This is a genomic window from Nonomuraea sp. NPDC003804 (assembly GCF_040610675.1).
In the GTDB taxonomy this organism is placed as follows: domain Bacteria; phylum Actinomycetota; class Actinomycetes; order Streptosporangiales; family Streptosporangiaceae; genus Nonomuraea.
Genome location: NZ_JBEXMT010000015.1, coordinates 1 through 56,356 on the forward strand (window position 1 = coordinate 1; position 56,356 = coordinate 56,356).

At 70.2% G+C, this 56,356-nt stretch carries 56 protein-coding genes and 3 pseudogenes (1 of these 59 cut by a window edge); 36 read left to right on the plus strand and 23 right to left on the minus strand.

Annotation, left to right across the window (positions count from 1 at the left end):
• The first annotated feature begins 393 nt into the window (after nt 1-393).
• Complete coding sequence (locus ABZX22_RS21045; protein ID WP_354911485.1) at nt 394-555, plus strand: hypothetical protein; 162 nt, start codon at nt 394-396, stop codon at nt 553-555.
• A 323-nt stretch (nt 556-878) separates the two neighbouring features.
• A complete protein-coding gene (locus tag ABZX22_RS21050) occupies nt 879-1,082 on the plus strand; it encodes a hypothetical protein (RefSeq protein WP_354911487.1) in 204 nt (67 codons plus the stop codon).
• A 30-nt stretch (nt 1,083-1,112) separates the two neighbouring features.
• Here the strand turns inward: ABZX22_RS21050 and ABZX22_RS21055 are convergent, their stop codons facing one another.
• Complete coding sequence (locus ABZX22_RS21055; protein ID WP_354911489.1) at nt 1,113-4,463, minus strand: S8 family serine peptidase; 3,351 nt, start codon at nt 4,461-4,463, stop codon at nt 1,113-1,115.
• A gap of 476 nt (nt 4,464-4,939) precedes the next feature.
• Between ABZX22_RS21055 and ABZX22_RS21060 the strand changes: the two genes are divergently transcribed.
• Together ABZX22_RS21060 and ABZX22_RS21065 are read left to right on the plus strand one after the other, a co-directional pair.
• Nucleotides 4,940-5,911 (plus strand): hypothetical protein, encoded by a 972-nt coding sequence (locus ABZX22_RS21060; RefSeq protein ID WP_354911491.1) that lies wholly within the window; start codon nt 4,940-4,942, stop codon nt 5,909-5,911.
• A gap of 232 nt (nt 5,912-6,143) precedes the next feature.
• Complete coding sequence (locus ABZX22_RS21065; RefSeq protein ID WP_354911492.1) at nt 6,144-6,554, plus strand: hemerythrin domain-containing protein; 411 nt, start codon at nt 6,144-6,146, stop codon at nt 6,552-6,554.
• A 43-nt stretch (nt 6,555-6,597) separates the two neighbouring features.
• On the opposite strand, the gene ABZX22_RS21070 is transcribed toward ABZX22_RS21065, so the two are convergent.
• On the minus strand, nt 6,598-7,794 hold the full coding sequence (locus tag ABZX22_RS21070; RefSeq protein ID WP_354911495.1) for an MFS transporter: 1,197 nt from the start codon (nt 7,792-7,794) through the stop codon (nt 6,598-6,600).
• Entirely contained in the window at nt 7,791-8,300 is a 510-nt protein-coding gene (locus ABZX22_RS21075) for a hemerythrin domain-containing protein (protein WP_354911498.1), read from the minus strand. The genes ABZX22_RS21070 and ABZX22_RS21075 overlap by 4 nt, the downstream gene beginning before the upstream one ends.
• Nucleotides 8,301-8,684: 384 nt before the next feature.
• On the opposite strand from ABZX22_RS21075, the gene ABZX22_RS21080 reads away from it, so the two are divergent.
• From ABZX22_RS21080 to narI, 5 genes are all read left to right on the plus strand, one after another.
• Nucleotides 8,685-11,327 (plus strand): multicopper oxidase domain-containing protein, encoded by a 2,643-nt coding sequence (locus ABZX22_RS21080; RefSeq protein ID WP_354911500.1) that lies wholly within the window; start codon nt 8,685-8,687, stop codon nt 11,325-11,327.
• Between the two features lie 225 nt (nt 11,328-11,552).
• Nucleotides 11,553-15,182: a nitrate reductase subunit alpha gene (locus tag ABZX22_RS21085; RefSeq protein ID WP_354911996.1), complete on the plus strand. Its 3,630-nt coding sequence runs from the start codon at nt 11,553-11,555 to the stop codon at nt 15,180-15,182.
• Nucleotides 15,182-16,729 carry a nitrate reductase subunit beta gene (narH, locus tag ABZX22_RS21090; protein WP_354911502.1) on the plus strand — a complete coding sequence of 516 codons (1,548 nt, stop codon included), beginning with the start codon at nt 15,182-15,184 and terminating at the stop codon, nt 16,727-16,729. The genes ABZX22_RS21085 and narH overlap by 1 nt, the downstream gene beginning before the upstream one ends.
• The gene (gene narJ, locus ABZX22_RS21095) at nt 16,726-17,388 is read left to right on the plus strand and encodes a nitrate reductase molybdenum cofactor assembly chaperone (protein WP_354911503.1); all 663 of its coding nucleotides are present in this window, start codon (nt 16,726-16,728) and stop codon (nt 17,386-17,388) included. The genes narH and narJ overlap by 4 nt, the downstream gene beginning before the upstream one ends.
• On the plus strand, nt 17,385-18,074 hold the full coding sequence (narI, locus tag ABZX22_RS21100) for a respiratory nitrate reductase subunit gamma (RefSeq protein WP_354911505.1): 690 nt from the start codon (nt 17,385-17,387) through the stop codon (nt 18,072-18,074). The genes narJ and narI overlap by 4 nt, the downstream gene beginning before the upstream one ends.
• A gap of 351 nt (nt 18,075-18,425) precedes the next feature.
• On the opposite strand, the gene ABZX22_RS21105 is transcribed toward narI, so the two are convergent.
• Both ABZX22_RS21105 and ABZX22_RS21110 read right to left on the minus strand, forming a co-directional pair.
• The gene (locus ABZX22_RS21105; RefSeq protein ID WP_354911508.1) at nt 18,426-19,631 is read right to left on the minus strand and encodes a hypothetical protein; all 1,206 of its coding nucleotides are present in this window, start codon (nt 19,629-19,631) and stop codon (nt 18,426-18,428) included.
• On the minus strand, nt 19,624-20,109 hold the full coding sequence (locus tag ABZX22_RS21110; protein WP_354911511.1) for a hemerythrin domain-containing protein: 486 nt from the start codon (nt 20,107-20,109) through the stop codon (nt 19,624-19,626). Before ABZX22_RS21110 ends, ABZX22_RS21105 begins: the two co-directional genes overlap by 8 nt.
• A 230-nt stretch (nt 20,110-20,339) precedes the next feature.
• Here ABZX22_RS21110 and ABZX22_RS21115 point away from each other — a divergent pair, with 230 nt between their 5' ends.
• Nucleotides 20,340-20,663, plus strand: coding sequence for a helix-turn-helix transcriptional regulator (locus ABZX22_RS21115; protein WP_354911514.1), 324 nt, complete (start codon nt 20,340-20,342; stop codon nt 20,661-20,663).
• Between the two features lies 1 nt (nt 20,664).
• Complete coding sequence (locus ABZX22_RS21120) at nt 20,665-21,174, plus strand: hypothetical protein (protein ID WP_354911517.1); 510 nt, start codon at nt 20,665-20,667, stop codon at nt 21,172-21,174.
• A 217-nt stretch (nt 21,175-21,391) separates the two neighbouring features.
• On the opposite strand, the gene ABZX22_RS21125 is transcribed toward ABZX22_RS21120, so the two are convergent.
• Nucleotides 21,392-21,997 carry an alpha/beta hydrolase gene (locus ABZX22_RS21125; RefSeq protein ID WP_354911519.1) on the minus strand — a complete coding sequence of 202 codons (606 nt, stop codon included), beginning with the start codon at nt 21,995-21,997 and terminating at the stop codon, nt 21,392-21,394.
• A gap of 135 nt (nt 21,998-22,132) precedes the next feature.
• Between ABZX22_RS21125 and ABZX22_RS21130 the strand changes: the two genes are divergently transcribed.
• Nucleotides 22,133-22,609 carry a hypothetical protein gene (locus ABZX22_RS21130; RefSeq protein ID WP_354911522.1) on the plus strand — a complete coding sequence of 159 codons (477 nt, stop codon included), beginning with the start codon at nt 22,133-22,135 and terminating at the stop codon, nt 22,607-22,609.
• A gap of 322 nt (nt 22,610-22,931) precedes the next feature.
• A complete protein-coding gene (locus ABZX22_RS21135) occupies nt 22,932-23,123 on the plus strand; it encodes a hypothetical protein (protein WP_354911525.1) in 192 nt (63 codons plus the stop codon).
• A gap of 59 nt (nt 23,124-23,182) precedes the next feature.
• Here ABZX22_RS21135 and ABZX22_RS21140 read toward each other — a convergent pair whose 3' ends face one another.
• On the minus strand, nt 23,183-23,941 hold the full coding sequence (locus ABZX22_RS21140; RefSeq protein ID WP_354911527.1) for a hypothetical protein: 759 nt from the start codon (nt 23,939-23,941) through the stop codon (nt 23,183-23,185).
• A gap of 175 nt (nt 23,942-24,116) precedes the next feature.
• On the opposite strand from ABZX22_RS21140, the gene ABZX22_RS21145 reads away from it, so the two are divergent.
• The 5 genes from ABZX22_RS21145 (at nt 24,117) to ABZX22_RS21165 (ending at nt 28,454) form a co-directional block, all read left to right on the plus strand.
• Entirely contained in the window at nt 24,117-24,500 is a 384-nt protein-coding gene (locus ABZX22_RS21145; RefSeq protein ID WP_354911530.1) for a hypothetical protein, read from the plus strand.
• Nucleotides 24,497-25,426, plus strand: coding sequence for an NAD(P)-dependent oxidoreductase (locus ABZX22_RS21150; RefSeq protein ID WP_354911533.1), 930 nt, complete (start codon nt 24,497-24,499; stop codon nt 25,424-25,426). The genes ABZX22_RS21145 and ABZX22_RS21150 overlap by 4 nt, the downstream gene beginning before the upstream one ends.
• A gap of 112 nt (nt 25,427-25,538) precedes the next feature.
• Nucleotides 25,539-26,129, plus strand: coding sequence for a hypothetical protein (locus tag ABZX22_RS21155; protein WP_354911535.1), 591 nt, complete (start codon nt 25,539-25,541; stop codon nt 26,127-26,129).
• A 42-nt stretch (nt 26,130-26,171) separates the two neighbouring features.
• Nucleotides 26,172-27,161: a helix-turn-helix domain-containing protein gene (locus ABZX22_RS21160; protein ID WP_354911538.1), complete on the plus strand. Its 990-nt coding sequence runs from the start codon at nt 26,172-26,174 to the stop codon at nt 27,159-27,161.
• 540 nt (nt 27,162-27,701) lie between these two features.
• Entirely contained in the window at nt 27,702-28,454 is a 753-nt protein-coding gene (locus ABZX22_RS21165; protein WP_354911541.1) for a hypothetical protein, read from the plus strand.
• 36 nt (nt 28,455-28,490) lie between these two features.
• Here ABZX22_RS21165 and ABZX22_RS21170 read toward each other — a convergent pair whose 3' ends face one another.
• Complete coding sequence (locus ABZX22_RS21170; protein WP_354911544.1) at nt 28,491-28,616, minus strand: hypothetical protein; 126 nt, start codon at nt 28,614-28,616, stop codon at nt 28,491-28,493.
• A 613-nt stretch (nt 28,617-29,229) separates the two neighbouring features.
• Here ABZX22_RS21170 and ABZX22_RS21175 point away from each other — a divergent pair.
• Nucleotides 29,230-30,027, plus strand: a complete 798-nt coding sequence (locus ABZX22_RS21175; protein ID WP_354911546.1) for a hypothetical protein — start codon at nt 29,230-29,232, stop codon at nt 30,025-30,027.
• Between the two features lie 316 nt (nt 30,028-30,343).
• Here the strand turns inward: ABZX22_RS21175 and ABZX22_RS21180 are convergent, their stop codons facing one another.
• The 3 genes and pseudogenes from ABZX22_RS21180 to ABZX22_RS21190 all read right to left on the minus strand — a co-directional run.
• Nucleotides 30,344-30,952 (minus strand): hypothetical protein, encoded by a 609-nt coding sequence (locus ABZX22_RS21180; protein ID WP_354911549.1) that lies wholly within the window; start codon nt 30,950-30,952, stop codon nt 30,344-30,346.
• 86 nt (nt 30,953-31,038) lie between these two features.
• Nucleotides 31,039-32,211 carry a hypothetical protein gene (locus tag ABZX22_RS21185; protein WP_354911551.1) on the minus strand — a complete coding sequence of 391 codons (1,173 nt, stop codon included), beginning with the start codon at nt 32,209-32,211 and terminating at the stop codon, nt 31,039-31,041.
• Between the two features lie 427 nt (nt 32,212-32,638).
• A pseudogene (locus ABZX22_RS21190) lies at nt 32,639-33,205 on the minus strand (Tn3 family transposase); the annotation flags it as partial.
• On the opposite strand from ABZX22_RS21190, the gene ABZX22_RS21195 reads away from it, so the two are divergent.
• Nucleotides 33,195-33,347, plus strand: coding sequence for a hypothetical protein (locus ABZX22_RS21195; RefSeq protein ID WP_354911554.1), 153 nt, complete (start codon nt 33,195-33,197; stop codon nt 33,345-33,347). The pseudogene ABZX22_RS21190 and the gene ABZX22_RS21195 overlap by 11 nt on opposite strands.
• Nucleotides 33,335-33,496, plus strand: a complete 162-nt coding sequence (locus ABZX22_RS21200) for a hypothetical protein (protein WP_354911556.1) — start codon at nt 33,335-33,337, stop codon at nt 33,494-33,496. The genes ABZX22_RS21195 and ABZX22_RS21200 overlap by 13 nt, the downstream gene beginning before the upstream one ends.
• Nucleotides 33,497-33,715: 219 nt before the next feature.
• Here ABZX22_RS21200 and ABZX22_RS21205 read toward each other — a convergent pair whose 3' ends face one another.
• Entirely contained in the window at nt 33,716-34,831 is a 1,116-nt protein-coding gene (locus tag ABZX22_RS21205; protein WP_354911558.1) for a HAMP domain-containing sensor histidine kinase, read from the minus strand.
• A 29-nt stretch (nt 34,832-34,860) separates the two neighbouring features.
• Nucleotides 34,861-35,535 (minus strand): annotated as a pseudogene (locus ABZX22_RS21210) (response regulator transcription factor).
• 156 nt (nt 35,536-35,691) lie between these two features.
• Between ABZX22_RS21210 and ABZX22_RS21215 the strand changes: the two are divergent.
• The gene (locus tag ABZX22_RS21215; protein ID WP_354911561.1) at nt 35,692-37,554 is read left to right on the plus strand and encodes an alpha/beta hydrolase; all 1,863 of its coding nucleotides are present in this window, start codon (nt 35,692-35,694) and stop codon (nt 37,552-37,554) included.
• Between the two features lie 160 nt (nt 37,555-37,714).
• The gene (locus ABZX22_RS21220) at nt 37,715-38,368 is read left to right on the plus strand and encodes a tyrosine-type recombinase/integrase (protein ID WP_354911999.1); all 654 of its coding nucleotides are present in this window, start codon (nt 37,715-37,717) and stop codon (nt 38,366-38,368) included.
• A gap of 121 nt (nt 38,369-38,489) precedes the next feature.
• Here the strand turns inward: ABZX22_RS21220 and ABZX22_RS21225 are convergent, their stop codons facing one another.
• Nucleotides 38,490-39,308 (minus strand): CPBP family intramembrane glutamic endopeptidase, encoded by an 819-nt coding sequence (locus ABZX22_RS21225; protein ID WP_354911563.1) that lies wholly within the window; start codon nt 39,306-39,308, stop codon nt 38,490-38,492.
• A gap of 30 nt (nt 39,309-39,338) precedes the next feature.
• Complete coding sequence (locus ABZX22_RS21230; RefSeq protein ID WP_354911565.1) at nt 39,339-39,488, minus strand: hypothetical protein; 150 nt, start codon at nt 39,486-39,488, stop codon at nt 39,339-39,341.
• 94 nt (nt 39,489-39,582) lie between these two features.
• Here ABZX22_RS21230 and ABZX22_RS21235 point away from each other — a divergent pair, with 94 nt between their 5' ends.
• The gene (locus ABZX22_RS21235) at nt 39,583-39,816 is read left to right on the plus strand and encodes a hypothetical protein (protein ID WP_354911566.1); all 234 of its coding nucleotides are present in this window, start codon (nt 39,583-39,585) and stop codon (nt 39,814-39,816) included.
• A gap of 541 nt (nt 39,817-40,357) precedes the next feature.
• Here ABZX22_RS21235 and ABZX22_RS21240 read toward each other — a convergent pair.
• Nucleotides 40,358-40,501, minus strand: a complete 144-nt coding sequence (locus ABZX22_RS21240) for a GNAT family N-acetyltransferase (protein ID WP_354911569.1) — start codon at nt 40,499-40,501, stop codon at nt 40,358-40,360.
• 309 nt (nt 40,502-40,810) lie between these two features.
• Here ABZX22_RS21240 and ABZX22_RS21245 point away from each other — a divergent pair, with 309 nt between their 5' ends.
• The 7 genes from ABZX22_RS21245 (at nt 40,811) to ABZX22_RS21275 (ending at nt 47,249) form a co-directional block, all read left to right on the plus strand.
• On the plus strand, nt 40,811-42,943 hold the full coding sequence (locus ABZX22_RS21245; protein ID WP_354911571.1) for a peptidase domain-containing ABC transporter: 2,133 nt from the start codon (nt 40,811-40,813) through the stop codon (nt 42,941-42,943).
• Nucleotides 42,944-42,996: 53 nt separating this feature from the next.
• Entirely contained in the window at nt 42,997-43,158 is a 162-nt protein-coding gene (locus ABZX22_RS21250) for a hypothetical protein (protein WP_354911573.1), read from the plus strand.
• Between the two features lie 13 nt (nt 43,159-43,171).
• Entirely contained in the window at nt 43,172-43,330 is a 159-nt protein-coding gene (locus tag ABZX22_RS21255; RefSeq protein ID WP_354911575.1) for a hypothetical protein, read from the plus strand.
• A 79-nt stretch (nt 43,331-43,409) separates the two neighbouring features.
• Complete coding sequence (locus tag ABZX22_RS21260) at nt 43,410-44,393, plus strand: MvdC/MvdD family ATP grasp protein (protein ID WP_354911577.1); 984 nt, start codon at nt 43,410-43,412, stop codon at nt 44,391-44,393.
• Nucleotides 44,390-45,502, plus strand: coding sequence for a TIGR04500 family putative peptide maturation system protein (locus tag ABZX22_RS21265; protein ID WP_354911579.1), 1,113 nt, complete (start codon nt 44,390-44,392; stop codon nt 45,500-45,502). The genes ABZX22_RS21260 and ABZX22_RS21265 overlap by 4 nt, the downstream gene beginning before the upstream one ends.
• A 308-nt stretch (nt 45,503-45,810) precedes the next feature.
• The gene (locus ABZX22_RS21270; protein WP_354911581.1) at nt 45,811-46,578 is read left to right on the plus strand and encodes a hypothetical protein; all 768 of its coding nucleotides are present in this window, start codon (nt 45,811-45,813) and stop codon (nt 46,576-46,578) included.
• A 320-nt stretch (nt 46,579-46,898) separates the two neighbouring features.
• Nucleotides 46,899-47,249: a DUF1330 domain-containing protein gene (locus ABZX22_RS21275; protein WP_354911584.1), complete on the plus strand. Its 351-nt coding sequence runs from the start codon at nt 46,899-46,901 to the stop codon at nt 47,247-47,249.
• Between the two features lie 88 nt (nt 47,250-47,337).
• On the opposite strand, the gene ABZX22_RS21280 is transcribed toward ABZX22_RS21275, so the two are convergent.
• Entirely contained in the window at nt 47,338-47,694 is a 357-nt protein-coding gene (locus ABZX22_RS21280; RefSeq protein WP_354911587.1) for a hypothetical protein, read from the minus strand.
• On the opposite strand from ABZX22_RS21280, the gene ABZX22_RS21285 reads away from it, so the two are divergent.
• From ABZX22_RS21285 to ABZX22_RS21295, 3 genes are all read left to right on the plus strand, one after another.
• Nucleotides 47,675-47,842 (plus strand): hypothetical protein, encoded by a 168-nt coding sequence (locus ABZX22_RS21285; RefSeq protein ID WP_354911589.1) that lies wholly within the window; start codon nt 47,675-47,677, stop codon nt 47,840-47,842. The genes ABZX22_RS21280 and ABZX22_RS21285 overlap by 20 nt on opposite strands.
• Before the next feature lie 196 nt (nt 47,843-48,038).
• Nucleotides 48,039-48,257: a hypothetical protein gene (locus ABZX22_RS21290; protein WP_354911592.1), complete on the plus strand. Its 219-nt coding sequence runs from the start codon at nt 48,039-48,041 to the stop codon at nt 48,255-48,257.
• 549 nt (nt 48,258-48,806) lie between these two features.
• Nucleotides 48,807-49,283 (plus strand): hypothetical protein, encoded by a 477-nt coding sequence (locus tag ABZX22_RS21295; RefSeq protein ID WP_354911595.1) that lies wholly within the window; start codon nt 48,807-48,809, stop codon nt 49,281-49,283.
• A gap of 312 nt (nt 49,284-49,595) precedes the next feature.
• On the opposite strand, the gene ABZX22_RS21300 is transcribed toward ABZX22_RS21295, so the two are convergent.
• Both ABZX22_RS21300 and ABZX22_RS21305 read right to left on the minus strand, forming a co-directional pair.
• Nucleotides 49,596-50,078, minus strand: a complete 483-nt coding sequence (locus tag ABZX22_RS21300; protein WP_354911597.1) for a universal stress protein — start codon at nt 50,076-50,078, stop codon at nt 49,596-49,598.
• Nucleotides 50,079-50,083: 5 nt separating this feature from the next.
• The gene (locus ABZX22_RS21305; protein ID WP_354911600.1) at nt 50,084-51,292 is read right to left on the minus strand and encodes an SLC13 family permease; all 1,209 of its coding nucleotides are present in this window, start codon (nt 51,290-51,292) and stop codon (nt 50,084-50,086) included.
• 427 nt (nt 51,293-51,719) lie between these two features.
• On the opposite strand from ABZX22_RS21305, the gene ABZX22_RS21310 reads away from it, so the two are divergent.
• Both ABZX22_RS21310 and ABZX22_RS21315 read left to right on the plus strand, forming a co-directional pair.
• The gene (locus tag ABZX22_RS21310) at nt 51,720-52,280 is read left to right on the plus strand and encodes a TetR/AcrR family transcriptional regulator (RefSeq protein ID WP_354911603.1); all 561 of its coding nucleotides are present in this window, start codon (nt 51,720-51,722) and stop codon (nt 52,278-52,280) included.
• A gap of 10 nt (nt 52,281-52,290) precedes the next feature.
• Nucleotides 52,291-52,647 (plus strand): hypothetical protein, encoded by a 357-nt coding sequence (locus ABZX22_RS21315; protein WP_354911606.1) that lies wholly within the window; start codon nt 52,291-52,293, stop codon nt 52,645-52,647.
• Between the two features lie 835 nt (nt 52,648-53,482).
• Here ABZX22_RS21315 and ABZX22_RS21320 read toward each other — a convergent pair.
• The 4 genes and pseudogenes from ABZX22_RS21320 to ABZX22_RS21335 all read right to left on the minus strand — a co-directional run.
• Entirely contained in the window at nt 53,483-54,298 is an 816-nt protein-coding gene (locus ABZX22_RS21320; RefSeq protein WP_354911608.1) for a pyrroline-5-carboxylate reductase dimerization domain-containing protein, read from the minus strand.
• 525 nt (nt 54,299-54,823) lie between these two features.
• The gene (locus tag ABZX22_RS21325; RefSeq protein ID WP_354912001.1) at nt 54,824-55,048 is read right to left on the minus strand and encodes a hypothetical protein; all 225 of its coding nucleotides are present in this window, start codon (nt 55,046-55,048) and stop codon (nt 54,824-54,826) included.
• Between the two features lie 278 nt (nt 55,049-55,326).
• A pseudogene (locus ABZX22_RS21330) lies at nt 55,327-55,569 on the minus strand (GNAT family N-acetyltransferase); the annotation flags it as partial.
• A 658-nt stretch (nt 55,570-56,227) separates the two neighbouring features.
• A protein-coding gene (locus ABZX22_RS21335; protein ID WP_354911611.1) for a glucose 1-dehydrogenase crosses the window boundary here: on the minus strand, nt 56,228-56,356 show its final stretch. Its footprint extends 615 nt past the window's final position; only the last 129 of its 744 coding nucleotides appear in the window; its start codon lies off the right edge, out of view; its stop codon occupies nt 56,228-56,230.

Consider the following 56,356-nt stretch of genomic DNA (forward strand, 5'->3'; position numbering starts at 1 on the left):
AAACCACTCACAAATTATAAAAATTCCAAACCCATAAAAAAAACCCCTAAACGCCCACACCCCCCGGCCATAAAACCCCTGTGGGGTGGGTGCCCAGCCCCCCCACGCCTCTTTGCATTCCTGTCGCCGGCGGTCGACATCATCCGCGAGTGACGCAGGAAAACGGGCCCCGAGGAATCGGGGCTCTTCGTATGGAATCATGCGGCCACCAGGGCCCTTCGCCGACGATCGCGGGTGCATGAACCTTGATGTCGGCCCTTGGGACAATACGAAACCTGGCTTAAGGTAGCGAATCATCACTCCTGGTCATGATGGCGTATGCGTGTGAACTAGACGCACCCTTCCGACGAAAGGCGCCTTCATGATCGTCAAGACCGTTCCACGGGCACGCAGTTGATCCCGGCCCAGGCCGACTTCCTCATCGCCTCCCCCAAGAAGCCCGATCTCGTCATCGCTCCGAGAGAGGGTGCCCAGGACCTGGAAACCCTTCTCGAAATGGAGGAGCAGGGCCCGTGGACGGACCAGTTCTGGCGCTGGCGCGTCCCGCGCACCTGACCCTTGGTTCCGCCTGTCAGGACCGTCTGCGCGGTGGGCTGGAGGCGGTCGAAACGCCGGCCTCGCCCGCGAGCTCGCTCGAAGGCTGACACGCGAAGGAGCCCCCGCCCGCCGTTCTCCGGCGGGCGGGGGCTCACATGTCGGGACACCGTAGACGCGACCCTGCCCGGCTTCCCCGGCCGTCTCGGGCGACGCATCTCCCCTCTCCCGTGTCTCGGGCGGGCTTGACGCGAGGAACGCCGGCTGCCGATTCTGGCTGTCATGAACCGTTCGGCGCGCCGCCGGTTCGTCGCCCGTGGGATCGACCCAGCCGCGCACGAGCCATGAAGGTCTCCTACATCGTGGCGATCGCCGTGCCCGTCGAGGAGTTCCGTGAGGCTCTGGCGGACGTGGCCGGTGCCCGGTTGTCGCGGGAGCTCCGTCCAGGCCAGGTGGTCGTCGTGTGTGACGGGCCCGAGGTCGAGCTGGCCGGCGTGCGCGGGGTGACCTGGGTCCGCAGGGAACGGCCCGAGCACCTCGACAGGTGAGGGGCCCGGCGGGCCGGGCCCCTCAGAAGGCTACTGCACGGTTATCTTGTCCACCTCGACGGTGATGCCCTTGACCTGCGGCGTGGACGTGGCGGTGGTGACCGAGCCGACGCCCGTCGCCACCCCCTTGATCCTCATCGTGTAGGTCAGCACCCCGCCGGGCGCGCCTGGCGTGCTGGTCACGCGCAGGTCGGTGGTAGGCGGTCCGGTGATCTGGCCGCCCGCCGTACCTTCGTCGTTCTCGGCGCCGACGGTCAGGCCGGTGCCGGCCGGCGGTTCGCCGGGCAGGTTGGCGGGATCGTAGGTGTAGGAGATGTCCTCGGCCCCGTTGAGACCGATCCACTGCTGGAAGACCTTCAGGCTGGTGGTGCCGAAAGCGTTGACCCGCCACTCCAGCACGAGCCACCGGTTGACACCGTCGCTGAGCGTCGCGGCGTAGACCCCGGGTGTGCCGGAGCCGTCGAGGTCCGTCCAGTAGCTCGCCAGGACGTTGTTCGGGCGGGCGGGGTCGGGCAGGGTCTGCGGCTGGAAGGTGACGTCCTCTCCGCTGGTGGTGCCGCCGACCACGCTGTAGCCGTTGGAGGTGACGCCGATGCGGTTGTAGGTCTTACCGGCGAAGACGAACGCCGGCACGGTGAAGTTCAGCGCCTGCTCGTCCCCGATCGGGCTCGGCGTGATGCCGAAGGCATCCAGCGGCAGGTAGCCGGCCGGGCTGGCGCCGGGGGCGATGGCGGGCTTGTCGGGCTGGCGGGCGGCCAGCGTCTGCTTGGCCGTGGCGATCTGGGCGCCGATCTTGGTGGCGCCGGTGACGGAGTTGAGGCGCAGCTTGCTGTCGAGCGTGCTGAGCGCGGTCACCTCGGCGTCGGCCAGGGTGTTGTTCTGGACGGTGACGGTGCAGACGGACTCGCCGGTGTCACGGGGAATCGCGGCCGGCGCGCAGGTCTGGTCGATCGGGACGGCGCCCTCCTTGCGGACGAAGGCCACCGGAAGGTGCAGATCCCGCTTGCCGCCGACCTGCTTGAGGTTGACCTGGCCGAAATACTGTCCGTCCGGCAGCTCGGGCGCGGTGATCACCACGCTGATCCTGGCGCTCTTGCCCGGCTTCACGGAGATCAGCGGCGGCACGACCACGATCTTGGCGCCATCGACCGTGGTGCCGCTCGCGGTGTAGGTGAGCGTCTCGTTCGTGACGTTGGTGAGCGTGCGCTTGGCGGTGATGACGCCGGGCATGACCGGCGCGTTGACCGAGGGCAGGTTGAGGTCGATGCGGTTGAGCGTGTCGGTCTGCGCGGCCAGGAAGTTGGCCGCGCTCTCGTCCATGGTCAGGCCGGGGTCACCGGCGCGGGTGAGGTCGATACGGCCGCCGCCGAAGTCGAACGGGTCCGCGGGGGTGGTCCGGTCCTGCTTGGTGACCTTGGTGGTCGCGGTGCTCTCCAGCGCCGACTTGACCTGTCCTGGCGTCCAGTCGGGGTGCAGGGCGAACACCAGCGCCGCCGAGCCCGCCACGTGCGGCGAGGACATGGACGTGCCGGCGATCGCCTGGTAGAGGTTGCCCGGCGGTCCCTCCAGCGGGCTCTCGGGGGTGGGTGTGGTGCCGGCCAGGATGTGCAGGCCGGGCGCGGTCACGTCAGGCTTGAGGAAGTCGCCGCCGGGACCGCGCGAGGAGAACGTGGTCATGGCATCGCCCTGCCAGGTCGCCTTGGTGCCCTGAGTGAACGAGGCGGTGGCGCCGGGGTTGGCGGCCAGGAAGGCGCGCAGCGCGTCGCCGTCGGGCTTGTCCAGGTGGACCGTCGGGATCCAGTGGTTGTCCGTCATGACGTCGAGCGGGCTGGAGTTGTACAGCAGCATGCCGGCCGCGCCGCCCTGCTTGACGTTGAAGCTCTTCAGCACCCGGTTGGGGCCGCGCTCGCAGGCGACGATCTTCCCGGCGAACAGGCCCGCGGGAGCCGGCGTCGTGCACAGCGCGTTGGAGTACGGCGGAGCGGACGCCAGTACCACCGGCAGCGGCGCGTCGACGCCGCCGGTGACAGAGGCGCCCTTGACCGTGGCCGTCACGCCGCCCGCACCGCGCAGCGTGACCGTGGACTGGAAGGTACGGCTCTGCGTGGAGGCGGCCACCGTGGTGACCCAGGGGCTGAGGTGGTTGACCGTGCCAGCGCCGGGCCCGTCGTTGCCCGCCGAGGCCGACACCAGCACACCGGCCGCGTAGGCGTCCAGGAAGGCCAGCTCCACCGGATCGCTGTAGGGGTCGGTGCCGCCGGAGATGGAGAAGTTGATCACGCGGACGCCGTCCAGGATCGCCCGGCCGACGGCCTGTGCGGAGTCGGACGGGAAGCAGCCCTCCGCGCCGCACACCTTGTAGACCGAGACCTGCGCGGCGGGCGCGATGCCGTGGATCGGTCCGCGGCTGATGCCCAGCGGGTTGGCGTCGGTCACCGGTCCGCCGGCCGAGGTGGTCGCGGTGTGCGTGCCGTGGCCGTTGGAGTCACGGGCCGAGTCAGGGTAGACCTCGCCGCCGAAGACCGCGTTGTACGTCTCCAGGTACGGCGCGCCGCCGATCAGCTTGTTGTTGCAGGCGAACACGTCGGGAGCCGGGGTGAGCGGGTTGTCGCCGAAGTCGCACACGCGGGGCGTGCCGTCCTTGGTCGGGCCCGGCGCGGGCAGGCCGCCGGGGTCGGCGAACTGCGGATGCTCGGGCCAGGCCCCCGAGTCCAGGATGCCGACGTTGACGCCCTTGCCGGAGGCGGCGCTGCCGCCGAGCTTGCTGTAGATCGCGGGCGCGCCGATGAAGGCGGGGCTGGAGTCGGTCAGCAGCTGCTCGGCCTTGTCGGCCTGGACGGCGGCCACACCGGGCAGCTTGACAAGGGTCTTGGCCTGGTCGGCCGGCAGCCGCAGCGCGATGCCGCCGTAGACGACCCGCAGTTTCTGGCCGACCTTCGCGGCGGGCAGCGTACGGCCCAGCGCCTCAAGGAACTCGCTCTCCACCTGCTCGATGTGCTTGCCGTACTTCTGGGCGTCGGCGCTGCGCACGTCCAGGGATTTGCCGGTCACCGCAGGGCTGGTACCGGGCAGGCCCTTCAGCCCGCCCTGGTAGGCGGCCAGCGAGTCGTAGTCCAGCTTGACCACGACGTTGACGGTGTCGTGCGTGGTGGCGCTGAGCAAGGCCGCGTCGCTCCTGGCCAGCTTGCCGGTGGCCGACTTGGCGCCGTCCACCAGCTCGCCGCCCGTCACCGGGGTCGCCGTCCATTTCGCCTTGTCGGCGGGGGTGGGGGTGGGGGTGGGACCGGCGAGGGCGGGCGGAGCCGCGGACGCGACCAGGGCTAACGCGGCCGCCGAGGTGATCAGGAGCCTGATCGAGGGTAATTGGGGGTTGCTCGGCACTGAGAATCCTCCCTAGGGACTGCATGGACCCCGGGAAGGCTCGTCACCCACCGCCGGGCAGGCCGGAGGGACCTCGACGACCCTCCCCGGCGGGTGAAACGTGAACGGGCACCCGGTCAGGGCACCCGATCATGACTCGGAGACTAATTCGAAGTCGGGATTTGGCCTATAGGGGGAAATTGCCAATCTTGCGCGGCATGTCTGGCAGCTATCGTCACCGACTCCCGGGCACGGTGTGGCGCGCGGCGCGCCTCGCCGACGAGCGGATGGGGCGCGCCGCGACCTGGCCGGACCGCCGTCGCCGCCTGCTGGTGACGAACGGTCATGGTTTTCGGGACCAAAGACCTTCGCCGAGCCAAGGACGGAGCGCAAGGCTCGAACCGTCGCGCCTGAGCATGCCTTCCCCGCCCGCGTCAGGCGTGGCCCTTCAGAAGCAGATGGCGTGGGCGCACCTGGGACGCAACGTGAGGAGCAGCATGACCAAGCCCTTCGACACCCGCTCGGGCGTGCGCCGCGTGATCGAGGCCGCCATCGCCGCGCCCTCGGTGCACAACACCCAGCCGTGGCTGTTCTACCACCTCAAGGACAGTGTTTCCGTGTACGCCGACCTCCGTCGCCGGCTGAAGGTCGTCGATCCCCTCGGGCGCTGCCTGGTCATGAGCTGCGGAGCGGCGTTGTTCAACATGAGGCTGTCCATCCGGATGACCGGGTGCGAGGCTCGCGTCCTGCCGTTGCCCGCACCGCGCTCGGCGCCCGATCTCCTGGCTGTCGTCCGTACCGCCCCGGGAGAGCCGCCGTCGGCCGAGGAGCGACGGCTGCATGCCGCGATCCCCTGTCGGCGCACCAACCGTTTTCCCTTCGACGATCGTTCGCTGCCTCCTCACGTCGTCGCCGATCTCGTCGCCGCTGTCCGCCAGGAGGGGGCGAGTCTCGTCATGCTGCGCGGCGGGGCGGCCCGTCGCGTTCTTGACATGATCGCCGCCGCCGATCGGGCGCTGTTCAGCGATGACGCCTACCGTGGCGAGCTGTCCCGCTGGACGGGCGACGGCCCGCGCGCGGACGGCGTTCCGAGCCACGCCTTCGGCCCGCGTCCGAGAGACAGCGGGTTCCCCTTGCGTGACTTCAGCCTCGGGACCCGGCTGGAGGTGGCCGCCTACGAAGGCGATCCGCAGATCGCCGCCCTGTTGACCGGCGGCGACGGCCCGCGCGACTGGCTGGCCGCGGGGCAGGCCCTGCAGCGGCTCCTGCTCACCGCCACCGCCCACGGGGTGTCGGCGTCGTTGTTCAGCCAACCGCTGGATCTCGGAGACGACCGGTACGGCGGGCTGCGGGCCGGGACGCCGGGCCAGGTGCAGATGCTCCTGAGGCTGGGATACGGTCCACCGGTCCCGGCCGTGACGCGCCGTCCCCTCCACGAAGTCCTCGACGCACGGCCGTGGCGCCCCTGACGCGGCACCGTCCGCCATGGCAGTCCGTGATCCGTCGCAGCGAAGGCGGTGACCGCCTGGCCGGTGTCGGGATCTCCTGTCCCGACCACCCGGCGATTTCACGAGGGCCGAACGACCCTTCGGAACGGGTCTGTCGGCCCTGCCCGCACGCTGGACGGGCGGGCATCCTTGGCCACAAAACCACACGATGAGGTCAGAGATGTGCAATTACTGCGGATGTCGGGAGTTCCCGTTGATCGGGCAGCTCACCAGGGAGCACGTGGAGATCCAGGAGATCGCCGGCGCTCTGCGCAGGTCGATCAACGACGGCCGCCACGACGAGTCCCTGGCGCTGCTGGACGCCCTGCTCACCCGATTGGTTCCGCACACCGCCACCGAAGAGAGCGGTCTTTTCGCGGAGCTGCGAGCGGATGGGACACTCGCCGACGAGGTGGACCGCCTGTGCGCCGAGCACGCCGACATCCATGAGGCGCTCCTCGGCGTGAACCGGGCGGTCCCGGACTGGGCGCTGGTCCTCGCCGCCGTCCAGCGGCTGCACCGGCACATCGACAAGGAGGAGCACGGCCTGTTCCCCGCTGCCGCGATCATGCTCCCCCTTCCCGCCTGGGACAGGATCACCCCTGAACAGCTCGTTCCCGAGTGACCGGCGAGGACAGGCAACGGGCACGAGCCCGTCCGCGGACCGTTCAGGCGCGCCGGCGGAGGATGAACCAGCAGTAGACGAACGCCCCGCAGGCCATGGTCGCCAGCAGCATCAGCCCGATGGCGTAGGAGCCGGTGGACTGGAAGATCAGGCCCATCACGATGGGCGGGAGGAAGCCGCCCAGACCGCCCGCGGCGCCCACCACTCCCGTGGCGCTGCCCACCATGGACCCGGGGACGCCACGGCCGAGCAGCGCGAAGACGGCGCCGTTGCCCAGGCCCAGCGCGGCGGCCATGACGAGGAATCCGGGCGTGGCCACGACCATGACGGGGGCGAAGGAGACCACGATGGCGCAGACGACCACGGTGGCCAGCACCGCCGACAGCACCTTCTCGCCGCCCATCCGGTCGGACAGCCAGCCGCCCACCGGGCGGGCGAGCGTGGCGAGCAGCACGAAACCGGCCGCCCTGGCGGCGGCGTCGGCGGTGGTCAGCCCGTACTCGGCCTTCAGGTAGAGCGGCAGGTAGACGCCGAAGGCGACGAAACCGCCGAAGGTCAGCGCGTACATGGCGGCCAGTTCCCGGGTGATGCGCAGCCTGGCCGCCGTCACGAACCTGGTCAGGAACGGCTCGGCGGCCGGCCGGGTTCCGGGCGCGTCGCGGCCGATCACCAGGAAGGCCACACCGACGGCGACCATGGCCACCGCGACCACGAGGAAGGGGGCCGGCCGGCCGTACTGAGCCGCGATCCACGGCGTCGCGAATCCGGAGATCGCGGTCCCGATGTTGCCCATGCCGAAGATGCCCAGGGCCAGGCCGCGCCGCTCGGGCGGGAACCACGCGCTGACGAACGGCACGCCGATGGCGAAGGTGGCGCCGGTCAGGCCCAGGACGAGCCCTCCGGCGAGCAGGGTGGGATAGCTGGAGGCGAAGGCGAGGAATATCACGGGCACCACGCCGAGGAGGCTGGCCACGGCGAACATCAGCCGCCCGCCGTACCGGTCGGTCAGGGCGCCCAGCACGATCCGGCCCAGCGAGCCGATGACGACAGGGACCGCCACCAGGATGGAGACCTCCAGCGGGGTCAGGCCCAGCAGTTCCTTGTACACCGGCCCGAGCGGGCTGAGCAGCGCCCACGCCCAGAAGTTCACCGCGAAGCCGGCGGTGGCCAGCAGGAGCGCCGTCGTCCTGCCGCTCGTGGCGGCCGTCGACGCGCCGGCGGGTGCCTGCACGGTTGTCATATCGTTCCTCCTGTGTCGCGCGCCCGGACCGTGCCCGCCCAGGTCAGAAGATCGAGGTTCTTCTCCAGGGCGGCGTCGCGGGCGGCGAGAATGTCGATCACCTGGTCGCATGACAGCGTCTCGGCCATGAGCGACAGCCCGTCACATTCGCCGACGTGCGACAGGACGCGCCGGGCGAGCTCGATGCCGTGCTCGGCCCGCAGCGGGTCGATCCGCGTGCGGTCGGCCAGTTCCAGCAGCCGGCGCACATCGCGGATGACGGCGTCGTGCTCGGCGAAGAGCCGGTCCACGTGTTCCTCGCCGACGACCGGCATCAGCCGCGGGAAGAGCGATTCCTCCTCGTAGCGGAAGTGCGGGCCGATGACGGCCGTCAGAGCCGCGACCGCACGCCGTGCGCGCGTCGTGTCGCGGGCGTCGAATGCGGCCATCAGCTCGAGGAGGTGGTCACGCGCGTCGCGGTGCTCCTCCCGGAACGTCTCGGCGAAGTCGTCACACACAGCCACCACGGAACCCCTTCCCGTTCATGGACGCCTGCCCTTGCGGCCGCCTCTGTCGAGAGCACACACATTGCACGCGAAGGACGTCGCACCGGCCTAGGGACCAAGGTCCCTGTTCGCCGGACCGAGCGTCCCTCGAGAAACGGCGGGGAACTCAGGAGGGACTTTGGACCCGCGCTTCGTGGACTTTCGCCCGCCCTCCGGCCCGGCGCCGTTGCCTAGCCTGACGACGACCGTTGGACGAGGCCGACATGGTTCCGGCTTGCCGCGCCGCGACCGCGGCGCGTCCGGCCTGCCCGAAGGGATCCGGCGTGCTGCCGCGCAGGTGCCGCCGTTCGCCGGATACGTCGTGTCTCTCATCGCGTCCAGGGCTCGGAGCGAAGGGAAGCTGGCATGCCACCCGTCGAGGTGATGATCGGTAAGAAGCCGGGCGGTGCGCCGCCGCGGCCGCGCGCATCCTGGCATCTGCGGGCGAACGCGGTCGTGGTGGCCTGGTTGGGCTTGACCGTGGCCGCCGCCCTGGCCCAGCCGCAGCTGCCCGCGCCGCGCTGGCTGGTCGTCCACCTCTTCCTGCTGGGCGCGGTCAGCACGGCGATCCTGATCTGGAGCGAGCACTTCGCCGCGGCGATCCTCCGCGCCCCGGCGCCGGACCGGCGCGGCAGCCTCATCCGGCTGGGCACGCTGAACGCCGCCACCGTGGCGGTCCTGGCCGGCGTGTCCGTCGGACCGTGGCCGGTGGCAGCGGCCGGGGCCGTGGCGGTCGTGGCGGTGGTCGTCTGGCATGCGATGGTGCTGGCCGGGATGACCAGGCGGGCGCTGCCGGGGCAGCTCGGCCACATCATCGGCTGGTATCTGGCCGCCATGGGCGCTCTGGCGGTGGGCGGAACGCTGGGCGGCCTGCTGGCCGCCCACGTCGGGCACGGCGTACTCCACGAGCGGATGCACGCCGCCCACGCGCAGTTGAACCTGCTCGGCTGGGTGGCTCTCACGGTGCTCGGCACGCTGTTCATGCTGTGGCCGACGCTCCTGCGCACCCGCCTGTCCGTGCTGACGCGGCGCTGCTCGCGCATCGCCCTGTGGCTGGCCGTCGCGGGTCTGGTGCTGACGTTGTCGGGCCTGCTGCTGGGGCTGCGGTGGGTGGCGGTGGCCGGACTGGCGGTCTACCTCGCCGCCGTGGGTGTCGCGCTGACCCCTCTGGCCGAGACGGTACGGCGGCGCCGCCCGCACACGGGGGCGGCCTGGACGGTGGGCGCGGGGGTGGCGTGGTTCGGCGTCGCACTGGTCGTCGACCTCGTCCTCGTCGTCATGCACGGTCCCGACGATCTCGCGCCCGCCCTGGAGCCGCTGCTGCCGCTGATGCTCGCCGGGTTCCTCCCGCAGGTGCTGCTCGGCTCACTGATGCACCTGCTGCCGGCCGTGCTCGGGGGCGGGCCGATCCGTTTCAAGGAGAACGCCGACCTGTTGGCCAGGGGCTGGAGGTACCGGCTGGTCTCCGCCACGCTCGGCGTGGCGCTGCTGGCTCTGCCGGTTCCCGCCTTCTTCGACGTGGCGGGCTGGGCCCTCGTCCTCGCGCCCGTGGCCGCGTTCGTCATGCTGGCCGTGACCGCGTTCGCGCGGGCGCGCCACCGGGAGGGGCGAAGCCGGGCCACGCCGCTGGGCGTGGCCGTCGGCTGTCTGCTGACGGCGGCGGCCGTGGCGGTGGCGATGTCAGGAGGCGCCACCACGCCCCAGCTCCAGGTCGCTCCCGGGGCCGCGCGGACGGTGGAGGTGACGTTGTCGGGTATGCGGGTACGGCCGGCCGTCATCCACGCCGCCCCGGGCACGGTGCTGACGCTGCGTGTCACCAACGCCGACGCCCAGCGCCATGACCTGCGGCTGTCCACAGGGGAGAGCACGCCGATGCTCCGGCGGGGACAGACCGCCGTGCTCCGGCTGGCCCCGCTGGCGGCCGGGGTGGAGGGCTGGTGCACCGTCGCCGGGCATCGGGCGGCGGGCATGACCATGCGCATCGAGCCGACCTCCGGTGTGGCCGGCGGGCCGGGCGGCGAAGGCCGCGCCGGACCCGACGGCACCGGGCACGACGGCACCGGGCACGGCACCGGGCACCGGCAGGCCACCGGGCAGCCAGATGGCGGGCAGTCAGGTGGCAGGCAGGGCGCGGCCTCCCTGGATCCGGCCGCGCCGATGTCGCAGGGCTGGCAGCCGTACGACGCCGTGTTGCCGCCCGCGCGGAGCGGGAGGGAGCACCAGGTCGAGATCCGCGTGAAGGAGACCGACCTGGAGGTCGCGCCGGGCGTGCGCCGCAGGATGTGGACGTTCAACGGCACGGTTCCCGGCCCGGTGCTGCGCGGCAAGGTCGGCGACACCTTCGTCGTCACGTTCGTCAACGACGGGCTCATCGGACACGGGATCGACTTCCATGCCGGGGCCCTGGCTCCCGACGGACCGATGCGCACCATCGACCCGGGTGAGCGGCTCACCTACCGCTTCCGTGCCGACCGGGCAGGCGCCTGGCTGTACCACTGCTCCACCATGCCGATGAGCCAGCACATCGCCCACGGCATGTACGGCGCCGTCATCATCGACCCGCCGGGCCTGCCGCGGGTCGACCGGGAGTTCCTGTTCGTCCAGGGCGAGCTGTACCTCGGCCAGCCCGGAGACGCAGCCCAGGCGGCCAAGATCCGGGACGTGCGGCCCGACGGCTGGATGTTCAACGGCACCGCCGCCGGATACGACCACGCCCCCGTCAAGGCCAGGGCCGGGGAGCGGGTGCGGGCCTGGGTGGTGGCGGCGGGCCCGACTTCAGGAACCGCTTTCCACGTGGTGGGCGTGCCGTTCGACACGGTCTACGAGGAAGGCGCCTACCTGCTGCGCAAGGGCGACCCTGGCGGGGCCCAGGTGCTGGACCTGGCCCCGGCGCAGGGTGGCTTCGCCGAGTGGGTGTTCCCGGAGTCGGGCCACTATCCCTTCGTGGACCACGGGATGGTGCGGGCCGAGGCCGGCGCTCACGGGATCTTCTCGGTGGGCGCACGGTGACCCGCCCGCCGGCCACGTGATCCGTGGCCCGTCAGGTGACATTCCGCGCCACCGCCGCCGGCTCGACCCGCGTCAGGCCGATCGGACGTGCGGAAAGGGACTTTGGTCCCTGCCGTCACGTCACCGATCACCGGAACCCTTGAGCATGCCTGTTGCTCTTCGCGATGAGGATGATCCATGACCACAAAGCCCGATGGCGTACCTCGTATCGGCAGCGTCCCCGGCATGGGGCCGTTGCTCGCCGCCCGCACGTTCTTCACCAAGGCCGAGGTGTCGGCCGACGGGCGCACCCTGCACCAGATAGACCCCAGCGCGTGGGACCGCTTCTACCGCGACCGCTGGGCCCACGACAAGGTGGTGCGGTCCACGCATGGCGTGAACTGCACCGGCTCGTGCTCGTGGAACGTGTTCGTCAAGGACGGGTTGATCACCTGGGAGCACCAGGCGACCGACTACCCGTCGGTGGGGCCGGACTCGCCGGAGTACGAGCCGCGCGGTTGCCCCCGTGGCGCGTCGTTCTCCTGGTACACCTATTCGCCCTCGCGCGTGCGCTACCCCTACGTGCGCGGGGTGCTGCTGGAGATGTGGCGCGAGGCCAAGGCCAGGCTCGGCGACCCCGTGCTGGCGTGGGCCGAGCTGACCGGCGACCCGGACCGGGCGCGCGCCTACAAGCGGGCCAGAGGCAAGGGCGGCTTCATCCGCTCCACCTGGGACGAGGTGCTCGAGCTGATGGCCGCCGCGCACGTGCACACCATCAAGGAATACGGCCCCGACCGCGTGGCCGGCTTCTCGCCGATCCCGGCCATGTCCATGGCGTCGTTCGCGGCCGGCACGCGGTTCCTGTCCATGATCGGCGGGACGCTGCTGTCGTTCTACGACTGGTACGCCGACCTGCCCATCGCCTCCCCGCAGGTCTGGGGCGACCAGACAGACGTTCCCGAAGCCGCGGACTGGTGGAACACCCGCTACCTGATCATGTGGGGGTCCAACATCCCGGTCACCCGCACCCCGGACGCCCACTTCATGACAGAGGCGCGCTATCAGGGCACGAAGGTGGTCGCGGTCAGTCCCGACTACGCCGACAACGTCAAGTTCGCCGACGACTGGCTGGCCCCGCACCCCGGCACCGACGGGGCGCTGGCCATGGCCATGGGGCACGTGGTGCTGACCGAGTTCTTCCGTGACCGGCAGGTGCCGTACTTCACCGACTACGTCCGCAAGTACACCGACCTGCCGTTCCTGGTGACGCTGGAGCGCCGCGGCCACGCGTACGTGCCGCGCCGCTTCCTCACCGCCGCCGACCTGGGCGAGCAGAGCGAGAACGCCGAGTTCAAGACCGTCTTCCTCGACGACGAGACCGGTGAGACCGTCGTGCCGAACGGCTCGCTGGGCTTCCGGTGGGGCCAGGAGGGCGAGGGCCGCTGGAACCTCGGCCTGGACGGCAAGCAGCCGGTGTTGAGCCTGATCGATCGCAGCACCCAGGCGGTGCCGGTGGACCTGCCCCGCTTCGACGAGGGCGCCACCGAGGGCGGCTCGGTGATGCGCCGCGGCGTGCCGGCGACCGAGGTCGGCGGCCTGCTGGTCACCACCGTCTTCGACCTGCTCATGGCCCAGTACGGCGTGGCGCGCGACCTGCCGGGCGAGTGGCCGGAGTCCTACGAGGACGCGGCCCAGCCGTACACTCCCGCCTGGGCGGAGGAGATCACCTCGGTCCCCGCCGCCACGATCGCCAGGATCGCCAGGGAGTTCGCCCGCAACGCCGAGCGCACGGACGGCCGGTCCATGATCGCGATGGGCGCGGGGACCAACCACTGGTTCCATTCCGACCAGATCTACCGGTCCTTCCTCACGCTGGTGCTGCTGACCGGCTGCCAGGGAGTCAACGGCGGCGGCTGGGCGCACTACGTCGGCCAGGAGAAGGTGCGCCCGGTGACGGGCTTCCAGCACCTGGCCTTCGCCTTCGACTGGCAGCGGCCGACCCGGCACATGGCCGGTACGGCGTTCTGGTACCTGGCCACCGACCAGTGGCGCTACGAGCGCATCAAGGCCGACGAGCTGGCCAGCCCGCTGGGGTCGGGGATGTTCGCCGGCCGGTCCTTCGCCGACTGCAACGCCCAGGCGGCGCGGCTGGGCTGGCTGCCCTCGCACCCCACGTTCAACCGCAACCCGCTCGAGCTGGCCGACGAGGCCGCGGCGGCCGGTCTGCCGGTGGCCGAGTACGTGGTCAACGAGCTGAAGGCGGGCCGGCTGCGGTTCGCCGCCGAGGACCCGGATGATCCGGCCAACTTCCCGCGCGTGCTGACGGTGTGGCGGGCCAACCTGCTCGGCTCCTCGGGCAAGGGCAACGAGTACTTCCTGCGGCACCTGCTCGGCACCGACGCCGAGACCCGCAACGAGGAGACCCCGGAGGGCCTGCGGCCCGCCGAGGTGACCTGGCGGCAGGAGGCCACCGAGGGCAAGCTCGACCTGCTCACCACGATCGACTTCCGGATGACCTCGACCGCGCTGTTCGCGGACGTGGTGCTGCCCGCGGCGACATGGTACGAGAAGCACGACCTGTCCACCACGGACATGCACCCCTTCATCCACGCCTTCAACCCCGCGATCGCGCCGCCGTGGCAGACCCGCAGCGACTACGACGCCTTCCTGACGCTGGCCGACCGCTTCTCCGAGCTGGCCGCCGGGCACCTCGGGCGGCGCACCGACGTGCTTGCCGTACCCCTGACGCACGACACCCCGGACGAGCTGGCCCAGCCGGGCGGGCGGGTGCGTGACTGGAAGTACGGCGAGTGCGAGCCGGTCCCCGGGCGGACGATGCCGAAGATCGTCACGGTCGAGCGCGACTACGCGGCCGTGGCCGAGCGGGTGCGGTCCGTGGGGCCGCTGTTCGCCGAGCTGGGCCTGACGACCAAGGGCATCACCTACCGGGTCGACCCCGAACTGACCTACCTGCGCAGCCAGAACGGCGTCACCCCGGAGGGGCGGATCTCGCTGGCCACGGCCGAGCGGCTGTGCGAGGCGATCCTCGCCCTGTCGGGCACCACCAACGGCCGGCTCGCCACGCAGGGCTTCGAGACGCTGGAGCGGCGCACCGGCACGCGGCTGGCCGACCTGGCGGCCGAGCACGAGGGCAAGCGGATCACCTTCGCCGACACCCGGTCGCGCCCGCAGCCGGTCATCACCTCACCCGAATGGTCGGGTTCGGAGACCGGGGGGCGCCGCTACTCGGCCTTCGTCGTCAACGTCGAACGCGACAAGCCCTGGCACACCCTCACCGGACGTCAGCAGTTCTTCCTCGACCACGACTGGATCACCGAGCTGGGCGAGCAGCTGCCCGCCTACCGCCCGCCGCTCAACATGCACCGCCACTACGGCGAGCAGGGCGACGGCGGCGCGGCCGAGGTCACCGTCCGCTACCTGACCCCGCACTCCAAGTGGTCCATCCACTCCGAATACCAGGACAACGCCTACATGCTGGCGCTCTCGCGCGGCGGGCCCACCATCTGGATGAGCGTGGCCGACGCCGCGGCGATCGGCGTCGCGGACAACGACTGGATCGAGGCCTACAACCGCAACGGCGTGGTCGTCGCCCGCGCCGTCGTCTCCCACCGCATGCCCACCGGGACCGTGTACATGTACCACGCCAAGGACCGCAACGTGAACGTGCCGCTGACGGAGAAGTCGGGACGGCGCGGCGGCGTCCACAACTCGCTGACCCGCCTGCTGCTCAAGCCCAGCCACCTCATCGGCGGCTACGCCCAGTTCACCTACGCCTTCAACTACTACGGCCCGACCGGCAACCAGCGTGACGAGATCACGGTGATCCGCCGCCGCGGGCAGGAGGTGACCTACTGATGCGCGTCCTCGCCCAGGTGGCCATGGTGATGAACCTGGACAAGTGCATCGGCTGCCACACCTGCTCCGTCACCTGCAAGCAGACCTGGACCAACCGCGACGGCGTGGAGTACGTCTGGTTCAACAACGTCGAGACCAAGCCCGGCGTCGGCTACCCCAAGCGGTACGAGGACCAGGACCGCTGGAAGGGCGGCTGGCGGCTCGACCGCCGCGGACGGCTCGAACTGCGCGCCGGCGGCCGGATCAGGCGGCTCGTCAACCTGTTCGCCAACCCCGACCTGCCGAGCCTGGACGACTACTACGAGCCGGCCACCTACGACTACGACACCCTCGTCAACGCCCCCGCGGGGCCGCACACCCCGGTGATCCGCCCCAAGTCCGCCGTCACCGGGCAGGACATGGCCATCACGTGGGGCGCCAACTGGGAGGACGACCTCGGCGGGGCCCCCGAGCACGCCCCGGCCGACCCCAACCTCGCCGCCATGACCGAGCGGGTGAAGATGGAGTTCGACAGGACCTTCATGTTCCACCTGCCGCGCATCTGCGAGCACTGCCTGAATCCGGCCTGCGTGTCCGCCTGCCCGTCGGGCGCGATGTACAAGCGGGAGGAGGACGGCATCGTCCTGGTGGACCAGGACCGCTGCCGCGGCTGGCGCATGTGCGTCTCGTCCTGCCCCTACAAGAAGGTCTACGTCAACCACAAGACCGGCAAGGCCGAGAAGTGCACCTTCTGCTTCCCCCGGATCGAGGCCGGCCAGCCGACCGTGTGCGCCGAGACCTGCGTCGGACGGCTGCGCTACATCGGCCTGATCCTCTACGACGCCGACGCCGTCCTGGCGGCGGCCGGCGTCCCCGACCCGAAGGACCTGCTGGAGGCCCAGCGCCGGGTCTTCCTCGACCCCCACGACCCCGACGTGATCGCGGCCGCCCGGGCCTCGGGGATGAGCGAGGACTGGATCGCCGCCGCGCAGCGCTCGCCCATCTACGAGCTGGCCATGCGGTACCGCGTGGCGCTGCCCCTCCACCCGGAGTACCGGACGCTGCCGATGGTCTGGTACATCCCGCCGCTGTCGCCCGTGCTCGACGCCGTGACCGGGATGGGAGCCGACGCCGACGACCCCGACAACGTCTTCCACGCCATCACCGACCTGCGCATCCCCCTGGAGTACCTGGCCGGCCTGTTCTCCGCCGGGGACACCGAGGTCGTGGCCGGGGTGCTGATGAAGCTGTCGGCCATGCGCGCCTACATGCGCGACCGCACCCTCGACGGCACCGTCGCCACCGACCTGCTGGAGGCCACCGGCATGACCGCGGCCGAGATGGAGGAGATGTACCGGCTGCTGGCCATCGCCAAGTACGACGACCGCTACGTGGTGCCCGCCGCCCACCGCGAGGACGCCGCCGCCCTGTCGGCCCAGGCCGACGGCTGCAGCCTCGACGTCGAGGGCGGGCCTGGCATGAACGACTTCCACCCCACCGGCGTGACCGGCCGCCGCTCCGACGGGCGCATGGCGCTCAAGCTCTTCGTCAGGAAGGAACCCACGTGAAACTGCTGTCACGCCGCCCGGCGCCGGTCGCCCAGGACCGCGCGACGCTGCTGCGGCTGGTCTCGCTGCTCCTGCAGTACCCCGACGAGCAGCTGCTCGCCGCCCGCGCCGACCTGCGGCAGGCCGTCGCCGCGCTCCCGCCCTCCCCCTCACGCGAGGCGCTCGCCGAGTTCACGACCTGGTACGGCGAGGCCGACCCGGCGTCCCTGGCACGCGCCTACGTCGAGACCTTCGACCTGCGCCGCAGGTCCAGCCTCTACCTCACCTACTACCTGCACGGCGACACCCGCCGCCGCGGCATGGCCCTGCTGACGCTCAAGCAGCGCTACCGCGTCTCCGGGCTCACCCCGCCCGACGACGAGCTGCCCGACTTCCTGCCCCTGGTGTGCGAGTTCGCCGCCCTGGCCGGACCCTCGACCGGTGAAGCGCCGCTGCGCCAGCACCGCAAGGGCCTCGAGCTGATCCGCACGGCGCTGCACGAGGCGGCTTCGCCGTACGCGCTGGTGATGGACGCGCTCTGCGCGGTCCTGCCCGGCCTGACGGCGGCCGAGCGGTCCGCCGTCGCCGACCTCGCCCTGGCCGGACCGCCCGACGAGGAGGTCGGCCTGGCCCCCTTCGCCCCACCCGAGTACCTCACCGGAACGGAGGTGCGGCCGTGAGCGTCGCGCTCTGGGTCGTCATCCCCTACATCGCCATCACGGTCTTCGTCGTCGGCCACGTCTGGCGCTGGCGCACCGACCAGTTCGGCTGGACCACCCGCACCACCCAGGTGCTGGAGAGCAGGTTGTTGCGGCTCGGCTCGCCGCTGTTCCACCTGGGCATGTTCGCCGTCATCGGCGGGCACGTCGTGGGCCTGCTGGTGCCCAAGAGCTGGACCGAGGCGGTCGGCGTCTCCGAGCATCTCTACCACGTGGTGTCGATCGCCGCGGGGACGGTCGCCGGGGTGATGGTCATGGCGGGCCTGGGCCTGCTGCTGGCGCGCCGGTTCGTGAACCCCCGGGTACGGCGCACCACCACGCGGATGGACAAGGCCATGTTCGCCGCGTTCGCGGTGGTCATCGTGCTGGGCATGGCCGAGACGGTGGGGCGCAACCTGCTCGGCGGCGGGTACGACTACCGCGCCACCGTGGCCGTGTGGTTCAGGGGCATCCTGACGTTCCGGCCCGACTCGGAGATCATGGCCGGCGTGCCGTTGGTGTACCAGCTGCACGCCCTGGCCGCGTGGGTGTTCATCGCGATGTGGCCGTTCACCCGGCTGGTGCACGTGTGGTCGGCGCCCGTGGCCTATCTGTGGCGGCCGTACGTCGTCTATCGCCGCCGCCTGACCAGGCCCGCGCGGCCGTAGGTCCGCTTCAGGCTCTCGGCAGAGGGACCTGCCGGCGCAGGAGGGTGCCGCCGTCCTGGCGTGCTCCGACGGTGAAGCGCCCTCCCAGCCGCTCGGCCCGGTCCCGCAGATTCCGCAGACCGCTCCACCGGCCCTCCAGGCGCAGGCCCGGACGGTGTCCTCCAGTGCCGGACAGGGTGGGTGCTCTGGATCGGCTCCGACCGGCCGTCGAGACGCTCCCCGGGGGAAGCCGGAGGAGCCGGGATACCGGCCGGTGGTAGGAGCACCACGGCTCCTCGCCGAACACGTCACCTCGCGACGCGTAGGCGCGTGACCGGGAACCGCCGCAGATCAGCCTGAACTCGCATCCCGTCAGCCGGCTCGGATAGCGCAGCGCGAGGAAGAGCGGCGACGTCCGGTAGATGTCGGCCGGCGGCCGCTCCCACACGTCGCCCGCCGGCAGGGGAAGGAAACCCGACGGATGCACGGTCCCGGTGTGGGAGACGAACACGAAGCCGCGACCGGCGTTGACGTCGATCGGCGGACGGCGGACACGCCGCTCCCCGATGAGCCCGACCCTTCCCGCCGAGCTGCGCAGGCCGACATCGTGCGGAGGAACACGCCGTCGTAGCCGCGGAAGTCGTCGTGCCGCCGCGGTGTGGCGCCGTCGAGGCTGAGCGAGATCGCCGCGGCACCCGCGTGATGGAGCCGGGCCGGATTCCCGGCCGTCAGCGCGGGCGCGGCCGAAGGGGAGACGGCGGGCGCCAGGCCCAGGTCGCGGCCTCGCCGTACCAGCTCGAACAGGTCAGGACGGGCGAACGGGCCTCGGGGTGGCGCGCTGTGCCCGCCCGCCACGGCCGACTCCAGCACGAAGCCGTCCGGCCGGGTCCGCGGTGACCGCGCCAGGTAGGCGGCCAGGACGTGCGAGGAGACGATCGCGAGCAGCCGGGGACGCCGGAGCGCGGGAAGGCCGCGGCCGAGCAGCCGTTCCGGGTCGAGACCCACCGAGTGCCGCGTGTCCTCCGCGCCCGCCACGGTCACCGAGATCCCGGCCGGCCGATGTGCCGCGAGAGCGTCGAGGAGACTCGGGATCTCCGCGGGAATCCCCGCGCCCATCAGGACGTGGTCCACACCGGCGAGCATCGCGCCGTAGACGGCCGCGGGCGTGGCCAGCTGGATCTTCTCCAGGTAGTTGATCCCGACCTGACCGTCGTGCCCCTCCTTGGCCAGCAGGACCTCCACGTAGTTCGCCACCACGGTCAGCTCGTCCCGCGACCGGTTGCCGCGCAGCCCGAGCCGCGGGATGGGCCGGTACGGCACGCCGGCGCCCGAACCGCCCGGGACGAAGTAGCGGCCGAGGACCCGATCGGCGATCTCGGGCACCGGGAACGCGGCCAGCGCCCGACGCACGTGGCCACCCGGGTCACCGAGTTGCAACCGCCTGGCCAGCGTGGCGTCCAGGGCGGTCCCTGAGACCACACCCAGCTGCCCGGTTAGCGCCACGGCCCGGGCCAGCCGCCATCCGGACACGCCGACGCCCATCCCGCCCTGGATGAGGACCGGCCGCGGCTCAGACACGCCGACCCCGCACCTGGTCCGCCCACGCCAGCACGTCGAGGTCGCGTTCGACCACGGCGTCACGGGACGCCAGGATGTGCACCACGTCGTCCTCCGGCATGACCTCCGCCATGAGCGCCAGCCCGTCGGAGTCGCTGACGTGCCGCAGCAGCGCCCGGGTGAGCCTGATACCCCGCTCGGTGTCCAGTTCGGCGGCTCGGGACACGTCGTTCAGCTCGCGCAGTTCCCGGATGGCGCCGTCGTGGTCGGTGAACAGCTTGGCCACGTGCTCCCGGCCGACGATGGGGACCAGGCCCGGATACATGGCCTCCTCCTCGTAGCGGAAGGACGGCCCCGCCGCGGCCGACACGCACGACACCAAGGTCCTGACCCGAGCCGCGTCCCCGGACCGGAAGGCGTCCACCAGCGACAGCAACAGATCGCGGAGCCGGCGGTGCTCGGCGCGGAAACTATGGGTGAAGTAATCGGTGATCGACACGGTGTCGCCCTTCGGATCTCCAGGCAGTGGACGGTTCCTGAGTCCACCACCGGTGCAGTCGACACTCCAGGGACAAAGGTCCCCAATCATCCGGGTCCGGGGTCCTTGACGGCCGACGTCTGACGAGATCGAGGCGACGGTCCTGTCGGCGATCGAGGACGGCCCGGGCACCGGGAAGAGCGGAGCCCGACCACGTCCACATCCCCCACGCGGGAAATAGAGTGGCGATCATGCAGCCTCTGTCGAGGATCACACCGGCTACCGCGGACGTGATCGAGGCCCTGATGGCCGATCTGGACGCACGCTGGGGGCTGGAGATCATCAAGGCGTCAGGTCGGGCCCCGGGCACCGTCTACCTCGTACTCGACCGGCTGGAGCGCAGCGGATGGGTGATCTCCACCTGGGAGCCGGACTCCGCGCGGGAAGGGCCCCGCCGGCGCCTCTACCGGCTGACGGGGGACGCCCTGCCCGCCGCGCGTCGCGTCGTCGCCACGTACGCGACCGCGCGCCGGCCGGTCGGCCAGAGCTTGCCCCAGCCGCAGCCGGGCGTCTGAGGTGGACGCGCTGAGCCGGGGCATCATCGTCACAGCCGCTGCGCTCCTGCCCGGGAAGGCGCGGCGCGAGCGCTATCTCGAGCAGTGGCTCGCCGACGGCGAGGGGGCGGCGGAGCTGGGGATCAGCGCGCTGTCCGTGGCGTTCGGGGCCGTCAAGGCCGCGGTGGCGATGAACCTGACCCGCCGCTCGGCCGTGGCGCTCGGGCTCGCGGTCGTCCTGGTCGTCGGCGGGATCCGGCTGACGATGACCACGTCCAGATGGGTGCCCGGCGCCGCCATGGCCATGGCGGGCGTGGCGTTGCCGTTCCTGTTGCTGATCATCCGCAGGTTCACGGACCGCGACACGCTCGCAGACTGGCAGGACGCCCTGGCGGCCAGGCAGGCGCGCCTGTCGAAGCGGGCGTCCCCAGGCGCCGAGCCGGCCAGGAGACGGCTGTTCCCCCTGTTCCTGGGCGCCGCCCTGCTGGTCCTGGCCGTGCTGCTGCTCTACGTCATGGTCACACGAACGTGACGGGACGCCTGGCCCTCGCCGACGCCGGGCTCGACGCGGCCGTCACCTTGACGGACCTGCGCTCGTCCGACCCTGCGGTGGGCGTCGCTGGAACGCGTCCGATCACAGAGCGCGACCATGGACACACCTGTTCCGCGGGCGTTCGACGCGGTCCTGTGCACCCCCACCGCGACAACGGACGACACCACCCGTTCTAGATCGTCCCGGCTTGCCGTCTTCAGTCCTGGTGCGGCCTGAGTTCCCGTGAGCGGCCGCCGACCCGGGCGGCGTGCTCCAGGATCCGGTCGTTGACCATGTCGGGCACGTCGAGCGCGATGGAGTGGCCGGTGCCCGGCACCACGTCGACCTCCACCGCGGGCAGGAGGCGCCGCAGCCGTTCGGCTTCCGCGGCCGAGTCCTGCATGGTGCTGTGCTTGCCGAACAGCACCCGGGTGGGCGTGCTGATCGCGGCCAGTTCGTCGTCCGTGAGCGGCACCATCGGCGGGAGCGCCTGCTCGAAGAGGTAGGTGCCGGCGATCGCGGGCAGTATGTCGTCCGCGCGGTGCAACGACGGGGTGTGCAGCAGCCGGGCGAGCGGCCTGCGGATCCAGTTCGGGGAGTACAGGCCGATGCCGCAGGCGAACCCCCAGGCGTAGTGGCGCGCGGTGGCGACGAGGCGGGCCAGGTCACCGCGGGCGAGGACCCGCACACGGCGGCCGCCATCCTCCTGGCGCTGATCACCGGACTGCAGTCCAGCGTGCTGGCCGGGCAGTACGCCGGTCAGACGGCCGTGGACCTGCTCACCGCCCATCTCGACCGGCTCTTCTCCCGGTGAGACCGGCACGTCTCACCCCGATCCATGGCCGCATGGCGCGGCACCGCCCGCCCACGGCGTTGACCATTCCCGCGCCAGAGCTTTACGGCTGCCCGCCGGAGCCGTCCGGCTGAACCGGCGGGCGACCGGTTACGTTGTGCTTCCATGAGGAAACTACTCGTGCCGGCTGCCGCCCTCCTCGTGATCGCGGGCTGCGGCGGGACAGCCGAGCAACGCACCTCCGAGCAGGTCGCGGTCCACCCGGCCGTGGCCACGCCCATGCAACCGGCCGCGGTCCGCGTCGCGTCGTCGAGCATCGGCAAGATCCTTGTCGACGACAAGGGCATGACGCTCTACATGTTCGAGAAGGACAAGGACGGCAAGCCCACCTGCTACGACGCGTGCGCCAAGGAGTGGCCGCCCTACCTGACCAAGGGCGAGCCCAAGGCCGCGGAAGGCGCCAAGGCCGACCTGCTCAAGACCGCCGACCGTACCGACGACGGCACCCAGGTCGTCTACGGCAAGTGGCCGCTCTACCGCTACCACGACGACAAGAAGCCCGGCGACGTGTACGGGCACGACAAGGAGGCCTTCGGCGCCGAGTGGTACGCCCTCAACGCCAAGGGCGAGAAGGCGCACTGACCGCACGCCGATGACCGGGCGCTGCCGGCCCGCGCCGCGGTCCACGACGGCCTCGCTCAGGCCGACCCTGCTGTCGATCCTGATGCCGGTCCCGCGGCGGGGGTTGCGTTCGGCGGCGGAGGGGACGCCTGGAGCCGGGAGCGGCGGGAGACCCACCGCTGCCCGCTGACGCGGGCGAGCTGATCGACGCGCACGACCGGCCCGCGACGAGGACGACCGCACTGAGCGCCGCCGGCCGTTCCCGCCGGGACTCGCCGGCCGTTCGCGCCGCCGCGCGAAAGCGCCCGGGCCGCAGGTGGGGTCCTGCCAGAGGGGACGGCCCATGCCGCTCTCGCAGGGGGACACAGGCATCGACACCGACCCGCTGCCGGCGTACGGCAGAGCGGCCTTCCCCGGGCTCGTCATCGGCTACGCCGGGCTCGGCCCGGACCGCCTGCGCGACGCGATGTCCCAGCTGCGCGTAGCGGTCCAACCGCATGGGCTCGGGCGCCGGGAAGCGGCGCCGTCCCGGTAAGAGTCAGGGGGCTTGGGCGACGCGCGACCGGCAACTCCGCGGCCTGGAGGAGGCCGGCCTCACCCGCCCGAGCGCGCCCGGGAGCCGGTGGAGGCGGCCCTGCGCTTGGCGGAACCCCGCGCGGCAGTGGTCTTCGCCGTGCTCGCCTTCGCCACCTCGGCCTTCTCCGTGTCCGACATCCCTGTGTCGGCCTTTCCTGTGTCCGACTTCGCGATATCGGCCTTGCCTGTGTCGGCCTTCGCCGTCACGGTCTTCGCCGGGTCGGCCTTGCCTGTGTCAGCCTTGCCTGTGTCAGCCCTCCCCGTGTCAGCCCTCCCTGTGTCGGCCTTCGCCGTGGTGCTCTTCGGCGCTGCGGTCTTCGGCACCGTGGTCCTCGGCACGGTGGTCTTCGGCGCTGCGGTCTTCGGTGCTGCGGTCCTCGGCGCGGTGGTGTCGGCGGTGCTCGTCGCGGTGGGCGGCAACGCCTTCACCTCGCGGTCCCGCTCCTCGCGCCTGCGCTGCGCGATCATCGTTCCAGCGCCGATCGCGGCCGCCACCGGCCACTCGAGCACGCCGAACGCCGCGAGCGCGCCCAGCGCGCCGTAGTAGGCGATGCGCTCGGGCGGAGGCAGGAACGTCCGGGCGACATCCACGGCATGACCGACCTCCTGGCGGCTGGGCAGCTCCAGATGCGGCAGCTCGATGTGCGGCAGCTCGATGTGCGGCATGGCCGGCATCCGCAGCGCCGGCCGGCGGACCTGGATGGTGACCAGCGGTAGGTCGAGCGTGAGCTCGCCGGACGGGCGCGCCTCAGACGGGCGAGTCTGGGTATCGGTCATGATTCCTCCCCGCATTGTCATGGCGTCTCCCCACCCCGACCCGTGCCCAGTTTGTGCATAGATATCCGTTCAGCACAGGTCCCGGTGATCTGTGATCCACATCACCGGCATGTCGTGTCACAGCCGCTCTCGTCCGGCCCGTCCTGTTCGTGGAAGCCCAACGAGAGGAACCATCGTGCGAGATCTCTTCATCAGGATCGCCATCGTCGTCTCGGCGGCGACGATGCTCGTCACCGGCATATGGATGCGCATCGACCCGGCCGGTTTCGCCGCCTGGGCCAACTGGCCCAACCACGTGCACTTCCTGCATGACGCAGGGGTGTTCCAGATGGGCATCGGCGTCATGATGCTCGCCGCCCTGTGGTGGCGGGACGTCATCGCCGTGGTGCTCACCGGGTTCGTCTTCGCCAACTCCTTCCACGCCGTCAACCACGCGCTGGACCTGAAGCTCGGCGGTGGCCGTCCCTCCGACTGGTGGGTCCTGGCGCTCTTCTCGGCCCTGGCCGGGATCGCGCTCGTCGCGCGCCTGCGCGCGCTGCGCAAGGGAGGTCAGGCATGAGAGTGCTGCTCGCCGGCGCCACCGGCACCCTCGGCACCGCGCTGGTCGCCCAGCTTCGCGAGGCCGGCCACGACGTGCTCGGCATCACCAGGTCCGCCCGCGGCGCGGCCAGGCTCGTCGCCGCCGGAGCCACGCCCGTCGTGGCCGACCTGATGGACGGCGACGCGCTCCTGGCCGCGGTCGGCGGGCTGCGGGCCGACGCGGTCATCCACCAGGCCACGGCCATCACCGGCATGCCGATGTTCCACCGGAACCTCCACGCCACCGACCGGCTGCGCGACCAGGGCACGGCCCACCTGCTGCGGGCCGCCCGGAAGGTCGGCGCGCACCGTTTCGTCACCCAGTCGTTCTTCCTCGGGTACGGCTACCGCGACCACGGCGACGAGCCCGTCACCGAGGACCGCCCGTTCGCCGAGCCCGGCCAGGGCAGGGCCTTCGACGTGCACATGCGCTCGATGCGCGCCAACGAGGAACAGGTCTTCTCCACCCCGGGCATCGAGGGCGTGGCGCTGCGCTACGGCATGTTCTACGGCCCGGAGGTCTCCACCTGGACGCTCATGGACATGGCCAGGAAGCGCCTGCTGCCGGCCGTCCGCCCCGCGGGGGTCGTCTCGCTGATCCACATCGGGGACGCGGCCTCGGCGACCGTCGCCGCGCTGGAGCGGGGTACGGCGGGCCGGCCGTACAACATCGCCGATGACGAGCCGGTGGCCTTCGACACGTATGTCGGCGCGCTGGCCGAGGTCGCGGGCGCGGCGGCGCCGATGCGGCTGCCCGCGTGGATGCTGAGGGCGACCCCTTACATGCACGCGCTGATGGCCGGCACCCGCATCAGGATCTCCTCGGAGCGGGCCAAGCGTGAGCTGGGGTGGACGCCCGCCTACCCGACCTACCGCGAGGGACTGCCGACCTGCCGTAGGCCGTGAGACGGACCCCGGCAGGAAGGTTCCCCTGCCGGAAAGACCGGCATCCCAGGTTTTCGGACATCTGCTCGTCCGGATCGGCGGCCGGGGCCGCGCGCCGGGGCACCGTGGACCCATGACTCGTCCTGCTCCGGTATCAGCCGGCAACGGCACGCACCCGCTGTCCCGTCTCGGCCAGGTGGGGAGGGCCCTGGCCGCGCGCTGGCCGACCTGCTTCGCCCTGGCCTTCGCCGCCGTGAACCTCGCCGACCTGAAGGACGGCCGCGAGCTCGCGGTGGTCGTCCTGCTGTCGGCGATGGTCTACCAGGCCTGCGCGCTGGCCGGCAGGCGCGGCGTCGCGTGGCCGGCTCTCGGCGTGCTGGTCGCGGTCCTGTTCGGGTTCCGGGTCCTCGACGGCGATCCGTGGCCGGTGCTGGTCGGCACCGCGCTCGTACTCGTCGTGGGGTCCCTGCTGGCCGGCCGGTTCCGCGGCGCGCCGCCCGCCGGATGGCAGGTGCCGGCCATGCTCGCCTTCGGCGCGCTCGCGGTGACGGCCGAATACGTGGTGCCGGGCGCGGCGGGATACCTGGTGGCCGGCGCCCTGATCGCGCACGCCGTATGGGACTGGCACCACTGGCGGGCGAACGCCGTCGTGAGCAGGTCACTCGCCGAGTGGTGCGGCGTGCTCGACCTCACGCTGGGCGTGGGCATCCTGATCCTCCTGTGAGGGTGATGCCGGAAGGCCGGCGAGGCGCCCTAGGGTGGCCACATGCGGGAACGTCCGATGGCGGTGGTGGCCTACGAGGATGCCGAGTTGCTCGACATCGCCTGCGTCACCACCACGTTGGCGATGGCGAACGTGATCGGCTCGTTACGGGAGCCGTACCGGACGGTGGTGGTCAGCCCGGGCGCCCGTCCCGTCGACTGCGCCACGGGCTTGACGCTGAACGCCCAGCAGGCACTGGAGAAGGTGACCGGGCCGCTCGACACGCTGTTCGTCTCCGGCGGCTGGGGGCACACCCGAGCCGCCGCGAACCCGGTGATCGTGGGCCACGTGCGCCGGTTGGCGGGCGTGAGCCGGCGCACCACTTCGGTCTGCACCGGCGCGAGCATCCTGGCGGCCGCCGGGCTGCTGGACGGCAAGCGCGTCACCACGCACTGGCGCTTCGCGCGCGACCTCGCCGAGCGCAGTCCGAAGGCCGTCGTGGATCCCGCGCCGATCTACATCAGGGACGGCGCCGTGGCCACGTCGGCGGGCATCACCAGCGCGCTGGACCTGACGCTGGCGCTGGTCGAGGAGGATCACGGGGCCGGCCTGGCCCGGCTGCTGGCCCGTGAGCTGGTGACCTACCTGCAGCGGCCGGGCAACCAGGCACAGATGAGCATCTTCACCGAGGCGCCGCCGCCCGACCACGACGTGGTCAGGCGGGTCGTCGACCACGCGCACGCCAACGTGGGCGGCGATCTCAGCACGGCCGCGCTGGCGGCCGTCGCGAACGTCAGCGTGCGGCATCTGACGCGCCTGTTCATGGAGCACCTGGGCCAGGCGCCCGGGCAGTTCGTCCGCCGTGCCAGGATCGAGGCGGCCGCCCACCTCCTGGAAGAGACGTCGCTGCCGATGCCGGTCGTGGCCGCACGGTGTGGATTCGGCTCGGCGGAGTCGCTGCGTCAGGCCTTCGTCGGCCGGTACGGCATCCCGCCCTCGCACTACCGGACGGCCCATTCACGCAGCCTGACGGGCCGGCACACCCCGTCCTGAGCATCGCCGGTACGGCAGGCGCGCTCACGCGTCCCACAGGCGGCCCGCACCCGCTCCAGGTGGTCCGGCCAGCACGGGGATCAGGTTGAACAGCAGAGCTGTCTCGCCCACCGGCAACACGGCGACGGCCTGGTTGAACAGCAGCCTCGGAACGCCCAGCAGAAATCCGCCAGCAACGGCGGCCAGCCGGCCGCCAGGCCTGACTTCTGAGTCGCCTGCCTGGACAGGGTCTGGGGAACGAAGAAGACCTCGGTCGACATCGAACCGGCATCCAGAGGGCGTTCTTCGACATGGACGACCGCGCCGACCGAAGGAGCTCGACCGCCGTCACTTCCTGCGGAGAGTCTGCCTGGCAGGCGCCTCGAACAAGGCGCCCGGCCGCCCGCTGAAGACGAGCCTGAAGGGCGACGAACGCCGCTGGTTCGCGCGAGGCTACCAGGCGGGCGGCCCCGGCGCCTGGAACACCTGAAGGGTGCCCAGCTCGAAGGTCTCCTGATCTGTGTAGACCGCGCCAAGCCTTCGCCCCTAACATCCCGCTTCATGATGATCCGCGTGCTGGCTGCCACGGCGGCCGGACTGATGGCGTTCTCCGGTGCGGCAGCCGCCTACCCGGTCAAGGGCGTCCCCGAGCTGACCCACAACGCCCTGTACAAGAAGGGCAAGCTCCCCAAGATCAGCTGCAAGCTGAGCAAAGGCACGACGAAGTCCTCGACCACCACATACCTGAACACCCTCGTCGGCTGCCTGAACGACGCCTGGGGGCCGTTCATCCCCGACTTCAAGCCGGTCAAGACCGATATCAAGGCCACTCACGACAAGGGCTCCTGCTACAACGGCATAGAGATCACCGGCTCGTTCGCCACCAGCTGCTACACCCAGCTCCAGATTCAGCTCGACGCCGACTGGATCAGTGCCAAGGACGACCTGCCGATCCTCACCCAGGTCGCCCAGGCCTGGAGCGGCGTGGTCATGGGCCAGACGGGCATCGGTGCGGCCTACTGGGGCATGCCGAACGACGCCGATCAGAAGCAGCTGGAGGAGCAGGGGCGTCGCTTCGACATGCAGCGGCTGTGCCTGTCCGGCGTGACGCTCAAGGCCCTGGGCGCAAAGTCGAAGAACTGGAAGGCCACGCTGAAGGCCGAGGAGCCCACGCCGAAGGACAAGCACTGGCGCGACCGCTTCAGCAAGGACAAGCTCAGCGCCAACGACCTCTACTGGTTCACGCAGGGCTACACCAAGGGCACTCCGGGCGCGTGCAACACCTGGAAGGCGCCGGAGTCCAAGGTCGCGTGACGAACTCCTCCAACGCCTTCTCGTAGGCGGCGGGATTCACATTCCATGACCCACGTGCCCTCCGCCGCAGGTCTGGACGAGGGTGACGAGATCGGGCCGGGCTCTGGCGAGCTCCAGCGCGGGCCCGATCGGCACCCCCGTGTCGCCCGTGTCAGCAAACATCAGGATCGGTGGTGCGAAGGCCGAGGCGTGCCGTACATGGTTGAGCTCGTCGAAGGACAGCCCGGTCCGGCGCTCGCGCTGTTGTTTTGATTTGGCGGGCAGGCATTGGCGGAGTCGTCCGTACAGTGACGCCTTGGCCTCATCACCGTAGTCGTCTGCACATCCGGCTTTGGGCGGTCCGGCGCCGTGATCGCCTTGGATCGTGACCGGGTCACTGAGATCATCTCAATACCCGTCGCGCTCGTTCGGGGTCCGGGGAATCTACTCGCCGGTAGTAACGCTAAGGATCGAACCGCAGGCCAGCGTGCTCTTGGGGTTGCGATGGCATGCGATGACGAGCCCGGGGAACGTGTCAGGACGAGGTGCCTCCATGGCCGGCGTCTACCGCATCCTCGCCGACAACGACGGCACGCCGACCTGACACTCCCGTGCGCGGTGCGGATTCAGGATCACCTCGCCGAGGACATCCCCGCAGCGACTAAGTTACTGAGAGTTACTTTGAGGGCTCATCGCACGGACCCGATCGGAGGGCATTTCCGGCACGTAGGTCAGAATGAGCATGCGCTGAGCTCACCTTAAGGCAACTGAAAGATCCCTTCCTAACGTAGCCCGCATGAGATTCGGCCCATTCGTGGCGGCCATCGCCGCCGCCGTGCTTCTCGCCCCCTCCCCTGCCATGGCCACGGCCGTGGCCCCTGCCGCCGCCGAGGAGTCCGACCGCGAGATCGTCTTAGCTCAACTCGACTACACGACCGGGCTGTCGGTGACCTTCACCGACAGCGTCCCGTCCGACGAGGTCGGGATGGTCCAGACCGGAATGATCGGTCGCGCCCCCCTCATCGCCCGTGACGACGAGGACACCCTCCTGGAGACCTATCTGGAGATCACCCCGCCCGACGTCGCGGTCCCCCGGCGTCTCGTCGAGGCCCACGGCGCCGACCTGCCCGCCGAGCTGCAGCGGCGCAGGATCACCAGCGAGCCGGTCACGGCGGGCGGCCTGACCGCCCCGGCGAGCGCGGTCCGCTCCGGCACGTCGACCTGCACCTGGTCGCCCTTCGGCTGGACGCTCTGGCACGACGACGGGGTGCCAGGCCTGCCGGCCAAGTCATACAGCACGTTCGACTTCGGCGGCTTCAAGCAGAGCATCGCCGAGAGCTACGTCGCCAACTGCACCCCGCAGAGCTCGCCGAGCAACCTCTGGGCCCGGCACCGGATCTACTACAGGAACATCCTCGGCAACTTCGTGAAGCACTTCGAGGGCCTGGTGCCGCCGGGGCACCACCAGGCCGTGGTGAAGTCGGGCGCGATCAAGCGGCACCGCACGGTCTCCTACGACGACGCCTGGAACGCCGACCCGTCCTGCGGCGGCGGCACCTGCGTCTACGCCCGTGAGGGCCGTTTCCGCAGCTAGAAGCTCGGCGGCCGCTTCTCGCGCCGCGCGCGCACGCCCTCCTGCACGTCAGGCCCGGAGAACCCGAGGAACGGGAGCGGTTCTGGGCGCGGACCTTCGTGCTGGGCGGCTCATGCCGGATGGGCGCGCTGGTGGCGGCCGCCGCGCACGGCCAGATGAGCGGCCCCTGGCCGACGTTCATCATCGGCGTGGGCGCGCCCTCCGGATGTCTTTTCCACCATGGTCGGCACCTTACGAGCGCCCAGGAAGGCACGGCCACAGGTTTTGGCTCTGATGCAAAGCCCGTCGGAAGCGGTGCGGTGGCTACGGCAGCGGGTCAGCTCACCCCGCCCACGATGGCCTTGCCCTCTCGTGCCGCCGCCGCGTAGAACGGCCCGAGGTCCTCAAACCCCTCATAAGCGCCGTCCGCCGCGTCCCGTCGAGCGACGCCGAATCCCCATCCCTCGCCCATCAGGCCCTGCGCGATCGCCGTCACCTGGCCGGGATCGAGGACGAACGCCGGGCCGTAGTCGAACTCGTAGCCCTCCACGTCGTTCTCACCGGTCTCGCCGGTCGCCGCCGCGAGCCAGGGATAACACTCCCGCCACTGCGCACTCTCATGCTCGGCCTCGGCTCGGCCCTGTGCGACGGCATCGAGGGTTCGGTAGTCATCTCCGAACATATCGGCTTCATGATGGAAGCCGACGGGCGCCTGCCCGTCGTCGAAGAAGATCGCGCCGATCAGGTCGGGGTTCGCCCGAACGGATTCCAGCAGCTCGACATCGATCTTCGCCAGGTTCAACCACATCGACACGATCATGAACGATAGCGCAGGCGGGAGTGACGTTATGCCGGACTGGCGTGGGCCGTGCTCGTCGGTATGCACCCACGTGCGGGTGTAGCGCAGCCGCATGGCGAACGGCGTGCCCGCGAACGTACCTTCCAACGCATCGTTGTGCGGGAGTGCGCCCGGCTACCGTGATCGGTATGGGCTCTTCGCTGTCCGTGGCGGCTGACCCTGCTGGACTGCGTTCAGGGGAAGAGATTCGGCCAGTTGCCGCCGCGAGCCCGTACGTCCGCGGCCACCGCTTTCACCGACCGACCGTCGGTGTCAACGCGCAGATCACCTGCCCCGGCGCTGTCGAGCGCCTTGGCCTCGAACGCCGCTCGTTCGGCGATACGGTGCAGGGTGTCCGAGTTCAGCCCTTTCAGCTCATCACCCGGTAGGGCCGGCCCGCCTCCCCTGCCACGTTGCGCGACGCGCTCGGCCAGCGTTTCTGGCCCCGCATGCAAGCGGCACACGGTCAAGGCGGTTCCGGGCAGCGACTCGGCGTAGCCGCGGACAATGTCGTCGGAGTCGGCTTCCCCGGAGACGATCAGGCACTGGGCACCCGCCGCACGATGTCCCGCCCAGATGGCCGCGAGGTTGCGGGCCTTGAGGCGATGGCTGTCCACGTCGTCGTCCGCGACGGGACGCAGCGCCCCGATCTGCTTCACATCGACATAGGCGGCACGCACGCCGGTCCGGTAGACCTGCATGAAAATCTCGTAGCCGACCGTCGACTTCCCAACCGCCGTAGCACCGCACAGCCACAGCACGGGTACCGGCGCGGAAACGGGTGCGGCATCCACCGAGGTCGGGGGGTGCTGCGGGTCGACGACACTGTGGAACGTCGCGGCGGGGAGGATACCCGGCCATCCCCCCACACGCTCACAGACCAGCCGGGCCGCCTCGGACACCACTAAGCCGCCCGTATCCACGCACACGTCGGCGTAGTCACTGCGTTCCAGGGCTTCCGCTTCAACGACCGCCTCCTCCACCAGATCCGGACGCCATCCCCGCGCGAGGAACCGTTCCTTGAGCTCAGCGCTATCGACGCGCAGCCGGCACACGGTGAACGTGGCCTCAGGAAGAAGGGCGGTGTACTCACGAACCTCCTCGGGAGTGTCAACGAAGCCCGCAAGGACCAGACATTGCACCCCTTCCTGCCGGAAGTTCGGCCACATCGCAGCCAGATTCCGCGCGCGGAGGCGATGCGTCACGCCCTCTGGCATGGGGTAGCACAGGCTGATCTGGTCAGCGTCGACAAACGCCGTCTTGACGCCGGCACGACTCAGCTGCGCAAACACCTCCCAGCCAACCGTGGACTTCCCGACACCCGTAGGCCCCGACAGCCAGAGCAGAGGCAGAGAAACGGTGCTCATCCGCGCGACACTAGCGGGCCCCCGGTGGATCGAGCGAGTGCATTTATGCCGCTGTCAGGGGGCGGGTGAAGCTCCGAACAGGACACGCGGTTCCAGGTCCAGCCGGGTGGCGGGTGCCTGGCCGGCGGGCTGAGGTTGAGGGTCCGATCGCCGAACCGGCGGATGGTGTGGGTGATGTAGGGCGAGATGGTGGCCAGGTCGTCCAGGTCGACGGGATGGCCTTCGGCGGCCAGGGCGTCGGCGGCGTCGGTGAGGTCGCAGGCGTTGGAGTATTGGAGTAGATGACGCAGTTGGCGAGCAGCTCGTTGAACTTGACGACCTTCTCGTGGTGGTCGGGGTCGTTGTGGCTGATCAGCTGCCGCCGAACACCAGCCAGTCGGCGAAACCGTGGAAGGCCTCGGTACGGTTGGTGATGGCGGTGATCTGCTCACGCAGGGCCGGCTCGGACAGTAGCGCAGCAGGGTGACGGTGCGGATGGCGCGGCCGAGCTAGGGAAGGCGCGATACAGGCGGTTCTTGCGGGAGTGGTTGCCCAGGCGGCGCAGAAGCGTCACCGATGACAGCTTGTTCTCGCGGATCGAGATCGCGGTTCGCAGCAGGTCGCTCCAGTGGGTCTCGACCAGCTTCCAGTCGACCGCCTCCTCCCCGAACAGGGAGTCGATGTGCTGGTAGTGGGCCTGCTCATCCGGCCGGTAGAAGACCAGGTCATGCCAGTTGCGGATGCGTGGCAGCAGGTCGAACCCGAGCAGGGCGCCGAGACCGAAGACCGGCAGTGACTGGCCTTGGGTATCAGCGTGGACAGTGTCGGGCTGGATGTCGGAGGCGTTCTTCAGCAGCCCATCGATCAAGTAGACCGCCTCCCACACCCCGCAGGGGATGAAGCGGGAGAACAGCGCGATGTAGGTGTTGGAGACGAGCCGATAGGCGATGCCGCCATGGCCGCCGTAGCGGATGGAGGTCTCGGCCAGCAGGTTGTCCTCCCAGGTGCCGATCTGGGAGCCGTCGGCCGCGACCGTCTTCCCATCACCCCAGACGCCGGCGACGTCGAGCTGCGAGGCCGGCGACCGGCTCGGCCACCGCTACGACTTCGGTGACTGCTGGGAGAAGAGCATGCTCATGCGGCAGTGCTCGGGCTGATCGACGGCTTCCGGTCGAGCCGGCTCATGACCCAGATCGACCGGACCCGGTCGACGCTGATCACTGCCGTGGGCGGCGGCGCCACCGGCGGCCGGCCTGCCGTCCGCCACCTGCCGCTCGGGGCGACCTCGGCCAGGGGCGCGCGATGAGCATCGAGCCGGCGGAGACGCTCCAGAGCATCGACCCGCCTCCGACCCCGCGCGGCAGGCGAGCCGGACGCCCTCACCACGTCCGGGATCATCCTGCTCGACCGGCCGCGAGCCGCGCCGGACGACGGCGACGAGGACGCCGACGACGTGAAATCTTGGAAGGTTTTCTTATCGGGGCCGTCAGGCTACGCGGTTGCGGAGTTCTCTCGGCTAATCCGGTTATGTGGCCGTACGTGACCAGGTTTGCGGTACCTGACTGTTTGGCGGCATGTGGTGGTGGGGGGTAGGCAGTTGAACGACGATACGGAGTCCGCCCGCAGGGCGCGGGATGATCGTGAGGGATCCGTCGTGTGCTTGGGTGATGCTCTTGACGATCGCCAGGCCGAGGCCGACGCCTGCGTGGTCGTTGCGTATTCGTTCGGTGCCGCGCTGAAACGGTTCGGTGAGTGTCGAGACCAGCTGCGAGGAGAGTTTCTCGCCGGTGTTCTCGACAGTGAGCACCACGGTCTCGGGGCGGACGCTGGTCTTGACCCAAACAGTGCCCTGTTCGGGCAGGTTGTGCACGATGGCGTTGTGCACAAGGTTCGTCGTCATCTGCAGCAGGAGCGCTTGCGACCCGACAGCCGGGGTGATGTCACCGGAGGTATCGATGGTGACACCGCGTTTCTCGGCGAGCGGGAGCAGCGTTTCGGTGGCCTCTTCCACGAGTAGGGACAGGTCGACAGGTTCTCGCGTGAAGGACCTCTGGCCAGCGTGGCTGAGCGCGAGTAGCGCCTCAGTGAGGTCGATCGCTCGAGCGTTGACGGTGTGAAGCCGGTCGACGAGTTCGCCATGGTCGTGTGTCGGATCACTGCGGGCGACATCGAGAAGTGACTGCGAGACCGCCAGGGGGGTGCGCAGTTCGTGCGAGGCGTTGGCGGCGAATCTCCGCTGTTCGGCGACGTGTGCTTCAAGTCGTACGAGCATGGCGTCGAAGGCGTCGGCGAGTTCGCGGAACTCGTCTTTGCGGCCTTCCAACTGGATCCGGTGGGAAAGTGACCCGTTCGCGGCCATGCGTGTAGCGTCCGTGATGCGGGTCAGGGGGGCGAGCATCCGGCCGGCGAGAATCCATCCTCCCAGGAGACCGAATACCAGCAGGAACGCCGACACGATGGCCGCGACCGGAGTGAACGAACGCATGATGGCGGAGCGGTCGATCATCAAGTCACCGGTGGTGTAGACCGCATCATCGGGTAGGCCTCGCAGGAAGTAGACCAACACGGCGGCGAGCAGCAAGGCGCCTGCGAGCATGAGGAAGCCGGCGTAGCTGAGAGTGAGTTTGAGGCGAACGCTCAACCCAGGCGCTCTATCCACGGTCTCCTCCCTCACGTCCGGGTGTCTGGTTGAGTGCCGATGCGGTACCCGGCGCCGCCGGCGGTGGCGATGATCCCGGGTTCGCCGAGCCGTTTGCGCCGTGCCGAGACGGTGATGCGGACGGCGTTGGTGAAGGGGTCGGCGTTCTCATCCCACGCTCGCTCCAAGAGTTCTTCAGCGCTCACGACACCGCCTTCGGCCGCGACGAGGACTTCGAGCACGGCGAACTGTCTCCGGTGAGCGCGACGTAACGGCCGTCGCGGTAGACCTCGCGGCGGAACGGATCCAGACGCGGGCCGGCGATCTCTCGCACGGGTGGCCTGCTGTGGGCGCGCCTGCGGTCGAGCGCTCTGAGACGGAGCACGAGTTCCTTGAGCGCGAAGGGCTTGGTGAGGTAGTCGTCGGCGCCGATCGAACCCGGAGGCCTTGTCGTCGAGCCGGTCGGCGGCGGTGAGCATGAGGATGGGCATGCCACTGCCGGAGGCGACGATGCGTTCGGCGATCTCGTCGCGGGAGGGGCCGGGGATGTCGCGGTCGAGGACGGCGATGTCGTAGGCGTTGATGCTCGGCAGTTCCAGAGCGGTGTGACCGTCACCGGCGAGGTCGGCAGCGATCGCTTCCAGACTTAGGCCATCGCGGATGACTTCTGCCAGGAAGGGCTCGTCCTCGACGATCAACACGCGCATGCTCCCGAGGCTACGAGCCGACGCATATCGTCGGCATATCGAAAACCGCATACGCGCTGGCAACACCCACGCTGGCTCAACTCATGACATGAACCACAGCGAACCAGCACGAACAGCGCCCCATCGGATTCCCGGAGTCCTTTGGGCGGAGGCCACATGCGTGTACTGAGGACGATTCTGGTCGGCTTGGTGGTGCTGGTCGCCGCCGTGCCGGCGGCGGTCGCCACGGCGGCGGCCGGCGGCCGGCACGAATGCGCCACCGCGACCAGCCGGTGTATCGGCACCCTGACCGTCCCGCTGAACTGGCAGGATCCGCATTCGGAGAAGATCACCATCAGGTTCGGGTACATCCCGCGGGCCGACCGATCGCGCCCAGCCCGCACCTCGATCCTGGCGATGCCCGGCGGTCCGGCCCCGCTCGGACCCAACGCCGAGCGCGTCGACTCCTTCGGGAAGGTCTTCCAGCCTCTGCTGGACCACTCGGACATGATGATCGTGGAGTTCCGCGGGATGGGCGAATCCGCGCCGCTGCGGTGCAAGGCGCTGCAGCAGGGGAAGCCGGAGTCGGTCAGCCAGTGCGCGCGTGAGATCGGCGACAGGGCCCAGTTCTTCAGCAGCGACCAGTACGTCGCCGATGTGGAGGCGGTGCGCGCGGCTTTGGGCCTGTCCAAGGTCACCGTCGTGGGATCGTCCTGGGGCGCGCTGAGCGGACAGGCCTACACCACCCGCTACCCGGACCGAGTGCGCGCCCTGTACATCGAGAGCATGATCGGACCAATCGACCAGGCCGGCCGGTGGCAGCTCGGCGAGTCGGAAGGCAAGGAGATCCAGGAAGCCATCGACCACTACGCCCGCGCCTGCCGGCGATCGTCGGCTTGCCGCCGAACCGCCGGCGGCGACCCGCAGGCGCGCTGGGAAGCGGTGGTGCGGAAGACACGCGCCGAAGGCGACAGCGCGCTGACCCCGCAGCGACTGCTCGGGGCGCTGCGGTCGACCTCTGATCCAGCCCTCGCCACCGACGCGACCGCGGCCACCGCCGCATACCTGGACGGCGACCCGGCCCCGCTGCGCCGCGTGCTCGACCGGGCCGCCCCGCTGGCCGGCAACAAAGGTGCAGGATCCAAAGCGCCGTCCAAGGAGTCACCGGACAGGGCCGGTACGACGGCGTACCTGTGTTCCGACCCGCGCTGGCCGTACGACCGCACCGCCGACGAGGCGACCCGGCGCCGCCAGTTGGAGACCTGGCATGCCGAGCGCAACCGGTACGCGCCGTTCACCCTCGCCGAGGCGGCCAGCGGTGCAGACTTCTGCGCAGGCTGGCCTACCCCGCGAGAGAACAACGCGATCGTGCCGCGCCGGCCGGCGGTGCCGATGCTGGCCGTCGCCGGCGAGTTCGACCCGAAGGCGATCATGGGTGCACGCACCGCGGCGCGGGCATTCCCCAGCGGCCAGGCGGTCACCGTCCAGGCCGGGTACCACAACCCCGCGGTCGAGGGCCGTGGGCCGGGTGGCGAGTGCGCGCGACAGATCATGCACCGGTTCATCCAGAACCCGGGGCGGGTGTCCGACACGTCGTGCACGATGGCCAACTACCAGGCACACGGTCGCTTCCCTGCGACCGCGGCAGCAGTACCGGCCGCCCGCGGCGGCGGGCTCGACACTCCGCAGCGCACACTCGTGGCGGCTGCGTTCGCCACCGCCGCCGACACGGTAGCTCTGCACAACCCGCATCGCGCCTCGCGGCCGGACACCGAGCCCGGGCTGCGCGGCGGGAAGGTCACCAACGGTACAGACGGCACGATCACCTTGGACAAGGTCCGCTACGTCGCCGACCTCGCCGCCACCGGCACTGCCAAGGTCGCCGGCGACGAAGCCACCGCCAACCTCACCGTCACCGGCCCCGACGGCGCGACCCACAAGGTCACGCTGCAGTGGAAGGCCTTCACCGCTACTGACACCACCCCCGTCACCGGCTCCCTCGACGGCCGACCGTTCCGGGTAAACGTCCCCGGATACTGATCCACCCCACCCCTGGGGGGCGCTCGCGCCCCGAGCGCCCCCCAGGGGGTCCCGATGGCGGCACAGCCAGCCGCCGAGGCACCGGGGCTCCACGGAGGGACGTGGGTGGGCCAGATCGCGCCCAGGACGGCTACATCCGCGACGTCTCCTGGTGGCTGTGGTGCATCCAGGCCCGCGGCCTGGACCTGCGCGACGTCTCCTTCATCGAGGCCGACACCTACGCCGCCGCCGTGCGGCACGCCGGCCTGGCCGCCGGCACCCGGCGCCGCCGCCTGTCGGCCTGCTCCAGCTGGTACGCCTGCCTTTCAGCGGGCCGACGCCGCGGCGCGCAACCCGTTCCATCGCATGGAGAGCTGCCCAAACGCGCCGGCAAGCCCAGCCGCTACCTCACCGAAGCCCAGCTGGACGACCTGGTCGTGCACGCGGTCGCGCACGAATCCGCCCGCACCGCCGCCATCCTCGCGGTGCTCAAGGCCACCGCCTGCTGCAGCGGCTCGCGGGCGCCGCCGGCATCCCGGACCCGCACACCCTCACCCCGCACGCCATCCGGCACAGCGTGGCCACCGCGCTGCTGCACGCCGGCGAACCGCTCGACGTGGTGCAGGCCCTGCTCGGCCACACCGACCCGCGCACCACCCAGGCCTACCTGCACGTCGACCAGCTGGACCGCAGCCCCGCCCACGTTCCCAGGACAGGCGGTGCCATGCTCATCACGCCGCCGACGTCGTCGCCGAGCACCGCCGACGCGCTCCCTGGTACCGCACCAAGAGCCAGCCCAGCTTCGACGACATGCTCGCCCTGCTCCGCCGCATGATCATCGCCTCACGATCTCGCGCTACCCGGCCCGCGCAGCCCGACCTCGCGAAAATCGAGGACGAGGCTCTGGCTTGGGCTTGCGCAACGGGATAACGGCCGAACTCGAGCAAGGAATCAACCTAACCTTCAACAGACCCGCGGACGAGCTGCGCCCGGCTCGGGCGCATCAGCCACACGGCAGCGGCGAGCGTGAGCACCCAGCCGATCACTTCGATGAGCAGGTGATCCGTTGCGTTGGGGACGGATTGCAGCAGGTACACCCGGACGCTGTTGATCGCTCCGTGCGTCAAAACCGCGGGCCAGACACTCCCCGACTGCCAGCGAAGTGCGAGCAACAGCGGCGCCCATGGCAGCATGCCCGCGTAGTAGATAACGATGTCCCAGGGCGGTCGATCACCGATGACGGCGAGGACCGGCAGGTGCCAGACGATCCAGACCAGACCGCTGACAAGGGCCAGCGGCCAGAATCCCCATGACGCGGCGCGCGTCGCCAGCCAGCCGCGCCAGCCGAACTCTTCGCCGATGGCGAAGACCGACTGCATGAGGAAGACCGGAACGATCCACATGGTCGCCGTGAAGATCTGGTCGAGCGGGTTGAGCTGCCAGATCCCCCATGCCAGTGCGATGGCGGTTTGGACCGCGGCGATCGCGGCGATGAGGCCGATGCCGATGCTGGCCCACTTGGGTGTGCCGCGCCACCTGGTGGCGAACGTCTCTCGGAACGTTCCGGGTCGCCGGGCAAGCCACATGATGATCGCTGCGAGCAGCGGGGTCTGTTGCATGATCGGAGTGATCAGGTTGTAGAAGTCCGTCGGGACGAGCCGGAAGACCATCGGAACGGACAGCGCGAAACACAGCAGGACGGCGATCGCGAAGAACCACGTGACATCAGTGATAGTTGATCTGGCAGAAGCGGAGCGCGTGGGGGACGCAGTCATGATGACCTCGTTTCGTGCGGGCGCGAGGATCTAGCTCGATGTGATCTTGGTGTAGCGCGGATCGCGGTAGTCGTCGACCAGCCGTTCGCCACCGGCATGGGCCGGTGCCGTCGAGCCGAGCAGCACGGCGAGCACAAAAAGGGAGATCACCAGCGGAAGGCGCAGACGTGGAAAGGACACGACATCGAACCTAGGCCGGACGTCACCGGCAGACATCACCCCAAGGTGTGAGACGGCACCACCCGGCAGGATGGAATCTCAGCCAGGCAGATCGTTGCGACCCACAAGCGGCGCCGCCGACCCGCTGCCACCGCGTGACGACCCGCGCCGGCGCACGTTCAACCTGAACATGATCGCCGCAGGATGGGCGGCCACCTTCGTCATCTACCCCTCCATCCCGCCCGCGTCCGACCTGAACCTGCTGCTGGCCGAGGCCGAGGCAGCCTGGACACACCAGCGCGGCGCCGGGGCACGATTCGGCGCCGACCTGCTACTGGGATATGAGTAACGGGCCTGCCTCAAGCTCGGCGTCCAAGTCCTGGACGACCCGGCCGCGGCGATCGGTCAGGCCTACCAGCGCGTGCGTGGACCTGCGGACCCTCCCCGGTCGGCCTGTACGGTTACCACCAGGTGCCGCCCCAGCACCGGCTGTGGATCTGGGAACCGACCTGGAACAGGCGCGCAAGGACCTGCCGATCAGATCCTGAGCCGGCCCGCGATGGACCCCGCTCCGGCGAGCGACACGGCAAGATCCTTACCTCCTCTTCCAACGGGGATCCGGTTGATTCTTCGATGGCGACCGTCCCTGGGGCCAGCCCGAGCCGCCGCCACCTCCGCACGATCGGATACGGTGCCGCGTCGGATGGCTTGGTGTCCCCGCCGATGTGCCCGAACTTCGCGCGCTGACGGCGGAGGCCGACCTGTCGGCGCGGCCGGGTATCGGGTCGAGCCCGACCTCGCGATGATCAGGCGGTGCTGGTGAACGGGCCCGGCGCTCCCAACTCCCGACCATCGTGCGGAGCTGCTGTTAACCCCGGCCGCTTCCTCGATCAGGCGGCGGCCAAGGCGCAGCTGGGGTCGTCCAGGCCGAGACGGTCGAAGGCGAAGTCGAGCGCGGCGGTGGCCGCTTCTGTCGCGTAGCCGCGGCCCCACGCCGCGCGGCCGAGCCGCCAGGCGATCTCCGTGGCCGGCATGAAGGGCGCTTCGAAGGCAGGCCGGTGAAGCCGATGAACTCACCGGTGTTCAGTCTCTCCAGCGCCCAGCGTCCCCAGCCTTGCCGGATGATCAGATCGTCGATGGCAGCGGCGAACGCGTCGCCCTGTTCGCGGCTGAGCCGTGAGCGCGCGGATGGTCAGGGCGCTCTCACCACCGGCGTCGAGGATCTCGATCGCCACCTCGACGAGGCGGCTGGGCCGGCGTCCGGACCCGGATGAAGGCCGCTTGGAAGGCGTTCCAAGCGGTTACAACCCGGTTCAAAGGGGCGTGGCGAAGACTGCCGCTCCATGCGTGTTCCCGTTGTACTCCAGCACAGCATGGTCGAATGCGGTGCCGCGTGCCTGGCGATGGTCCTCGGCGCGTACGGGCGCCGCGTCCCGCTGCCCGTGCTCTCCGCCGAGTTGGGCGCGGGCAGGGACGGCGCGAGCGCGCTGGCCCTGGTGCGCGTCGCCCGCGCGCACGGACTCGACACCCGCGCGCTCGCGCTGCCGGCCGCCCAGGTGCCGCGGATCGTGCTCCCGGCCGTCGCGCACTGGCAAGGCAGGCACTTCGTGGTCGTGGAGCGTGTGGCCGGCGACCTGGTCACGATCATCGATCCCGGTCGTGGGCGGGTCAGGGTGACCGGCGAGGAGTTCGCCCGCGACTACAGCGGCGTGATGCTCACCTTCACCCCGGGGAACGGCTTCGTACGCGGGCGCTTCGGCGATCGGCGGCCCTGGTGGGCGCGTTACGCCCGGTTCAGCGTGCTGGACCATCGCGCTCTCGTGGCCGTCCTGGTGCTGCTCAGCCTGCTCCTGCAGGGGTTCGGCCTGGTGCTGCCCGCGCTCACGGAGTACGTGGTCGACCGGGTCCTCGGCGGCGGCGAGATGGGCGCGCTGCCGCTGGTGGGGGCGGCCGCGGCCGGGGCCGCGCTCGCCCATCTCGCGGTGGGCGGGCTGAGGTCGTGGGCGCTGGTCGTGCTGCGGGCGCGGGCGGACACGGTGTTGTTCGACGGTCTGGCCAGGCGGCTGCTCGCCCTGCCGTTCCGGTTCTTCGCCCATCGGGGGTCCGCCGATCTGGTCTCGCGGATCAACTCGGCCGGCGTGCTGCGCGAGGTGCTCACCGGGCAGGTGCTGTCGGTCCTGCTCGACGCACCGCTCGCGGCCGGCTACCTGATCGCGGTCACCGTACGGTCGCCGCTGCTCGGCTCGGCCCTCCTCGTCCTGGTCGCGGCGCAGGTGGTGGTGCTGCTCGGCACCCGGCGGCGGATCCGCGAGCTGGCGCACCGCGAGCAGGAGGCGCGCAACGAGGCGCAGGGCCTGCTGGTCGAGGCCGTCAGAGGCGTCGAGACGGTCAAGTCGGCCGGGGCGGAGACCCAGATCCTGGAACGCTGGACAGGACTGCTGACCGCCCAGGCCGAGCGGGCGCGACGCAGCTCGTCGGCGCAGGGGCTTCAGGACAGCCTGCTCGCGGCGCTGGCGTTCGCCGCGCCGCTAGTGCTGCTGTGGGCGGGCGCGTGGCAGGCCACGCAGGGCCGGCTCACTCCCGGCGCGCTGATGGGCACGCTGGCCCTGGCCGCCGCCGCCCTCGCGCCGCTGACCTCGCTGACCAGGAGCCTGCGCGGCCTGCAGACCGCCCGTGCGCAGGCGGAACGGCTGGCCGACATCTGGGCGGCCGCGCCGGAGCCCCTGTCGCCGCCCCCGCCCCCCGTCAGCAGCCCGCGGACCTGGATCGAGCTGGCCGGAGTCGGCTTCCGTTACGCGCAGGAGAGCCACTGGATCGTGCGCGGGGTCGATCTGCGTATCGCCCCCGGCCAGAAGGTCGCTCTCGTCGGCAGGTCGGGGTCGGGCAAGACCACGCTGGCGCGCCTGCTGCTCGGCCTGGTCCACCCCGTCGAAGGCCGGATCAGGTACACCGGTACGGTGCGGCCCAGGTTCGGCGTGGTCACGCAGGAGCCGGCGCTGTTCACCGGTTCGATCGCCGACAACATCCGCCTGGGCAACCCTGACGCCGGCCAGGACGAGGTGGTCCAGGCGGCGAGGCTGGCGTGCGTGCACGACGACATCGCCGCCATGCCGCTCGGCTACCACACGCCGCTCACCGAGGGCGGTGGGCTGTCCGGCGGGCAGCGCCAGCGCATCGCCCTGGCCAGGGCCATCCTCGGCCGGCCTGAGATCCTGCTTCTCGACGAGGCCACCAGCCACCTCGACACCAGGACCGAGGCGGCGCTGAGCGCGAACCTCGACGCCCTTCCGCAGACCAGGATCGTGATCGCCCACCGCCTGAGCACGATCAGGGACGCCGACCTGATCGTGGTGCTCGACGGAGGCCGGATCGTCGAGGGCGGCACCCATGACCGGCTGGTGGCGGCCGACGGCCTGTACGCGTCCTTGATACGCGCCCAGCTGGCCGACAACGCCTCTCAAGCCGGTTCAAGGTGATCACAAGTCAGGCTCGGCAGGCTGCTCCACGACACCAGAAGGGAGGGAAGCGCATGAACGTCATGCCGCGTACCGAACTCGGGGACATCACCCCCATCGGCGCCGAACTCGACGAGAGCACACTCGGCGCCATCAACGGCGGAATGTACGACGAGGAGCAGTGCAAGCGCCTGTCGGTGTTCGACCCGCCGGGCATCTGCCAGCACGACTACTGAGAAGGAGAGTTGCGTGAACGTCATGCCGCGTACCGAACTGGGGGACATCACCCCCATCGGCGCCGAACTCGACGAGAGCACGCTCGGCGGCATCAACGGCGGTCAGGACCCCGTCTGGGGTGACGTCATGATGTGCTACTTCGACCCGCCGGGCTGGTGCGGGATGGACTGATCCCGCGATCACCCGACCGCTGTCCCCGCCCCCACGGGGACAGCGGTCCCTATTTCTTCCGCACACTTCGAGGAGTTCCGTGTCCCGCCCCCATGTCCTCATCCTCACCTGCGACGGTGACACCCACGCCGACCGGGTCAGGGAGCTGCTGGCCCGGCGCGGGGTCCGTACCAGTGTCTTCGACAACGGGGACCATCCCGCCCGGGCGCAGATCGAGCTGGCCTACGACGGCGGCGGGGCCACCAGGCGGCTGCTGCACACCCCGTCGGGCACGCTCGACCTGGACTCGGTGACCGCCGTGTGGTGGCGGCGCCCCCGTCCGCCGTCGCCGCACCCGGCGATCACCGATCCCGCCGTGGCCGGCCACACCGTACGGGAGTCGGCCGCCGTGCTCGCCGGCCTGTGGGAGTTCCTGCCGTGCCGTGCCGTTCCCGGCAGGGAGTCGGCGATCACGCGTGCCAGGCACAAGCCGTCCCAGCTCACGCTGGCCGCCCGACTCGGGTTCGAGATCCCGGAGACGCTGGTCACGGGCTCGGCACAGGCTCTTTGGGACTTCCACAACCGGCATGACGGGAACGTCATCACCAAGCCACTGGGGCAGCCGTGGGTGGAGGGCCTCGCCGCGGGGCACACGGTGGTGCGCAAGTGCGAGTTCGTCTCGGGCCGGGACGTGGCCTATGCGGCGGGGCTGCGGTTCTGCCCTGTCATCATGCAGACGTACGTGCCCAAGCGGGCGGAGCTGCGGGTCACGGTCGTCGGGCGGGCGGTGTTCGCGGCCGAGATCCACTCCCAGGACAGCAACCGGGCCGGCACCGACTGGCGGAACTACGACCTCGGCGCCACCAGGCACGCCGTCCACCGGCTGCCCGGCGAGGTCGCCGACCGCTGCGTGGCGCTGACCGAACGCCTCGGCCTCGTCTACGGCGCCATCGACCTGATCCTCACCCCGGACGGCCGGTACGTGTTCCTGGAGATCAACCCCAACGGCCAGTGGTTGTGGATCGAGGACCTGACCGGCCTGCCGATCAGTCAGGCGCTCTGCGACCTGCTGGCCGGGCCATGACATCCAACGAGAGGACTGACGTGAACCTGCTCGCCGACGCGCTGGAATGGCTTCGCGGCCTGGACGGCGTACCGCCGCAGGACGCCCGTGAGCGGCTGGCGTCGCTGCGCGCCCGCCATCCCGGGACGCCGATGCGGCTGCTGTGGCAGCGCGAGGAGGCCACCGGCGACTTCCACTACGACCTGCTGTTCCCCGCGTTCGGCGAGACCGCGCCCGGGGAGAGTGCGTGCGGCGAGACCGTGTCGCTGTCCGTGGCGCCCGACCGCGCGATCCCGTGGCCCCTTCGCGGAGGTCAGCGGTCGGGCAACCATGTCCTGCTGGCCGTCAACGGCGCCGAGGTGACGTGGGAGGAGGCCGTCTCGGCGCTCGACGTGTTGTGGGAGGACGGCCGGCTGGCCCGCCGGCTGGTCGACGCCGTCCTCGTCGACCACGTCCTGGCCGCCAGGGACACGGAGCTGCCCCCCGACCGGCTCCAGCACGCGATGGACGCCTTCCGCAGGGCCCGCGGCCTGCTCACCGGCGAGGCGACGCGCCGCTGGATGACCGAGCGCGGCCTGAGCCACGCCAGGCTGGAGCAGATCGTGGCAGGTGAGGCAGCGGTGGCCGAGCTGCGGCGCGACGTGGTCGCGAACCTGGTCGAGGAGCACTTCGCCGCCCATCGTGCGGACTTCGACCGGCTGCGTCTGGTCCGGCTGCGTTACGCCGCCGCCGATGGTGCGCGGGAGGCCGCCGCTCGGCTGCGCGACGGCGCCGACCCGCTCGCGGCGGCGATGGAGGGCGTGCTCGCGGGCGTGGCCACGTGCCGGATGGAGGCCAACCACAGGGACGAGCTCGTCATGTTGTTCGGCTCGGCCGCCGAGCGGGCCGGCGCCGGGGACGTACTCGGGCCCGTGCGGCTGCCGGACGGCGGGTTCTGCGTGGCGCGGGTGCTGGCCGTGGAGCCCGCCGCGCTGGACGAGCTCACCCGCCTGCTCGTCGAACGGCGGATCTTCGACGAGTGGCTCGCCGACCGGCGGCGGGAGGCCCACCTGGAGTGGTTCTGGGGCAGCAGGGCCCGCACCGACGCGGCCACCGCCGAACTCACCGGCCGGGCCCCCGCCGCTTCGTGAAGCATCGCTTGGCCTGCCCACCCGCCTGGAGAAATCCGCACCAGGCCAGGCGGGCCAAGCCGTACGCACATGCCTGGTGAACCAGGGGATGCCCGTCGAGGTGGACCTGGCTCTCGCCGCGGCACACGCCGACGAACCGAACGACCTCGCCGGACCCGCTACCCGGACGGATACGCACTCACCGCGTGATCGCTCCGGCGATTGAGGACGAGCTATACCCTGCACGCTCGTTGAAGATGGTCGACACCGCGACGTCCGACCTATGAAACGTGCTGATTCTATGCCGCTGCCCGATCTAGGGTGCGGGCATGTCGTACGTGCTGCGCGGTGTTGTCGGTGACTTCGACCATCTCCGGTTCCTGTCGGATGATGTGCCGCGGGCTGTGGTGGTGCCGCTTCGGCAACGCTTGGGGCTGCTGCCGGTTACCAACGGGGTTTTCAACGAGCTGACCGACGTACGGCGGGAGGCCGGGCCGTTCACGTGTATGTCCCCGGCGTTCGCCGAGAGGCTGGAGGACTGGTCACGCGGCGGTCGCGTCGCTTACGTGGAGGCGGACTTCTGGGGTGGTGACGGCAGCCAGACCGCTGCCCTGTGGGAGAACGGCCGTCAGACCTGGGGTCCCGAGCACGCCTGGATCCCTGCGATTGCGGGACCGTGCGAGGACTGGCCGATCAACGCCATGCTCGCGCGCCTCGGAGCGGTCGGAACGGCTGCGCTGGACCTCTTCGACGCGGTCGGTTTCGGGCAGGAGCGCGACATGGAGGGGTGGCGCCGGGCGGACGTGCGTGCCCTGGACGCCGCCGACTACGACGCCTGGGAGGCGGCGCGTCGTGCGAAGGAGGAGGCCGATACCCGCGCCGCCGCCGAACGTGACAGGTACGTCAGGCGTGACGATGTCCCCGTCGTACTCGACGGCAGGGCGGTGATGGAGGTGCTCGGCATCCCGTCGTCCCCGCTGGTGGGGGCCGCGATCCGGCATCTTCAGGAGGTTCACCTGGAACGCGGCTCCCTTACCCCCGACGAGGCCGCCACCGAGCTTCGCCGCTGGGCCCAGAGCCTGCGAAGTGCTCGATGAGGTCGGAGCGGCCGGGTGTTGACACCGCGGTGAACGCAGTGGCGCTGGCGTTCCCCTCTCGCGATCAAACAGTCACAACGACAAACGCCCAGGTCAACCAGTCGCTACAGAAGAGCTGCACCCAGAAATCTTCGGTGCATCCCTGCCGTGCCCGGCTCGGTCCCACCAGATGCGCCCGCTGGCTAGTTCCCAAACGAATGCCACAAGTCGGCCTGCGGCGCCAGATCGCCTACCTGTCAGGTAATCGCCCTGCCTACGAAGGGGGTGGCAGGATCGGCAGCGCACGCAGCGCACCGAACAAACCCCACCGGGAGGACACCGTGCCGGCCTACGTCATCGCCCACCTGCAGGAGGCAGCCCCGCACCCGGAGATCGCCGAGTACATCGAACGACTCCCCGCCACCTTCGAGCCGTACGGCGGCCGCTACCTCGTCCACGCCACCCAGCACGAGGTGAAGGAGGGCAACTGGCCCGGACATGTCGTGATGCTCGGGTTCCCAGGGATCGCCGAGGCGCGAGCGTGGTGGGATTCTCCCGCGTATCGGGAGATCGCGCCGCTGCGCTCGCGGCACATCGAGACCGACCTCATCCTGGTCGATGGCGTGCCTGAGAACTACATCCCGACGGCGGCCGTCACCGCCATACGGGAGGCGGCGGCCATGGCCGTGTAGGTCAGCGTCTGGAATGACAGCTGTCTTTACCTCCGCCACTGACCCCCGAACGACTTACCGGCGGGACCGCTTACGACCTCGTGCATGGTTAGCCGTGGCCTGCGGCGTAAGTGATCGTTGAGCTACGTGTGGCGAGAATTGTCAGGCGTTCGATCGTGGTGAACAACAGGCGTGTCACCGGATTGCCGGTGGACGTGCTGGCGGTATCATTCGCGCCATCGGGCAGATCCGCCCGCTGCTTGCCCAGCGCGGATGCCGCATCGCCCCCGGCCACAGACTCACCACGTTGGCCGAGGTGATCGCTTACCTGGGTGACAGCGGGCAGAGAGCCATCTTGGACGCGACTGAGATCCGCGTGCGCCGCCCGGCGGCCGGTACCGCGGACCGTGCTCGTTTCGTCTCGGGCAAAGAGCCGGATCAACGCGATGAAGGCGATGGTGCTCACCGATGCCCATGGCGCGGTGCTCTACTGCGGTCAGGTACGTCCCGGATCGGTCGCCGATATTACCCAGGCACGGCAATCAGGACTGCTAGAGCTGCTGTCCGCCACCCGAAACGTGGAGATATTGGCGATGCCGGCTATCAAGGCCTGAGCAGGCAAACCGGAGGCCAAACCGGAGCCCAAGTCGTGAGGCGACTCTGAGGGAGGGCGGCGCGGGAGGCGAGCGTTGGCGGTAGCTGGGCCCGGCAGGTCAGTTGGTCCGGGTGGTGATCAGGTGGGGTCCGACCCATCCGATGTAGACGGGGCCGGTCCGGCCGGTGCCGCGCTACGGCAGGAGCCTGCGGTCCATGGCGTACGAACAGCTCGAAGAGCAGCACGGCCCGCTCCGGCCAGTCGGCGGGGTGCCGGACGAAGACCGCCAGGCGCTCGAGCAGGCGCTGTTGAGGGCTGGCCGCAAGGCGGTCGCCACCCTGGCCGCCGCCCTGCACCGGGTCGCGATGAAGGCACTGGGCAGCGGCTACAGCACGGAGGTGCGTGAGCCAGAGGTTGACTCACGGGGGCGCTGAGGTCATCGCCAGCCCGCCCACTCCCCTATGTTGAACTTTCCCGCGGCAGCTGCGCGGCGCTGGGGCTGCGGCTACGCCTTCACCGCCCGCCGCGCCAGGGTGTGACTGGTGGTGCTCACCGGCCGGCGCGGCGGCTTTGGTGGACGGCTCTCCCGCCCCGCGGCCCTACCTGAAGGATGCTGGCTGGCAGCGGGAGAACCCCATGCACGGCTTCCATGGAGCCCACTGCGGCGGCCTGCTGGCGGGCTTGCGTGAGCTGGTCGCGCAGCCGCTCGGGCTCGTCTTCGCCGTGGCGGCGTTCGGCGGCGAGTCCCTGGCGCGTACCCCGAGCGTCGGCGTGGGCCTCGGCCGCAGCGGCCGGCCGCCAGCTTCGTCTCGGTCTCGCGGAGCCGGGCCTGGGCCTTGGCCGGCGTCACGGCCTGACAACGCCTCCATGGCGAAGGTGGCCATGTCGGCATGCGCTGAGGGCAGTTATCGGTCTGTTGCGATCCGCCCCGAGCTGGCCTCCAGACTGGCCCGATCATCCACAGCAGAAAAGGAGTGACCACGATGTCCACCTCGGCCACTCCCACCCCCAAACAGATACGCGAACTGGCCAACCGGGCTGAGAAGTTGGCGGCCGCCATCGAGACGCTGGCCGGCGACCTGTCACAAACCGACCCTGCGGGTCGCGCCGGATCCCGGCTGCCGGACGCCGCCAGCCTGGTCCGCCAGGCCGCCTACGACCTGCTGGAGACCGCCGCCGACCTTACCCGCCTCGCCTACCGCCCGTTCACCTTCTGCGCCATGAGCTGGGGAGCGTGCCCCGAACACGGCGCCACCCTCGCCTCGATCGGCAGCACCACCCGCTGCACCGTCCGCGACTGCGCCCGCGTCTGGAGCTACGGCCACGACAAAGCACCGTGCGCCGAGCCCGCCACCCACCGCCTCATCGACACCACCGGAGTCGAGACGCTGGTGTGCCGCGGGCACGCCGTCGCGGCCCGCAACAGCGGCAGCCGCGTGGAACCGCTCACGCCGCCCTGACAGAGGCGGACCCGATGCTGGCCTGGCTCGGCCAAAGACATCCCCGGGATCAATCCGCGGCCTACCGGCGCGCGGTAACAACTCCCGTTGCCGACCTCTGAAGAGGACAAGTCACCCCGAGGAACAGCTGGCCCACCGTAGAGGGCCGGCCGTTCCTGGCGAATGGACCCTCGAGGCACGGATCCTTTCCGGCCCGGATGAAATACTGGCGCCCTGCCGTAACCGACTATGTCGTATTCGTGGCTGTCGAGTTAGGTGGGTCCGTGTTCAAGCCCTTGCTCTTGTACCGGAGCGGCGCCGGCCTGGCCGTGGCTAGCGGTGGTGCGGCGGGTGAGGGGCCATGCTGGGTGCGGTCTCCGGCCAGACCAGCAGGACGGGGCAGGAGGCGTGGTCGACGATGAAGCGGCTGGCGGGGCCGAGGCTGCGGGGACCGAGGTGGGTGCGGTCGCCGTCGCGGGCGAGGATGAGCAGGTCAGCGCCTTGTGCGGCGGTCACGACTTCCCGTTCGACGCGGCCCGAGCGCTCTTGGCGAGTACACGGGCGTCCCAGCCGCTCGGCCGCGCCGGCCAGGAGCTGTTCGGCGGAGGCGGCGGCCAGGCGTTCCACGGCGGTGCCGGGGTCACGGTCGGGGCGTGCGCGGCCCAGCAGTCCGGCGTAGGCGCCGTGCGCGGCGCCCGGCACCTCGTGGCCGGTGACGTGCAGCAGCACGATGTCGGCGTCTGCGGCTGTGTGGGTACGCGCGGCGTCGACGCAGGCGGGCCAGGTGCCCTCCACGATCCAGACGATGACGGTCACGGTGTTCAGCCTCCGATCGCTTGGAGCGAGACCCACAGTGCCACCACCGAGAGCAGCAGGGCGGCGGGCACGGCGAACAGGCCGAGCCGGGTGAACTCGCCCAGTTCCACGTCGGTGTCGTGTCCGCGCACGATGCGCCGCCACAGCAGGGTGGCCAGGGAGCCGGCGTAGGTGAGGTTCGGGCCGATGTTCACGCCGAGGAGGACGGCCAGGACGGCGCCCGGGCCGGTGGGGGCGGTCAGGGGGAGCAGGACCAGGACGGCGGGCAGGTTGTTGATGAGGTTCGCCAGTACGGCTGCCAGTCCCGCGATGGCGAGGAGGGCCGGGAGTTCGGTGCCGGCGGGTATCACGTGGCCCAGGGCGTCCGCGAGGCCGTTGTCGACCACCGCGCGCACCACGATGCCCAGGGCCAGCACGAAGGCGCAGAACGGCAGGGCCGCGGCCCGGACGATCGCCGTGGGGGTGGTGCGGCGCTGGGCCAGGGCGCGGGCCGCCAGGACAGCCGCGCCCGCGGCCGCCGCCCAGGCCGGGTTGATGCCGACCACCGAGGTCAGGACGAAGCCCGCCAGGGTGCCCGCCACCGTGAGCAGGGCGAACAGCGGTAGTTCGCGGGGCTCGTCGGTGGGCGGGGCCTCGGCGCCCGCGTCCAGGTCGATGGCGAAGAAGCGGCGAATCACCACGTACTCGGCACCGATCGCGACCAGCCAGGGTAGAGCCATCAGGGCGGCGAAGCGGGTGAAGGTCAGGCCGCTGGCGGCGAAGACCAGCAGGTTGGTGAGGTTGGAGACCGGCAGCAGCAGTGAGGCGGTGTTCGACAGATGGATGCAGGCGTAGACGTGCGGCTTCGCTCGGGCGCCCAGCCGGGCGGCGGTGGCGAACACCACCGGGGTCAGCAGCACCACCGTGGCGTCCAGACTGAGCACCGCGGTGATCAGGGAGGCCGTCACGAAGACAAGGACGAGAAGGCGCCGGGGGCGCCCGGCCGCCCGGCGGGCCATCCAGGCACCGCAGGCGTGGAACAGCCCCTCGTCGTCGCACAGCTGGGCCAGGACAAGCACGGCCGCGAGAAAGCCGATCACCGGCCCCAGCCGGGCGGCCTCGGCTGCCGCGTGGTCGAGGGAGATCGCGCCTGTGGCGATGACCACTCCGGCGGCGGGGACGGCCACGATGGCCTCCGGCCAGCCCCACGGCCGGATCACCGCGCAGGCCAGCACCGCCAGGAGCAGGGCGACGGAGAGTGCTTCTGCGAATGAGGCGTTCAGGGGCTAAGCCCTTCCGGGATGGAATCCTGACGCAACAGCAATGAGCGCTACACCGCCGGCTCTCGGGGACCTGGTGCCGTACCAAGCGGGCGGGGCTCAGCGCCGTTTGCCCGGGTCCCCATGAAAGCCGTGGTCAGCGACGTGACTGCCCCTTTCTCCCGAACTTGGTCTACCCCCTCGATGGGTGTGTTCACGAGTGCAGCTGCCCCGCCGATCAGCCATATGAACCGCGCCGGGTTCCTTTAACGACATTTTCGGTCCGCCGCACCCTGATCCCCGAGGCCCCCACTTCCACGTCTCCCTGAGGCCCGCCTGGTGTCCGCCGGTTTAGGAACGATCGTTCTTGACTGATTGTTCCTAAACCGGCTATGATCATCACATGGGCCGACCGAGAGGTTTTGACGAGACCGAGGTGGTGCGAGCGGCGGCAGCGCTGTTCGCCCACCGGGCATACGACGGCGTCTCCATCGACGACCTGGTCGCCCACCTCGGCATACATCGCAACAGCCTGTACAAGATTTTCGGCAGCAAGCGGGGTCTGTACATGGCCGCCTTGCGGTGGCATGTGGAAAACCAGGTGCGTCCGCTGATCCTCGCGATCGGCGAGGCCAACGACCTCGCCGAAGCGGTGCGCCGGGCGCTGACCGGCCAAGGGGACAGTTCGGCCCTGGACCTGGTCCTGATGGCGGCGCTCGAACACGCGCCGGCCGACCCGGAGGTCGCCGCCGAGGTCACCGCGGTCCTGGACGCCCTCGACGAGGCACTTGCCATCGGCCCGACCGGCGCAATCCCCACGCCGGCGCTGAGGGGCGCCCTGACCTCGTCGCTGCTCGGACTCCGGCTGCGCGCCAGGACGGCGTCATCCGGTGCCGGACCCGAACAGGCGGGCGCCGCTCTGGCGCGACACCTCTTCCCGCACAATCCTGACCCTTCCCTCTAAGGAGCATGAAATGGCACGAGTGCACATCGACGGCGACACGCTGGTCGTCGTCATCGAGGGGCTGGACAAGCTCTGGGCACTGAAGAGCAGTCTGACCATTCCCCTGTCCAACGTCCGCGGCGCCACCGCCGATCCGGGCATGATCAATGAAACCAAGGGCATCCGCGCCCCGGGGACGCACCTGCCCGGCGTGATCACCGCCGGTACCTTCCACCTGGACGGCGAGCGGGTCTTCTGGGACGTCCAGAACCCCGCCAAGGCCATCGTCATCGAACTGACGGATGAGCGCTACGCCCGCCTCGTCGTACAGGTCGACGACCCTCGCGCCGCCGTCGCGCTCATCGAAGGCGCCATCGCCCAGGCCTGACCCCACATGCCTGGTCGCAAGCACGCTCTCGGGGATCGGTGTTCCGGAGGCGGCGGGGCGGTGGCCAGGTCGGCCAGTTCCTCGGCCACGGTGCGGCAGGCCACGAGTTGGCCTTTCGTTAACGACGCTGCCACGAAGTACATCGGATGGTCGTTAGCCCTGGTCAGCGGCAATCCGTCGCGGGTAGAAGCACGAGGTCGTCAGCGGGAGTGCCGACGAGCGGCGGGGTCGTGCTCGGCGGTGATGCGGGCGGAGGTTTCCTCGCAGGCGCAGCCTGGCGACATGCTCCCGGCGGACGGCGGGTGACGCCTCCCACACCCCCGTGAAGGTTCGGTCGGCAGCGGCACCGGATGTGCCTCTTCCAGAGCCTTCTTCGGGTACCAGTCGGTCGCCGCGGGGTCCGGCCGGCGCGGCCCGACCCCGCTGTTCTGGCAGCACGTGCGCCCGTACGGCGGGGTACGCCTCAATCTGGACATACGCCTGAGCATCGGGCACCAGGGCCCGTGAGCCCTCCGTCCCGGCCTGATCCGAAGGCTCGGCGGAGGATGTGTCCGGACATTTCGCCGACGATCACGTTGTGCGACTGTTGGGCCCTCGGGTAAGTGTCGCGTCATACGGCCCGACGGCGGTCTCGGTGTAGCGGCCGTCGACGCGGCGCCACACCGGCCGGGTCCAGGTGACGATCGTCATCACCACCGGGAGGTGGTGTCGGCCTCAGTCGGCCAGTTGAGCGTCCTGTTTGGCCAGTTCGACACCAACACCGTCCACGGCTCCCCGAACGCACGCTGTGCGGCGTGACCGGCACCCTGGCCAAGGTCGTTGTCCGCACGATGAATCACAGTGCGGGCAGGGGCTTGGATCGCTCGTTGTCGGCAGTCGCCCAGAACGCTGCCCGCCACGCCGCGGCGAGACCGTCGCGGCTCGCCTCGACGGCAGCGGCGGTGTTGCCGCCGGGAACCACGACGCGGTCCACGATCTCGGCCAATGGCGTCCCGTGATCCAGCAGCCGGCTGACGGCGTCGATGCTCTGCGCGAGGAGTTGTTCGGCCAGACCCGGGGGTAGCGGCGCGCCGCGCTCGATCTGCGCTGCGATCATCGATTGGGCCACACTGGCCAGAAGTGCCGGACCGCACGATGCCAGGTCGGTGGCTGCCCGGCCCTGTCGCTCGCCGATCACGAACGGCCGGGAGAACCCCTGTAGCAACTCCGTCAACTCGGCAACGGCGTCCTCGCTCAGACCAGGGCCGGGCATGAGCAGCGTCGCGCCCGCACCGATCTCGTTACCGACGCTGGGAATCAGCTTGGCAACGGGACAGGGAACCGAGTCCGCCAGCCTCGGCAGGGGCAGTGCGTTGTTAATCGTGACCACGATGTGCTCCGCCGAAAGTCGAGGACGCACAACGGCGAGCACGTCAGGAAGGTCCACGTTGCGCACACACAGAACAACCAGGGTAGCCCGGTCAGCCAAGTCGGCTGGCGGCAGCACCGTGGCGGTAGGTACAGCAGCGCGTACGCGCTCGATGCTGGATACCGACCGACCTGCGACGAACAATCGTGCCGGTTCGACTGCTCTGCTGAAGCCAGCGGCCAGAGTCAGCCCCATTCGGCCCAAGCCCACGATGCCCACCGTTCGTGCCGTCACGAGCACCATCGTCCCAGAGTCTCGCTGCCGCCGTGGATCCGCTTGCCGCCTTGGACATCGATGCCACGATGGTTCCACGGGAATCCGGCTGACCTACGCGTCGCAACTGTCCATATGGTGCCCGGGCCTACGGGGAAGGTTCGCCTGTCCGGTAACGTCACGGTGGCTATTGTTTCTCGGAACAGTAACCGACAGAAGGAATAAATACGCCTTCCAAGGCACGGGTACAGCCGGAATACGGCGGAAAGACACCGCGCCGGGGCGTTAGCCGTGCAGAACATGGACTCTGTCCGATCTTCGGATCGCATCACCACAGGTCAACACCCTCACGCCGGTTCCTACGCTATTCCCATCCTGTGCACCGCATGGCACCCCAACGCCGAACCCCCTGCCTCCGGCCCTGCCTTCGACCTGCGCCTGCAGGCGAGCGCGGCCCGTTTCTGTCGTATTCCGGCCGCACCCCACGCACTCCTGCCAAACCCCATCGAAGGCGGCGTTCACCCCGTAGGTGGATCACCGACCCTCTCCTCTCCTTCATGCTCGGACCGGTTCCTGCCCGGCAGGTCGTGAGGATCGGCGTCTGGACGGGCTCGGCGGCATAGGCGCCACGGGCTGGGCCGCGAAGAGCGCGGCGGTCGCTTCGGCCGCAGCAGCGGCGACCTCCAGGTAGACGCCGGTGTAGGTGTCACGGGTGAAGGCCAACGACCTGTGTCCGAGCGTCTCCTGCACAATCTTGATGTCCACCCCGGCGGCCGGCATCGCCGTTGCAGCGCTGTGGCGCAGGTCGTGCAGCCGGATCGCGGTAACCCCGCCTGGTAGCACAGCCAGTAGGAGCGATCGGTGACATGCTGGGGACGCAGTGGTCGGCCCATCTCGTCGGTGAAGACGAAGCCGCTGTCGGCCCGGTCTTCGCCCGCGGTCAGCCGCTCCCGGGCCTGCCTCTTCCGGGCACTGGTGACCGCGCGATCGGGTTCGCCAGCCATGGCGTAGTGGCTCGCGTAGACGTGCAGGTAGTGGTCGCTCTCGCTGAACCCCATCGCTCGATACCAACGCAAGGTGTCCATGTCGTCTCGTGTCCAGGCGTCGACGGTTGTCACCGTGGACATCGTGCGGATGCGTGCCGAGGCCTGCTCGAGTAGCTCACGGCCCATGCCAACGTGCTGGTGATCGGGATGGACCGCGACGGTCTCAATAGTTGCCAGTGCGCCCTCGATGGCGACGTCCGTCAGCCCGAGACCGGTGGCGTGCTTGTCGACTGCGACCAATTCGAAACCGGGCACTTCGATGGCGGGTTTTGCCTGGGCAACGTCATCGAAGTAGGCGGTGCTCAGGAAGGCCAGAACCCGGCAGCGCAGCCAGGAAGGTTCGTCGGTCGGTGTGTAGTCACGGATGCTGTAGTTCAAGGCTGTGATCCTCAGCAGGCAGGGACGGAGCTGCGCCGGATCGCCTACGACATCGACGAGTTGGCCCGTGCCGCCCCGCAGCCGCGGTCGACGTCGCCGGCAGGGGTTTCGTCGCGCGAGCTCGCGTCCTCGAGGAGGCGACGAAACGCGGGGCGGGGCAGCGGGGTTTCGCCCAAGCGGCCGCGCAAGGCCTCTCGCTCGGCCGTCCGCCGAGCCAGCCCGCCTGCAGCTCTGGAACGACCAGTCCCGCTAAGGTGCACCCACGCGCTCCTTGGCAGGACTGGTCGTTCGCTTGCGCTACATCAGCCCTGTCTCCATGATTACGGCCTCGACCCGACCACAGGCGAGATCTCCAACGCTCGTCGACGCCGGCCGCCACGAGGGATGGTGGCGGGGAGCGCGACCCCGCTCTCGATCAAGTCGGCCAGCCAGGTCACTATGCGTGCTGACCAGGCAGATTCGGAGACGATACCGGCCGGGCTTCGTTCTGTGCGCAGTGGCCCAGTGATGCGTCCACCTCGCCGCCGGCCGCCGGTCAGATCATCAGGCCACCGGAGACACGCAGGTTCTGACCCGTGACCCATTGCGAGTCGGGCCCGGCCAGGAAGGCCACGACGTTGGCGATGTCCTCCGGACGTCCCAGCCGTTGCAGTGGCGTCAGGGC

Bases quoted from the DNA above. Each gene is read 5' to 3' on its own strand.
- ABZX22_RS21050 (WP_354911487.1), top strand. From the start codon at position 879: ATGAAGGTCTCCTACATCGTGGCGATCGCCGTGCCCGTCGAGGAGTTC.
- ABZX22_RS21060 (WP_354911491.1), top strand. From the start codon at position 4,940: ATGACCAAGCCCTTCGACACCCGCTCGGGCGTGCGCCGCGTGATCGAG.
- ABZX22_RS21070 (WP_354911495.1), bottom strand. From the start codon at position 7,794: ATGACAACCGTGCAGGCACCCGCCGGCGCGTCGACGGCCGCCACGAGC.
- ABZX22_RS21080 (WP_354911500.1), top strand. From the start codon at position 8,685: ATGCCACCCGTCGAGGTGATGATCGGTAAGAAGCCGGGCGGTGCGCCG.
- ABZX22_RS21085 (WP_354911996.1), top strand. From the start codon at position 11,553: ATGGGGCCGTTGCTCGCCGCCCGCACGTTCTTCACCAAGGCCGAGGTG.
- narH (WP_354911502.1), top strand. From the start codon at position 15,182: ATGCGCGTCCTCGCCCAGGTGGCCATGGTGATGAACCTGGACAAGTGC.
- ABZX22_RS21115 (WP_354911514.1), top strand. From the start codon at position 20,340: ATGCAGCCTCTGTCGAGGATCACACCGGCTACCGCGGACGTGATCGAG.
- ABZX22_RS21130 (WP_354911522.1), top strand. From the start codon at position 22,133: ATGAGGAAACTACTCGTGCCGGCTGCCGCCCTCCTCGTGATCGCGGGC.
- ABZX22_RS21135 (WP_354911525.1), top strand. From the start codon at position 22,932: ATGCCGCTCTCGCAGGGGGACACAGGCATCGACACCGACCCGCTGCCG.
- ABZX22_RS21140 (WP_354911527.1), bottom strand. From the start codon at position 23,941: ATGACCGATACCCAGACTCGCCCGTCTGAGGCGCGCCCGTCCGGCGAG.
- ABZX22_RS21150 (WP_354911533.1), top strand. From the start codon at position 24,497: ATGAGAGTGCTGCTCGCCGGCGCCACCGGCACCCTCGGCACCGCGCTG.
- ABZX22_RS21155 (WP_354911535.1), top strand. From the start codon at position 25,539: ATGACTCGTCCTGCTCCGGTATCAGCCGGCAACGGCACGCACCCGCTG.
- ABZX22_RS21160 (WP_354911538.1), top strand. From the start codon at position 26,172: ATGCGGGAACGTCCGATGGCGGTGGTGGCCTACGAGGATGCCGAGTTG.
- ABZX22_RS21165 (WP_354911541.1), top strand. From the start codon at position 27,702: ATGATGATCCGCGTGCTGGCTGCCACGGCGGCCGGACTGATGGCGTTC.
- ABZX22_RS21170 (WP_354911544.1), bottom strand. From the start codon at position 28,616: ATGTTTGCTGACACGGGCGACACGGGGGTGCCGATCGGGCCCGCGCTG.
- ABZX22_RS21175 (WP_354911546.1), top strand. From the start codon at position 29,230: ATGAGATTCGGCCCATTCGTGGCGGCCATCGCCGCCGCCGTGCTTCTC.
- ABZX22_RS21185 (WP_354911551.1), bottom strand. From the start codon at position 32,211: ATGAGCACCGTTTCTCTGCCTCTGCTCTGGCTGTCGGGGCCTACGGGT.
- ABZX22_RS21215 (WP_354911561.1), top strand. From the start codon at position 35,692: ATGCGTGTACTGAGGACGATTCTGGTCGGCTTGGTGGTGCTGGTCGCC.
- ABZX22_RS21225 (WP_354911563.1), bottom strand. From the start codon at position 39,308: ATGACTGCGTCCCCCACGCGCTCCGCTTCTGCCAGATCAACTATCACT.
- ABZX22_RS21240 (WP_354911569.1), bottom strand. From the start codon at position 40,501: ATGCCGGCCACGGAGATCGCCTGGCGGCTCGGCCGCGCGGCGTGGGGC.
- ABZX22_RS21245 (WP_354911571.1), top strand. From the start codon at position 40,811: ATGCGTGTTCCCGTTGTACTCCAGCACAGCATGGTCGAATGCGGTGCC.
- ABZX22_RS21250 (WP_354911573.1), top strand. From the start codon at position 42,997: ATGAACGTCATGCCGCGTACCGAACTCGGGGACATCACCCCCATCGGC.
- ABZX22_RS21265 (WP_354911579.1), top strand. From the start codon at position 44,390: ATGACATCCAACGAGAGGACTGACGTGAACCTGCTCGCCGACGCGCTG.
- ABZX22_RS21270 (WP_354911581.1), top strand. From the start codon at position 45,811: ATGTCGTACGTGCTGCGCGGTGTTGTCGGTGACTTCGACCATCTCCGG.
- ABZX22_RS21285 (WP_354911589.1), top strand. From the start codon at position 47,675: ATGAAGGCGATGGTGCTCACCGATGCCCATGGCGCGGTGCTCTACTGC.
- ABZX22_RS21290 (WP_354911592.1), top strand. From the start codon at position 48,039: ATGGCGTACGAACAGCTCGAAGAGCAGCACGGCCCGCTCCGGCCAGTC.
- ABZX22_RS21295 (WP_354911595.1), top strand. From the start codon at position 48,807: ATGTCCACCTCGGCCACTCCCACCCCCAAACAGATACGCGAACTGGCC.
- ABZX22_RS21310 (WP_354911603.1), top strand. From the start codon at position 51,720: ATGGGCCGACCGAGAGGTTTTGACGAGACCGAGGTGGTGCGAGCGGCG.
- ABZX22_RS21315 (WP_354911606.1), top strand. From the start codon at position 52,291: ATGGCACGAGTGCACATCGACGGCGACACGCTGGTCGTCGTCATCGAG.
- ABZX22_RS21320 (WP_354911608.1), bottom strand. From the start codon at position 54,298: ATGGTGCTCGTGACGGCACGAACGGTGGGCATCGTGGGCTTGGGCCGA.
- ABZX22_RS21325 (WP_354912001.1), bottom strand. From the start codon at position 55,048: ATGCCGGCCGCCGGGGTGGACATCAAGATTGTGCAGGAGACGCTCGGA.